This window comes from Hydrogenophaga sp. NFH-34 (assembly GCF_021401345.1).
Lineage (GTDB): Bacteria > Pseudomonadota > Gammaproteobacteria > Burkholderiales > Burkholderiaceae_C > Hydrogenophaga > Hydrogenophaga electricum.
On record NZ_JACBGE010000001.1, the window covers coordinates 1 to 54,312 of the forward strand.

Sequence of the window (54,312 nt, forward strand, 5' to 3'; positions counted from 1 at the left end):
TGCGTTCTGTACTCAGTCACGGGCTCGATCACCCCAGCCGCTACCAAACTGCACGGGCCGGTCTGGCCGCCTCAACGGCGGCCACACTCTACCGCGCCAGTCAGATATGAAGATACAAGCCGTTGGGCGCTTGCAGCCGCTGTCAGGCCCGCGAAACCGGGCAACCAGGCGTTCGAGGGTGCTTACCGGAAGCGCTGGCGCAGTCGGGGCCAGAACAGGATGACGCACAGGCCGCCCAGCACCAGGGCGCCGGCCTGCAGTTTCCAGGCCGGCATGGCTTCGCCCAGCATCAGCGCCGAGGCGCCCATGCCGAACACCGGCACCAGCAGGGCCGTGGGCGCCACGGCGGCGGCCGGGTGGCGGGCCAGCAGCCAGTTCCAGGCAGCGTAGCCGAACAGCGTGTTGCCCAGCGCCTGCCACAGCACGCTGGCCCAGATCACCGGCCCCGCCGCCGACAGCGCCCCACCGATGGCGGCCGGCCCTTCCAGACCCAGCGACAGCAGCAGCAGGGGCGGCACGGCAAACACGCTGCTCCAGACGGTGAAGTGCAGCATGTTGACCTGCCCGGCGCGTTTGACCACCAGGTTGGCGCAGGCCCAGCAGAAGCCGGCACCGAGCACCAGTGCCACGCCCAGCGCCGTGACGGTGGCGTCCAGGTGGGTGGCGATCAGGCCCAGCCCACCCACGGCGAGCGCCAGGCCGGCGAGCTGGAACGGCTGCACCTTTTCCTTCATCAGCACCAGCGACAGGCCGATGGTGAAGAACACCTGCATCTGCACCACCAGCGAGGCCATGCCGGGCGAGATGCTGCTGCGCATGGCCAGGAACAGCAGGCCGAACTGGCCCACGCCCAGCAGCACGCCGAAGCTGGCCAGCGGCCGCCAGCCGATGGCGGGGCGGGGCACGAACAGCAGCCACGGCAGGGCGGAAAACGTGAAACGCAGGGTGGCGAACAGGAACGGCGGTAGCCCGTTGAGGCCCCAGCGGATGACCACGAAGTTGGTGCCCCAGACGGCGACAACGGCCAGGGCGAGGAGCAGGTGCGAGAAGGGCAAGGGCGGGCGGCGGTGTGGTAGGGCAGCCGAACAGCTTAGCGCAGGCACAGCGCCCCTGATCGGGGGCTGGTCAAACGGGGCGGGCCGGTTCGGGGCGCGTCAGGTGGCCGGCGTCCGGCCGGATCCCGAGCGGCCGATGCCTTGCCAGACGTCGCGGCGCAATTCGGGCGCATGCCGGAACCGGCCGACCCAGCGCTGGGTCAGCGTGGTGGAGCCGGGTTTGTGCACGCCGCGCGTCGTCATGCACAGGTGCTGCGCCTCGATCACCACCGCAACGCCGCGTGGCTGCAGGGTGTCCACCAGGGTGTCGGCAATCTGGCGGGTCAGACGCTCCTGGATCTGCAAGCGCCGGGCGAAGGCATCCACCACGCGCGCGATCTTGCTGATGCCCACCACACGGTCGCGGGGCAGGTAGGCCACGTGGGCGACGCCGATGATGGGCACCAGGTGGTGCTCGCAATGCGATTCGAAGCGGATGTCGCGCACCAGCACCAGGTCGTCAAAGCCGCCAGCGTCTTCAAAGGTCGTTGCCAGCAGTGCTGCCGGGTCTTCTTCGTGGCCGGCGAAAAAGGTCCGGTAGGCCCGGGCGACGCGGCCGGGCGTGTCTTGCAGGCCTTCCCGGTCGGGGTCGTCGCCCGCCCAGCGGATCAGGGTGCGGACGGCGGCTTCCACGTCGGCCTGCACCGGCCGGATGGGTGGGGGCGTGCGGGCATTCATGCGGCGGTCGCGGGGTGGGGGTCCCATGCGGGGAACGGGTCGGGCAGCTCGGCCCAGCCCTTGAGGCCCTTGCGACCTTCGGTGTAGTTCAGGTGCATGGCCCTCCAGGCCTGTTCGATGGCGGCGCGGTCCAGGTTCCGGCCGATGAACACCACCTCGTTGAGGCGGTCGCCCCAGGGCTCCTGCCAGCGCGCCTCGATGGCTCCGCGCTGCGGTGAGCCCTTGGGCGGCCAGTGGTCGCGCGGGGCGCTGGCCCACCAGCGGCCCACCGGTTCGTGGGTGGCGGTGTTGCCGGCGCGCGAATAGCTCACCACCCACTGCGCACGGCTGGCCAGCCAGACGTAGCCTTTGGCGCGGATCAGGCCGGGCAAGGGCTGGTCCATGAAGGTGGAGAAACGCCACGGGTGCAAGGGCTCGCGGCTGCGCAGCACGAAGCTCTCGATGCCGTAGGCCTCAGTCTCGGGCGTGTGCGCGCCTTCCAGTTCACGCGCCCAGCCGGGCATGCTGCTGGCACGCTCCAGGTCGAACCGGCCGGTGCCCAGTATCTGCTTGAGCGGCACCTGGCCGTGGTCGGCGTAGACGACCTCCGCGACCGGGTTCAGCGCCTTGACCACGGCGGTCACCTCGTCGCGCCGGGCCGCGTCCACCTTGTCGATCTTGTTGATGACCACCACATCCGCAAATTCGATCTGCTCGGTCAGCAAAGCGGCCAGGCTGCGGTTGTCTTCCGGGCCGGCGGTTTCGCCGCGCTGCTCCAGCAGGTCCGTGCTGCGGAAATCGGTCAGCAGGTTGAGCGCGTCCACCACGGTGACCATGGTGTCGATGCGGGCCACCTGGTTGAGCGACTCGCCCGCTTCGTCTTCAAAGTCGAAAGTGGCGGCGACCGGCATGGGTTCACCGATGCCGGTCGATTCGATCAGCAGGTAGTCAAACCGGCCTTCAGCGGCCAGCTTGCGCACCTCCAGCAGCAGGTCTTCGCGCAGCGTGCAGCAGATGCAGCCGTTGCTCATCTCGACCATCTTCTCTTCGGTGCGCGAGAGCGCGGCGCCTGCATTCTCGGCCCCACGCTCCACCAGCGAGGCGTCGATGTTCACCTCGCTCATGTCGTTGACGATGACCGCCACGCGCAGGCCTTCGCGGTTGGCCAGCACGTGGTTGAGCAGCGTGGTCTTGCCGGCGCCCAGAAAGCCCGAGAGCACGGTGACCGGCAGGCGCGTGTCGGTAGGGTGGTGGTCTGCCATGGGGGGATGGACTCAGGAACCCCGGACGGCACGCACCAGTGCCTGGGTGTTGTGGCGCATCAGGTCCAGGTAGGTCGCCGCCGGGCCTTTGGCGTCAGAGAGCGAGTCGGAGAACAGCGCGCCGGCCGGCTTGACGCCGGCTTCGCGCCCGAGCTGCTCGATCAGGCGCGGGTCGGCGATGTTCTCGACGAACAGGGCCTGGATGTTCTGCGCCTTGATCTGCCGCGCCAGTTGGGCCACGCCCTTGGCCGAGGCCTCGCTTTCCGTGCTCACGCCCTGCGGTGCGAGGAACTCGACCCCGTAGTCGCGGGCGTAGTAGCCGAAGGCGTCGTGCGAGGTGATGACCTTGCGCTGCGCCGGTGGCACGCCGGCCCAGGCCGCACGGATGTCCTGGTCCAGGGCCTGGAGCTTTTCGCGGTAGGCGCTGGCGTTGCGGCGATAGCCATCGCAGCCGGCCGCGTCGACCCGGCACAGGCCGCGTTCGATGTTGTTCACGTAGGTCTGGACCGCCTTCACGCTTTGCCAGGCGTGGGGATCGTTGGGGCCGTGGTCGTGGTCATGACCGGCATGGGCCGGCGCCTGGGCGGCCTTCGGGTGGTCGTGACCATGGGCGTGTTCTTTCTCGTGTTCATGATCGTGCTCATCGCCGTCTTCGTGCGCGATCGCGTCCACGCCCTCGCTGGCCACCACCCGCGGCCCCTTGAACTTGGTGTTGCGCAGCAGCCGGTCCATCCAGCCTTCGAAGCCCAGACCGTTGGCAAACACGATGTGCGCCTGCGCCACCTGGCGCGCCTGGGCCGGGCGTGGCTGGAACACGTGCGCGTCGGCACCGGGGCCGACCAGCACCTGCACCGCGACGCGGTCGCCGCCCACCTGCTTGACGAGGTCGCCCAGGATGCTGAAGGACGCCACGGCCTGGACGGCGGGTTGGGGTGTCGGTGCCTGTGCCTGGGCGGGTGCGGACAGGGCCAGCCAGCCGACGGTGGCGGTAGCGGCGGCGATCCAGGTGCGGCGGGACGCGAGGGCAGAACGGGCGGTGGGCATGGGGGTTCCTTTCGAGCGGTAGAACAAGGCGGGAGGGCGGTCAGGCCCGGTAATGGGTGGCAGAAGGCCGCTGGTGGCGCAGCGCGCCTTGCGGGGCGGCCATCAGCGAAAACAGGTAGGCCAGCCCGAGCGCCAGCACGATGGTCGGGCTGGTGGGAGTGTCGAACTGGTAGGACACGAGCAGCCCACCGGTGCTGGCCAGCAGGGCCAGGGCCACGGCCAGGACCAGCAGGGGCAGCAGCCGGCGCGTCCACAGGCGGGCGGTGGCGGCGGGCAGCACCATCAGGCCGACAGCCATGAGCGTGCCCAGCGCATGGAAGCCGGCCACGAGGTTGAGCACCATCAGCACCAGGAAGCCGTAGTGCGCCAGGGGCGAGAGGCGGCTGACGCTGCGCAGGAACTGCGGGTCGTAGCACTCCAGCAGCAGCGGGCGCCACAGCAGCCGCAGGGCCAGCAGGGTGACCACGGCGATGCCGCCCAGCAGGGTCAGGGTGGCGCTGTCGAGCGCGAGCACGGTGCCGAACAGCACGTGCAGCAGGTCCACGCTGTTGCCGCGCACCGAGACGATGAGCACGCCCAGCGCCAGCGACAGCAGGTAGAAGGCGGCCAGCGACGCGTCTTCGCGCAGCACGGAGTTGCGTGCCGCCAGGCCCGAGGCGGCGGCGACGGTCAGGCCGGCGGCGATGCCGCCCACCGTCATCGCACCCAGTGAAAGGCCGGCCACCAGGTAGCCCAGCGCCGCGCCGGGCAGCACCGCGTGCGCCATGGCGTCGCCCGTCAGGCTCATGCGGCGCAGCAGCAAAAACACGCCCACCGGCGCCGCGCTGAAGGACAGCGCGATGCAGCCGGCCAGGGCGCGGGCCATGAAGTCGAATTCGGCGAACGGGCCGATCAGGGGCAGGTCGGCGAGGTTCATGCCTGGACTGGCGCCAGGGGGGTGGCGGTGGAAAGGGGGGCGGGTGCGCACAGGGGCGCGTCTTCGTCGAACGGTTCGTGCAGCGCCAGCGCCTCGGCCCAGTGCGCGTCGCTCAGGGCCTCGGCCGTCGGGCCGTAGGCTACGCAGCGGCGTGCCAGCACCAGCGTCGTGGGGAAATGCGCCCGCACGAGGTCGAGGTCGTGCAGCACCGCGACCACCGTGCGGCCTTCGGCGTGCCAGCGGTGCAGGATGGCCAGCAGGTCGGCGGTGGTGCGGCGGTCGATGGCGGCGAAGGGCTCGTCCAGCAGCACGGTGGTGGCGTCCTGCAGCATCAGGCGTGCGAACTGCGCACGCTGCCACTGACCGCCTGAGAGCGCGTCGATGGGGCGTGCTTCGAAGCCCTGCAGGCCCACGGCGGCCAGCGCCTGCCGGGCGCGGTCGTGGTGCTCGGGGCGCAGACGCCCCCAGGCGCCGAAGGCGTGCCACAGGCCCATGGTCACCATCTCCAGCACCGTCACGGGAAAGCTGCGGTCGGCCTGGTCGTGCTGCGGCAGGTAGGCCACGCGAGGCCCGGGTTGTCCGGGCGCGGACAGCCCGCTGACGGTGCCCGTCATGGGGCGCAGCAGCCCGGCCAGGACCTTGAGCCAGGTGGATTTGCCGGCGCCGTTGGGGCCGACCACGGCCAGCAGGGTGCCGGCTGGGACTTGCAGGTTCAGGTGGTGCAGGGCCGGGTGGCGGTCGTAGCCGACGGTGAGGTCGCTGCAGGTGATGCCGCGCTGGGCAGGCAGGGAATCCGGGTTTATCATGTTGCAACTTGATTGCGTTAGCGAAATCATATCGCAACTTTGTTGCGTTAATGGCATCACCATGTCCTCACCTCCGTCCGGCAACCGCCTTCCCGACGACATCCTGGCCCGCATCAGCGCCGCGGGCCTGCGCCGAACCCTGGCCACCCGGGTGGTGCTGGGCCTGTTCGTGGCCGACCCCGGCGTCGTGCTCACGCACGCCCAGGTGCTGGCGCTGGTGCAGGCGCGCGGGCTGGATGTGAACCGCGTGACGCTCTATCGCCTGCTCGACCGGCTGGCCGCCTGCGGCGCATTGCAGCGCGAGACGGACGAGGCCACGCGCACCTGGCGCTTCCGGCTGGCGTCGGCGGCCGATGCCGATGGCCAGGCGCCGCGCTTCGAGTGCGACAGCTGCCACCAGCGCTTCCGTCTGGACGGCGCGAGCGCTTCCACGCGCGAACTCGCCGACAGCCTGTTTTCGCGGCTGGCCGCCCTGGGCCACCAGGGTGTGCGGCTCGAACTGGCGGTGCATGGCACCTGCGCGGGTTGCGCCGATCCGGCGGTCGACGCGCCGGCACCATGATCCGCACCCGGGATCTGACCCACGCCCATGCCGGCGCGGCGCCGCTGCACTTTCCCGATCTGGACCTGCCGGCTGGGCAGACCCTGTTGGTGCGGGGCGATTCGGGCTGCGGCAAATCCACCTGGCTGGCGCTGGCTTGCGGGCTGCTCACTCCCTTGGCGGGCGAGATGTGCGTGGGCGGCGTGTCGGTCGGGGCTTTGTCGCGACCGGCGCGGGACCGCTGGCGCGGCGAACAGGTGGGGTTTCTGCCGCAGCGCCTGCGCCTGAGCGACGCACTCAGCGTGGCCCAGAACCTTGAATTGCCCTTCATCGCCCGCGGTCTTCCGGTGGACCGGGTGGCCGTGGTGGCGGTGCTGGAGCGCCTGGGCCTGGCCGGTCTGGCGCGGCGCAAACCATCGCAGCTTTCGGGCGGTCAGGCCCAGCGCGTGGCGCTGGCGCGCGCCGTGCTGCAACGCCCAGCGCTGCTGCTGGCCGACGAGCCGACCGCGAGCCTGGACGACACCGCCTGTGCCCAGGTGCTGGCGTTGTTGCGGGAGACTGCCGACGCCGTGGGCGCCACCCTGGTCGTCGCCACGCACGATGCCCGCGTGGCCGCTGCCTGGCCGCAGGCGCGCGCACTGCGCCTGGCGCCCCACCCGCTGCCGGCCGGGGAGGCGGTGGCATGACCGATCTGCTGCGCCTGTCGTGGCGCTACCTCTGGTCGCGGCCGCTGGCGACCGTGCTCAATCTGTGGCTGCTCACGCTGGGGCTGGCCACGGTCGGCTTCGTGCTGCAGGCCCGTTCCGCCGTGGACCGGGCGTTCGCGCGCGATCTGGCCGGCATCGACCTCGTGGTCGGTGCCAAGGGCAGCCCGATGCAGTTGATCCTGGCCGGGGTGTTCCACATGGACGTGCCGCCGGGCAACATCCCGCTGGCCGAGGTGCAGACACTGGCCCAACACCCGATGGTGGCCCAGGTGGTGCCGCTGAGCCTGGGCGACAACCTGCAGGGGTACCGCATCGTGGGCACCACCCCCGATTACCCGGCGCTGTACGGCATGCAACTGGCCGCCGGCATCTGGTGGGCGCGCCCGATGGAAGCCGTGCTGGGCGCCCGCGTGGCCGCCGCGACCGGGCTGGGCGAGGGGCAGGGTTTTGTCGGCGCGCACGGGCTGGGCCGGGGCGGTGCCGTGCACGAGGAGGCCGCCTACCACGTGACCGGGGTCATGGCGCCCTGCGGCTGCGTGCTGGACCGGCTGGTGCTCACGCCGACCGAATCGGTCTGGCAGGTGCACGACGACATGCACGGCGCCGCCGACATGGACGCCGAGGACCTGGCCGCCCTGCAGGCCGACCGCGAAGTCACCATCGCCCTGGTGCGCTACCGCTCGCCGCTGGCCGCTGCCACGCTGCCGCGACTGATCAACGATTCGACCGGCCTGCAGGCGGCCGCCCCGGCGGTGGAGGTGACGCGCCTGCTGTCCATGCTGGGCGTGGGCACGCGTGTGCTGCAGGCCGCGGGCGCCGTGCTGCTGCTGGTGGCGGGGCTGTCCGTGTTCATGGCGCTGTGGCACGCGGTGCGCGAGCGCGCGGCCGATCTGGCCATCCTGCGCCTGCTCGGAGCCGGGCCGGGCCGGGTCACGGCCCTGTTGCTGCTCGAAGCGCTGTGGCTGGCCATGCTGGCCTGCGGCCTGAGTCTGCTGCTGGCGCGCGGGCTGTGGTGGGCGCTGGCCCGGCAACTGGCGGACGATCCGTCGGGCGTGGTGGCCATGGCGCCATCGCCGCTGTTGCTGGCAGGCGTGCCGCTGCTGGCACTGGCCGTGGTGTTTCTCGCCGTCCTGCTGCCGGCCATCGAGGCCTACCGGCAGGACGTGCACCCCTCTTTGAACCCCAGGAGTTGAACCGATGAAACGTGTGTTGACCATCACCGCGCTGGCCGCTGGCTTTGCGCTGCCCGTGTGGGCCCAGCATTCCGAACAGGAACTGAAAGAAGACATCCAGCGTCACCGCGCCATGGCCGCGGCACACGAAGCGGCCGCCAAGTGCCTGGAGGCCGGCAAGGGCGAAAAGGTCTGCATGGCGGAACTCCAGGCGGCCTGCAAGGGTCTGGCCATTGGCAAGTACTGCGGCATGCGCCATGTGCATTGACGCGGTGGCCGTCCTTCTCTGAACCGCCTGCTTTGCGCATGAAACGCCGACTGCTGTGTCTCGCTGCCCTGTCGGGGGCGCTGCTCCCGGGGGCGGGGGCACAAACCCTGTCGTCTCCGCTGGGGAACCCTGCCGGCCCGAGTGCGGGCAAGGGCGCGGGTGCGCCGGCGCCGGTTCCGCACGGTCAGGGGGCGGGCGTGCACAGCCCGCTGAGCCCGTTCGCTCCGCTGAAACCCCGGGTCGACGTGGTGGCCTGGTCGGTGCTGACCGATATCCGCACCGAGGTGCAGAACCGCCGCATCGTGCCGGTGTACCCGGCGGCGGTGTCGGCGCTGCACCAGAAGCGGATCAAGGTCCAGGGCTTCATGCTGCCGCTGGAGCCGGGCGAGCAGCAGCGGCACTTTCTGCTGGCTTCGGTGCCGCCCACCTGCGCGTTCTGCACGCCGGGCGGGCCGGAAAGCATGATCGAGATCCGCACCCGCGAGCCGGTGAAATACCGGCTCGACGCGGTGGTGGTGCAGGGGCAGTTCCACGTGCTGCGCGACGATCCCTACGGGCTCTACTACCGCATGACCGAGGCGGTGGGCACGCGCTGAACGCGCCACCTGCGCGGTTTCAGAGAAAACGCGCGGGCAGGTAGGGTGTGGGGTCCACCACCGGGGTGTCGCCGTCGATCTGTTCGGCCAGCAGCCGGGCGCTGACGGGCCCCAGGGTGAAGCCCTGGTGTCCATGGCCGAAGTGGAACCACAGGCCCGGGTGCCGCGGGGCCGGCCCGATCACCGGCTTGAGGTCGCCGGTGCAGGGGCGTGCGCCCAGCCAGGGTTCGGCTTCCACCGGCTCGGGCAGGTCGAACAGCTCGCGCGCCAGCGGTTCCGTGCGGGCCAGTTGCACCGGCGTGGCGGGGGCATCCAGGCGCGCGAACTCGGCTCCGGTGGTCAGGCGCACGCCGCGTTGCATGGGGGCCAGCACGTAGCCGCGTTCGGCGTCGAGCAGGGTCAGGACGGGGCCCGTGCCGCCGCGGTAGTGGCGGTGGTAGCCACGTTTGACGAACAGCGGGAAGCGGTAGCCCAGGGCCCGGATGGCCGCATCCGACCAGGGCCCCAGCGCGATGACCGCCTGTGCGGCTTCGATCGGACCGTCCGGGCCCTGCACCTGCCAGCCCGTACCGGCCGGGCGCAGCGTGCGGGCGTCGCCCTGGACGATGACGCCGCCGTGGCGCACCAGCAGGTCGGCATAGCGCTGCACGAGTTCGCCCGGGTCCGTGATCGACCACGGCTCCGTCCACTGCAGCGCCCCGGCCAGCCGGGGCTTGAGCGCGGGTTCGGCCGCGGCCAGCGCCTGGCCATCGAGCACACGGAACGGCAGGCCCCAGAGACGCTGCAGGCGTTCGGCGTCTTTCACCTCCTGTTCCAGCGCACGCGGGGTGCGGAATACCAGGCGGAAGCCTTCGCGGCGCACCAGGTCCTGCGCGCCGGCGGCTTCGATCAGCGGCGCGTGCTCTGCCACCGAGCGGCGCGTGAGCTGGCCGTACTCGCGGCAGATCTGCGCATAGCGTTCGCCGCGCGAATGGAACCAGTAGCGCGCCAGTGCCGGCGCCATCGCGGGCATGTCGCCCAGGTGGTAGTGGGCTTCGGTGGCGCGTTGCAGCGCCGTGCGCAGCAACAGGCCCGGGTCTGCCGGGAAGGGGTAGGGCTCCACCGCTTCGCACTGGATGATGCCGGCGTTGCCGTACGAGGTTTCGCGGCCGGGTTCGCGCCGGTCGACCAGCGTGACCGGGTGGCCTCTGAGCGCCAGTTGCAAAGCCGTGCAGGTGCCGACCATGCCGGCGCCCAGGATGAGGATGGGAGATTTCATGGGCTTCGGGACGTGGGCTCGGAGCGGGCGTGCGGGGAAACGGGATTATCCGGAAAGCACGGGTTCGCAGGCTTACCGACGGCCTGCGGGGTGATCGGGGCGACGCTACCATCGGCGCGGTGAACCTCGCCACCCACCCCGTTTTCGTCTCCCTGACCCCCGTCTTCCTGCTCATCGGCGCCGGCTACCTGGCCGGACGCCTGTCGTGGATTCGCGAATCCGCGGTGCGGGACCTTTCCAACCTGGTGTTTTTGCTGCTCATTCCGGCGCTGCTGTTCCGGACCATGAGTGCGGTGCACGTCGAGGCGCTGGACCTGCGGCCGCTGATGGCCTACTTCCCGGCAGCGCTGGCGGTGCTGGCCATCACCATCGCCTGGCGGGGCTTCAACCGGGCCAGCGTGGTCATGGCCATGGGCAGCGTGTTCTCCAACCTGGTGATGATCGGCATCACCCTGGTCGAACTGGCCTACGGCAAGCAGGCCCTGGTGACGCTGCTGACCGTGGTGTCGGTGCACGCACTGACGCTGCTGACAGTGGGGTCGGTGGTGCTGGAGCTGGTGGTGGCGCGCGAAGCCCGGGCCGGCGGCGAGGCGTCGCCACACATCCTGCAGACCGCCTGGTCGGCCTTCAAGGGCGCGTTGATCCACCCGATCCCGCTGCCCATTCTCAGCGGGCTGGCGTTTGCCCAGACCGGCTGGAGCCTGCCGATGGTGGTGGACAAGCCGCTGCAACTGCTGGGCAGTGCCTTCGGACCGATTTCGCTGGTGCTGGTCGGGGTGACGCTGGCGCGCACGCCGCTGCAGGGGCACTGGCGCGACGCGCTGTGGATCTGCGCCGTCAAGAACCTGGTGATGCCGCTGGCCGTGGGCCTGCTGGCCTGGACGCTGGGCATCACGGGCCTTCCGCTGACCGTGCTGGTGGTGGCTGCGGCCATGCCCATGGGGGCCAACGTGTTCCTGTTCGCGCAGCGCTACAACGTGGCCCAGGGCCTGACCACGGCGGCCATGGGGCTGTCGACCGGGCTCGCGCTGTTCTCCGTGAGCCTGGTGATGCTGCTCATGGGCTGGCTCAATCCGTTGTGAGAGCGCCGCCGGTCACTGGCTGATCTTGCGCGCTTCTTCGATCTGGTATTCGAAATACCGCTGGAAGCTGAAGGCCAGGCTGCTCATGAAGGCGATCGTGCCCGCCAGCAGCGCAAAGGCCAGCACGGCGATGGTGAGCCAGTTCGTGGCGCCGGCGTTCGCCTCGGGGTCGAAGCCGGCGTTGTACTGGCGGTTCCACTTTTCGCGGTCGGCCAGCGCGTAGACGATGGCGCTGAGACAGGCGGCCGCGATGGAAAAGCCCAGCAGCGGCACCAGCACCCAGGCCAGGTGATCGTCCTGGCCGTAGGTCTGGACCCGCTCCACGCCCAGCCAGCCCAGCGCCGTGGGCAGCGGGAAGAGCCAGCCGATCCAGTCGCCCCAGCCCCGCAGGTAGAAGCGGTGCAGGCCCAGCGTACCGCCCACGAACGCGATCAGGGCCGCCAGCGTCTTGTTGCGGGGGCGCCCCGTGGGCGCGCCTGTTGCGGAGGGCGTGGCACCGCTCATGCCGCCGGCTCCTCGGGCGGCGTGGTGTTGCCCGCGCCCAGGGTCTTTTCCATCAGCACGATGTCCAGCCAGCGACCGAATTTCCAGCCGCACGAGCGCATCACGCCCACGTGCGCGAAGCCGGCCGCCGTGTGCACGCCGACCGAGCCGGCGTTGGCCGAGTCGCCGATCACGGCCATCACCTTGCGGATGCCGCTGCGCTCCAGCGTGCCCAGCAGTTCGGCCAGCAGGGCGCGGCCCAGGCCGCGGCCGGCCGCTTCGGGCGCGAGGTAGATGGAGTCTTCCACCGAAAACCGGTAGGCCGGGCGGGGCTTGAACCAGTTGCCGTAGGCGTAGCCCAGCACCTGGCCGGTTTCTTCGACGACGAGCCAGGGCAGACCCTTGCTCAGCACGTCGGCACGGCGCAGCGCCATCTCGGCGGCGGTGGGCGGTGTGGTCTCGAAGGTGCCTGTGCCATGAAGCACGTGGTGGGCGTAGATGCGGGTGATGGCGTCGAGGTCGTCTTCGCGGCTGGGACGAATGAGGGGCATGGTGCGGGGGAAACGGTCGGGGTGGTGATTCTGGCTCGGCCGGCTATAATCGCAGGCTTTGCAGCGTTTCGCTGGCCGGGTGGTCAGTCGTGTGTCTCAATCGCTGCAGAACATGTCGGCACCCGGAGAAATTCATTTCCGGACCGGCCAAGTTACCACCCGAAGGATAAATCATGGTCGTCATTCGACTCTCCCGCGGCGGCGCCAAGGCTCGCCCGTTCTACAACATCGTGGTTGCCGACAAGCGCAATCGCCGCGATGGCCGCTTCATCGAGCGCATCGGTTTCTACAACCCCCTGGCCAAGGGCGGTGAAGAACCCCTGCGTATCGCCCAGGACCGCCTGACCTACTGGACCGGTGTGGGCGCCCAGGCTTCCGACACCGTGAACCGCCTGATCAAGCAGAACGCCGCCAAGGCTTCGGCCTGATCGGTTGCTGGCAACGTGAGCCACCCCAACGGCTCATCGAACGGCCCGTTCGAGGCATCGCCCCTGCCGGGGGATGCGGTCGAACTGGGCCGTTTTCTTGATGCCTGGGGCATCAAGGGCTGGGTCCGCATCCAGCCGCACAGCGCCGACACCCGGGCGCTGTTCGCCACCACCGAATGGTTTCTGTTGCCCCCCGAAGCGCGCTTCGGCAAGGGGTTTTCCGCGTTTTCGGCGCCAGTGCGCGTGCAGGTGGCTGACATCAAGACCCATGCGGATGGCATCGTGGCCCGTCTGCAAGGCATGGACGACCGCAATGCCGCCGAGGTTCTGAAGGGCGCCCGCATCCACGTCTCGCGCCAGGCCTTCCCGCCGGCGGAGGAGGGCGAGTACTACTGGGTCGACCTCATCGGCCTGGAGGTGGTCAACCGCCAGGGCGAGCACCTCGGCGTGGTGCGCGACCTGCTGCCCACCGGCCCGACTTCGGTGCTGGTGATGGACTGCACCGAGACCGTCGACGGCGTCGACAAGCCCGCCGAGCGCATGGTCCCCTTCGTGTCGGCCTACATCGACGACGTGAACCTCGCCGAGCGGCGCATCACGGCCGACTGGGGCCTCGACTACTGAGACCGTGCGCCGCCCGTGGGCGGTGCCGGCCGTTTGGGCCCATCGCTCACGCGCGCCGCCCGGCGACAATCCCGCCATGCGCTTCGACGTCATCACCCTGTTTCCCGAGCTGTTCGAGCCGTTTTTCACCAGTGGCATCAACCGGCGGGCGTTCGAATCCCGGCAGGTGGATGTGCGCCTGTGGAATCCGCGCGACTTCGCCGAAGGCAACTACCGCCGTGTGGACGACCGGCCGTTTGGCGGCGGGCCCGGCATGGTCATGATGGCCGAGCCCCTGTGGCGCTGCCTCCGGGCCATCCGTGCCGATCGCGGTGAGGTCGAGCAAGGGGCGCCCGGAGGGCGTGCGCCCGTGGTGCTTTTTTCGCCCATCGGCCGGCGGCTCGACCACGCGGCCGTGGCCGACTGGGCGGCGGACGCACGGGGTGCGGTGCTGGTCTGCGGTCGCTACGAGGGCATCGATCAGCGTTTCATCGACGCCTGCGTGGATCGCCAGATCAGCCTGGGGGATTTTGTGCTGTCAGGCGGCGAGATCGCGGCCATGGCCCTGCTCGATGCGGTGGCCCGTCTGCAGCCCGGCGTGCTGGGTGACGAGGGCAGCCATCAGCAGGACAGCTTCAATCCGGCACTGGACGGCCTGCTGGATTGTCCGCACCACACCCGGCCCGAAGTCTGGACCGGGCCGCAGGGGCCGATGGCGGTGCCGGAGGTGCTGCTGGGCGGGCATCACGAACGCATTGCCCGCTACCGCCGGGAGCAGAGCCTGCAGTTGACCGCACGCGAACGCCCCGACGTGCTGGCCACGGTGCGCGAAGCGGGCCGGCTCAGCCGCGCGGATGAGGCTTTTCTGCAACAGCGCAAAGTGCCCGCCGACGCTCGGCGCTGAATACTCCCCGGGTCTTCCCTGGGGTGCTCCCGCTGGTGACCTGTCAAGCAATCTGGTGCTTTCTTTGGGGGATTTCCCCGGACCTGTGACGCCCGCCACAGAACTAAAAAATCAAGCTACAAAAGGAAAGCACATGTTGGGCGTCGTGGCGGGCGTGACATGGACAGCCATGTTTCTGCTTTGGTACGGGTATTTGCGTGCCAAAGGGGTGGCTGCCGTGGTCTCCGGGGTGCTGGCCGGGGTGCTGGCGGTCTTGGTGAGCGGGGTGGTCGCGGATACCTTCTTGGTAACGGGGCACACGGTCTCCAGCCTCATGCCCACCGCGCTGGTTTTCGGGTTGGCGGCGTTGCTGCCTCTGGGGCGCCTCTGGCGTTCCTTGCGCGCGCAGGCCGAGGTGCCGCCGTCATTGATTTCCGAAGTGCTCGCCGAAGAAGAGTCCGACGCGATGCCTGCGTCTCGCGTTCATGCGGACATGCGGGAACAGGCAGGGCAGCTCGCGAAGCTGCGCGAGCATTGCCAACGGGTTTTCACCCAAGACCACATCACGCCGGAACGCGCTCGCGGTTTGCTGACCAGGCTGGAGGCGGTGAGCGCCGTGCGCAACGACAAAGACCTGTTCATGCTCATGCTGACGCTGCAAGAGGCGGTGGCGCACGAAACCATCAGCTTCCGGGAGCAGGAATCGGTCCGGTACTGGCTGGGCGTGGTGTGCGGCGAACAGGTGGTTCCGCCCGACTTCTGGCGCTACGACGAGGGGCAGACGGTGCAGGACGACGGGGTCGCCGATCCCCAGGAGGCGTGTCTGCTGGCCAATACCTCGCTGACCCGGGAAGGACGCTATGTGTTCGATTACCGCGATCCCCAGGGGCACCCGAGCACGCGACAGGTGGATGTTCTGTACGTCGACGGCGACTACATCGATGCCTTCGATCACCGTCACCAGTCCATCCAGACGTTCTGCAAAGGCCGTATCGATGGCAAGGTCACGGACGTCGAAACCGGGGAGGTGCTGGCGCCCTGGGAGATGACGCGCACCCGGTTGGGGATCGAGCGGGTGGGTAGGGAAGAGATCGGTCGGCGCGCCGATGTATAATCCAAGGCTTTTCGATCCTCTGGCCGGCCGTCGCGACCGGTGGTGCCTCCCGAGGCGCCAGGGAATCGCGGCCTTCAGTGCAGCGCGGCCATGATCGGTAAACAGGAAACCATGAACCTCATCCAGACCCTCGAGCAAGAAGAAATTGCTCGCCTGAACAAGACCATTCCCGCGTTTGCCCCTGGCGATACCGTGATCGTCAATGTGAACGTGATCGAAGGCACCCGCAAGCGCGTGCAGGCCTACGAAGGCGTGGTGATCGCCCGCCGCAACCGTGGCCTGAACTCCAGCTTCATCGTGCGCAAGATCTCCAGCGGCGAAGGCGTGGAGCGTACCTTCCCGCTGTACAGCCCGCTGATCGCCAGCATCGACGTCAAGCGCCGTGGTGATGTGCGCCGTGCCAAGCTGTACTACCTGCGTCAGCGCAGCGGCAAGTCGGCCCGCATCAAGGAAAAGCTGGGCGCCTGATCGCGCTTCTGCCGATCCCGGAAGCCCCTGTGCCCACCCGGACCAAAAGCCGCTCTCCGAGCGGCTTTTGTCGTTTCGGGCCTATGCTCGCCGCCCATGTCGCGTCTTCTGCCTGCCTTCGATCCCCGCCAGGTGCCCGTGTTGCCGGGCGTCGCCAGCACCGGCCTGATGCCCGCGCGGGCGGACCGGCTCACCGCCGACGGCCTGCGCCAGGTGTTTGCACACCCGCCGGTCTGGACGCCGGAAGTCCTGCGCGAACAGCGTTTCATGGACCGTTCGCCGGCGGAGGCGGCGGTGCTGGTGCCGCTGGTGCAGCGCGATCGCCTCCACCTGTTGCTGACCTTGCGGACCCAGCACCTGTCGACGCATTCGGGCCAGATTGCCTTTCCAGGCGGCAAGGTGGATGCGGAAGATGCCGATGCCACGGCGGCCGCCTTGCGCGAGGCGCGGGAAGAGATCGGCCTGCCTGCCGATCATGTGGAGGTGTTGGGGACCTTGCCCCTGTACGTGACCGGGTCGGCCTTTCACATCACGCCCGTGGTGGCGCTGGTGCGTCCGGGCTTCGCGCTGCAGCCCAATCCCGCCGAGGTGGACGATGTGTTCGAGGTCCCGCTGGACTTCCTCATGGATCCCGTCAATCACCACCGGCACGCATTCGACTGGGAAGGCGGGCGGCGCGAGTGGTATTCCATGCCGTACCAGGAGCCATCCGTCGGGGGCGAGCGCGAGCGTTTCATCTGGGGCGCCACCGCAGGCATGCTGCGCAACCTTTACCGCCTGCTCAGCGCCTGAGGTGCGAGCGGGAGATGGCCGGCACCGCCGGTATCATCGGCCCATGAGTTTTCTTGCCGTTCTTGTGGCCCTGTTGCTGGAGCAGGCGCGCCCCCTGGCTTACGACAATCCGGCCCATTCCCTGCTGCGCGGCTGGGCGCGGCTGGTGCGCCGCAACCTCGACGCCGGGGAGACGGCCCATGGCTGGCTGGCCTGGGGGCTGGCGGTGGGCGTGCCCGCGCTGGTTGCAGCCGGTGTCTTCTGGCTGGTGGACACCTTCAGCACCGTGCTGGCCTTCGTGTGGCTGGTCGTGGTGCTGTACGTCACCCTGGGTTTCCGGCAGTTCAGCCACCATTTCACCGCCATCCGGCAGGCCCTTGAACAGGGCGACGAAACCGCTGCGCGCCAGGGCCTGGCGCAATGGCTGCGCGTCGACGCGGCCAGCCTGCCGCGGGCCGAGTTGCTGCGCCAGGTGATCGAGCACTCGGTGCTGTCGGCGCACCGCCATGTGTTTGGCGTGCTGGTGTGTTTCGTGGTCTTCGGCATGCTGGGGCTGGGCCCGGCCGGGGCCGTGTTCTACCGGATGGCGGAGTACGTGGCGCGCACCTGGCGCCTGCGCCACGACGTGTCGTCCAGCCCGGCGCTGGAGACAGCGGCCGTCCGCGGCTGGGGCTGGGTGGACTTTGTGCCCTCGCGCGTGACCGCCGTCGGCTTTGCCGTGGTGGGCAACTTCGAGGAGGCGGTGGCGAGCTGGCGCAGCGACGCGCCCCAGTACGCCCCGGGCGGCGACGGGGTTGTGCTGGCTGCCACGGCGGGCGCCATCAACGTGCGCCTTCGGCCCTTGCCCGAAGGTGTGGTGCCCGACGAGTCGGTCGGCCGCGCCGAGCCGCAGCTGGCGCATCTGGCGTCGGTCGTCGGTCTGGTCTGGCGCAGCGTGGTGCTGTGGATGCTGGTGCTGGCACTGCTGACCTTCTCCGGTCTGCCGGCCTGATCTTCAGTAGCTGCGTTTGGCAGCGAGTTCGTCGAACAGCTCGCCATAGATGCGGTAGCGGCTGGCGCTGATGCCCGTGGCGGGCAGCGCTGCCGCCGGGTCCGTCTGCACGTGGGGAATCACCGCACAGCCGGGTTCGTGCCGGTGCGTGCAGTTGTGAAACCGGCATGCGCCCAGATGCTGGTGCAGGTCGGGCATCAGGCGCGCCAGGTCCATGGCATCGATGTGATGCAACCCGAATTCCTGGAACCCCGGGGAATCGATGAGCGCGGTGTGCCGCTCGCCATCGGTCCAGTACCAGGTGGTGCTGGTGGTGGTGTGCTTGCCGGAATTGAGCGCGCGTGAAATCTCGCCGGTCTCGGCCCGGGCGTGGGGCACCAGGCGGTTGACCAAGGTGCTCTTGCCGGCCCCCGAAGGCCCCAGGACCAGCGTGGTGTGCCCGTGCAGGCGTTCGTTCAGCGCGGGCAGGCCGCTCTCGTCGCCCGGGGCCCGCAGTTGCAGCGGCAGCACCTCGCAGCCCATGGCGCGGTAGGGGGCGAGCCGGTTCCAGGCACGGGCAAAGGCCGTTTCCAGGTCGCGCTTGTTCAACCCGATCACCACGTCGATGCCCGCTGCCTCAGCGGCCACCAGGGCCCGGGCCAACTGGCTTTCGGAGAACTCCGGGTCGGCCGCCACCAGCACCAGCACGCGATCGAGGTTCGCGGCAAACGACTTCGTGCGCACCTCGTCCTGCCGGTAGAACAGGTTGCGCCGGGGCTCCACCTGTTCGATGCTGCCTTCGTCACCGGAGGGCTGCCAGCGCACACGATCGCCGACCACGACCTCGTTCTTCTTGCCGCGGGGATGGCAGATGCGGCGTTGCCCATCGGCGCTTTCCACCAGACAGTGCCGGCCATAGGCGGCAACCACCAGACCGGATTCCAGCGAGGTGGTCGCCACAGGCGAGGGCGCGCGGCGGGTGGCGCGGCTCATGCCGAGGCACCTTGCAGCCGGCCGATGCGTTCGTGGGCCGGTGGGTGCGAGTAGTAGAAGCGGGCGTACACGGGGTCGGGTGTGAGCGTGCTGGCGTTGTCCTTGTAGAGCTTGAGCAGGGCGCTGGCGAGATCCTGGCCGTTGGTCTGGGTGGCGGCGTAGGCGTCTGCTTCGAACTCGTGCCGGCGCGACAGCTGTGCCATCAGCGGCGACAGGAAATAGGCCGGCAGCGGCACGAACAGAAGGAACAGCAGCAGGGCCAGGGCATCGTTGGGGGCGTCCAGTGCCGGCTGCACGCCCAGCCCGGTGTAGAACCAGGCTTGCTGCGACAGCCAGCCGAGCAGGGCGAAACCGATCAGGCTGACCGCTGCCATCAGCACCATGCGCTGGGCGATGTGTCGGCGGCGGTAGTGGCCGAGTTCGTGGGCCAGCACGGCGTCGATTTCGGGCGGGCTCAGTTGCTGCAGCAGGGTGTCGAAGAATACCACCCGCTTGGCGGCGCCAAAGCCGGTGAAGTAGGCGTTGGCATGGGCGCTGCGGCGGCTGCCGTCCATCACGAACAGGCCCTGGGCGGCAAAGCCGCAGCGCTGCATGAGGGCCGACACACGGGTCTTGATCGCTTCGTCGTCCAGGGGCTGGAAACGGTTGAACAGCGGGGCGATGAGGGTGGGGTAGATCACCATCAGCACCAGATTGAAGCCCATCCAGACCGCCCAGGCCCAGAGCCACCATCGCGGGCCCGCCGCGCCCATGAGCCACAGCACCAGCGCGGCCATCGGCAGGCCGATGAGGGCGCCGACCAGCAGGCCCTTGACCAGATCGGCCCACCACAGGGCGGGGGTGATGCGGTTGAAGCCGAAGCGCGCTTCAAGCCGGAAGGTGTTCCAGGCACTGAACGGCAGGTTGAGCACCGTGCCGATCAGGCCGAAGGCGCCCAGCAGGGCCAACTGCTGCAGCAGGCCAAGCCCCAGCCAGGTCAGCAGCGTCTGGTTGAGCAGGTGCAGGCCGCCCAGCAGGGTCCAGCCGAGCAGCAATACCGTCTCCCAGGACGACTCGAGCAGCCCGAACCGCAGGCGGGCCAGTGTGTAGGCGGCGGCTTTCTGGTGGGCATCCAGGCCGATGGTGGCGGCAAATGCGGCCGGTACCGCGTCCCGGTGCCGGGCCACGTACCGGGTCTGGCGGCTGGCCAGGACGGTGCGCACCACCAGGGTCAAAACCAGCAGGGCGCAGAACACGTAGGTGAAAAAGAGCGAGCCATTGTCCATGGCGGGAGTCTAGCGGGCGCGGCGGCGGTTGCCGTCGCAGTTGGCGCCCGGCCTTCGGCGACAATCGCCGCCATGAATGCGCCCATCCCGATGTCCGAATCCGCTGTTGCCCCTGTCGCGCTCGCCAAAAGCGACCTCAACCTGGTCTGGCTGGACTGCGAAATGAGCGGCCTCGATCCGGAAAAGGAGCGCTTGCTGGAGATGGCGGTGGTCATCACCAGCCCGGATCTGTCGCAGCGTGTGGAAGGGCCGGTGCTGGTGATCCATCAGAGCGACGCGCTGCTCGGCGCCATGGATGCCTGGAACAAGGGCACGCATGGCCGCAGCGGCCTGATCGACAAAGTCCGGGCGAGCACACTGACCGAAGCTCAGGCCGAAGCCGAGATGCTGGCGTTCATCGCCCAGTATGTGCCGCGCAATGCGTCGCCGCTGTGCGGCAACAGCATCGGGCAGGACCGGCGCTTTCTGGTCAAGTACCTGCCCAAACTGGAAGCGTATTTCCATTACCGCAACCTGGACGTGAGCACGCTCAAGGAACTGGCGCGCCGCTGGAAGCCCGAGGTTTACGCGAGCTTCAAGAAGCACCAGAAGCACACGGCGCTGGCCGACGTGCACGAGTCGATCGACGAGCTGCTGCACTACCGGGCGCATTTCCTGCGCTGAAGCCGTCATCGCCCGGTGGCGCGGCGCCGCCGGTTGGCCGCGTGTCAAAATTGCGGCCTTCACGAGATTGACACATGACCAAGAAGAACCGTTCGAGCTTCGTCTCCCGGCACACCGACGTGTTGCAACTGGGGGCCGCCATCGCCTTCCTGCTGCTGGTCGGCCTGTATGCGTCACTGACGGGGGCCAACGTGGCGGGGCTGTCGGGCTCGTCAATCTGGCTGATGATTGTTGCGGCCGTGGTGGGTGGCTACATGGCCATGAACATCGGTGCCAACGACGTGGCCAACAACATGGGGCCGGCGGTGGGTTCGGGCGCCATGACCATGGGGTGGGCCATCCTGGTGGCCGCCGTGTTCGAAGCCCTCGGCGCCATCATTGCCGGTGGCGACGTGGTGGGCACGATCAAGGGCGGCATCATTGCCAGCGACGCCATCGGCGGGGCCACCCAGTTCGCGTGGGTGATGTTTGCGGCCCTGCTGGCCGGGGCCATGTGGCTGCATCTGGCCACCGCCATCGGGGCGCCGGTCTCGACCACGCACTCCATCATCGGGGCGGTCATGGGGGCCGGCATCGCGGCCGGCGGCTGGGGCCTGGTCAACTGGGGCACCATCGGCTCCATCGTCGTGAGCTGGGTGGTCTCGCCGATCTCGGGCGGGCTGGTGGCTGCGGCCTTTCTCTATCTGATCAAACGCAGCATCACCTACCGCACCGACATGACCGAGGCAGCGGCGCGTGTCGTGCCCTGGCTGATCGCTGCGATGGCTTGGGCGTTTGGCACCTACATGCTGCTCAAAGGCCTGGGTCAGCTGATGAAGGTCAGCTTCTGGCCCGCGGTGCTGGCCGGTGCGGTGTTCGCCGGGGGGGTGTGGGCGTTGGTGCGAGGCCCGATCGCGCGCAAGGCCCGCCTGCAGGACAACACCAAAGCCGGCGTCAACCGCCTGTTCATCTGGCCGTTGCTGTGTTCGGCGGCCTTGTTGAGCTTTGCCCATGGTGCCAACGACGTGGCGAACGCGGTCGGGCCCCTGGCGGCCATCTATGAGGCGGTCAAGCAGGGGGCGGTGGCCACCACCGCGGCCACGCCGCTGTGGGTCATGGTGCTGGGCGCGGCCGGGTTGTCGGTGGGGCTGGCGCTGTACGGGGCGCGGCTGATTCGCACCGTGGGCAAGGAAATCACCGAGCTGGACAACATGCGGGCCTACTCGATCGCCATGTCGGCCACGCTGACGGTGATCGTCGCCTCCCAGCTGGGCATGCCGGTGTCCACCACGCACATCTCCATCGGGGCGGTGTTCGGCGTCGGTTTCCTGCGTGAGCTGCTCAAAGTCAATTACGCCAAGATGGAGGCGGCCGTGTTCGCAGGCCATCAGGGCGAAGACCGGGGAGAGGTCGAAGCTTATCTGCGGCGTTTCGAAGCGGCCGAAATCAGCGAGAAGAAGCGGATGCTGGCCGACATGAAGAAGCGCGCCAAGGCGCGCGAGATGGCGGTTGGCGCGGTGTTCGACAAGAAAGAGCAGAAGGCGCTGAAGAAGGTCTACAAGAAAGAGATCGTCAAGCGTTCGGCGGTGCTGCGCATCGTGGCCGCCTGGATCGTGACCGTGCCGGCCACGGCGGTGCTGGCGGCGATCCTCTACCACGTGGTGGCTGAAGTCCTCGGTTGACGCGGCACCGTTGGCCAGGGTGTTGCGGGAAAACCCTAGCCGTGCCATAATTCGAAATTGTGCTTTTTGGCGCAATCCATGTGCATCTGCCTCACACAAGAGGCCTCCCGTATCGTTTGAACCGCCTCCGGTTCATCGCAGGCATCGCTTGATGTCCCGCACGACGGATGAGGCCACTCGCTGACCACTGGCTTCTCGGCCAGACCGCCAAGCGTGACCGTTTGTGGTTGATGTGTTTGACCACCAACGGAATCCGGTGTCGGCTTCGTGTCTGATCGGTTGATCAGGCCTCGCACCGTGCTCCTCTTTGGCGCTTTCCTGCGCCTGAATATCATGAGCGACGCTTTCGACGTCCGCGGCGATGAGGCCGTGGAAATTTCTTCTTTGCCCGCACCGGTCGACGCTTCGGCGTTTGCCGCGCTCGGCTTGGCTCCGGAACTGGTGCAGGCCGTGGCCGATCTCGGTTTCGAGCAACCCACCAAGGTCCAGAGTCTGGTCGTGCCCATGGCCCTCCAGCCTGGTGTGGCCACCGCCGGCGAGGCCCGTTATGCCGACCTGATGGTTTCCAGCCAGACCGGCAGTGGCAAGACGGCGGCCTTTCTGCTGCCGCTGCTGCACACGCTGATCCAGCAAAAAAACGAACAGGCCGATGCCGAGCGTCAGGCCTTTGAGCGGGCCGCTGCCGAAGCGCTGGCTTCCGGCCAGCCGGCGCCCAAGCGGCCCAAGCGCAAGAACCCCACGCTGGCCCGCCACTTCAAGCCGGCCACGCCCGGCGCGCTGGTCCTCTGCCCGACGCGCGAACTGGCCCAGCAGGTGGCGCACGACGCCATCGATCTGGTGCGCCATTGCCGCGGCATGCGCATCGCCTGTGTGGTGGGCGGCATGCCCTACCAGATGCAGATTGCCCGCCTGCAGAATGCCGATCTGGTGGTGGCCACGCCCGGCCGCCTGCTGGACCTGCAGCGTTCGCAACAGATCCAGCTCGACCAGGTGCAGTTCCTGGTGGTCGACGAGGCCGACCGCATGCTTGACCTGGGCTTTGCCGACGATCTGGCTGAAGTCAATAACTTGACCAGTCAGCGCCGCCAGACCATGATGTTCTCGGCCACCTTTGCGCCGCGCATCCAGCAGCTCGCGCTGCGCGTGATGCACGAAGGCGGCAAGCACGTGCAGCGCGTGCAGGTCGATACCCCGCAGGAAAAGCATGCCAACATCAAGCAGGTTCTGTTCTGGGCCGACGATGCCGGCCACAAGCGCCGCATGCTCGACCATTGGTTGCGCGATGCCTCGATCAATCAGGCCATCGTGTTTGCCAGCACCCAGATCGAGTGTGATGCGCTCGCGACCGACCTGCAGCAGACCGGCTTTCACGCCGTGGCGTTGCACGGAGCCCTCAGCCAGGGGTTGCGCAATCGGCGCCTGACGGCGCTGCGCAATGGTCAGGTGCAGATCCTGGTGGCCACCGACGTGGCCGCGCGCGGCATTGACGTGCCCACGATCACCCACGTGTTCAACTTCGGGCTGCCGATGAAAGCGGAAGACTTCACGCACCGTATCGGCCGCACCGGTCGTGCCGGCCGCGAAGGGGTTGCCGTGACCTTTGCCGAGTTCCGCGATCGCCGCCGCATCGGCGACATCGAAGCGTTCACCCACCAGCGCATGAGCGCGGAAGTGATTCCGGGTCTGGAGCCGCGCCAGCGTCCGCCCCAGCCCGACCGTGGCGAGCGCGGCCGCTTCGACCACCGTCGCGACGGACGCCGGCAGGACTCCCGCAACGGCGGTGGCGGTCGCTCGCAAGGTTTTGGCGGCTTTGGCCGCTCCGAGGGGCCGCGGGAACGCCGGGAGTGGAATGACCGTCCCGCCAGCGGACAACCGTCGCGGCAGGCGCGCCCCCAGATGTCGCGTGATGGTGGCGACGCTCGCGGTGCATTCGCCACCGCTCGCCCGGCCCCGCGACGCGAAGGTGCCGCACGGCCTGCTCCGCGCCGCAGCCCCCGCTGAGGGCGCCTTCAGGGGGCTGCGCAGCCGCTGCTCCCTGTGGCTGATCGTTGCCGGTGGTGGCGGTCAGCGTCAGAGCATGCCGCGCAGCACGCCCAACGCGAAAGGCAGACTGACGACTCCCAGCAGGGTGGACAGGGTCACCAGTGCCGCGACGTAAGGGCCGTTGTAGCCCATGCGAGCCGCCAGCACATAGCAGCTGGAGGCCGTGGGCAGGGCTGCAAACATCAGCAGCACCGTGGCCTGCAGCGCATCCAGCCGGAACAGGTGCACCAGGCCCAGGGCCAGCAGCGGCGTGCCGACATGTTTGACCACCAGCACGGCCACACCCAGGCTTTTGCCGGCATGGAGCGAGCCCAGTTGCATGCCTGCCCCCGCGGCCATCAACCCCAGGGCCAGTGACGCCTGGCCGATCCGGTTGATCGTCGGTTCGAGCCAGCCAGGCAGGGCAAAACCCAGCAGATTGGCCGCCAGGCCGGACGCGGTGCCGATGATCAGCGGGTTGCGCAGCAGCTCGCGCCCAAAGCCACGCTGCGCATGGCGGGCCATGGGCCACACGGCGCCGACATTGAACAGCGGCACGCACACGCCAATCAGCACCGCGATCATCTGCAGGCCTTGTGGACCTGCCACCTTGCCGACCAGCGCCAGGGCGATGAACGAGTTGAAGCGGAACCCGACCTGCGCACTGGCTGCGTGCAGACGCACGTCCATGTGGCGGCCGATGAGCGGCCAGCGGGGCAGCGAATAACTCAGCGCGATGGAGCCGACGCCCAGGGCCAGGCCGGCGCCGATGAGGCTGGAGGCGCTGCCCAGATCGAGCGGACTGCGGGCGATCGAATGGAACAGCAGAACCGGGAACAGGAAGTAGTAGACCAGGCTCTCCACCGGTTCCCAGACTTTGCGATTGAGGGCTGTGAAACGGCAGACCAGGTAGCCGCACAGAATCAGCGAGAAGTCGGGAAACAGCAGTTGGGCAAAGTTCACCGGGCGAGCATAGCGCGTTGACCGGCCGACGGCCTGCGCAGAGTGGCCGCGCTCTTGGTAGTCACCCCATGTACGGCGGTGGGGGGCGGCGCTACAGTGCCCCGTGGCGCGCGGGTAACATGCCTGCTGCTATCGTTTTGTTTCAACGACCCAAGGAGTACAAGCCATGGTTTCTCGTCGTCAATGGGTGCTGATCGGTCTGGCCAGCATGGCCGCCACCGGTACCGTGTTTGCGCAGGCCTTTCCGTCGAAACCGATCCGGTTGCAGGTGCCTTTTGCACCGGGCGGGACGACGGACATCATCGCGCGCGTGATGTCGGAACCCCTTGGCAAAGCCCTGGGCCAGAGCGTTGTGGTCGAGAACAAGGCCGGCGGCGGCGGCGTGATCGGCGCCACCGAGCTGGCACGCGCGGTGCCAGACGGGCACGTCATTGGCATGGCGACGGTGTCGACGACGGCGGCCAATCCGGCGATCAACCCGAAGATCCCGTACAACACGCTGACCGATTTCACGCCCATCATCAACATCGCCGCGACGCCCAACGTGATCGCGGTGCACCCTGGCTTCCCGGCCAAGGATTTCGCCGGCTTCCTGGCCGAAATCAAGAAGAACCCTGGCAAATACAGCTACGCCAGTTCCGGCACCGGCGGCATCGGTCACCTGCAGACCGAGCTGTTCAAGAGCCTGACGGGCGCCTTCATCACCCACATTCCCTACCGCGGTGCAGGGCCGGCGCTCAACGACACCGTGGGCGGCCAGGTGCCGATCATCTTCGACAACCTGCCTTCGGCACTGCCGCACATCAAGTCCGGCCGCCTGGTGGCGCTGGTGGTCGCGGCACCGCAGCGCCTGGACGTGCTGCCCGATGTGCCGACTTTCAAGGAGGTGGGGCTGGAGCCGGTGAACCGCATGGCGTATTACGGCCTGATCGGTCCCAAGGGCATGCCCAAGGAGGTGGTGGACAAGATCTACAGCGCGACCAAGCAGGCGCTCAACGACCCGGCGGTGAAGAAGCGCATCGAGGACACGGGCTCGCTGATCGTGGGCAATTCGCCGACCGAGTTTGCCGATCAGATCAAGGCCGAATACGAGGTCTACAAGACGGTCGTGACCAAACAGAAGCTGTCGTTGAACTGATGGATGCGGGCGCGCTGGCGCGCAGCGAAGGCAGCGCGGGTACCTTCATCGACAGCCTCTGGCTGGAAGAAGGCCTGTCCCGCAACACCCTCGATGCCTACCGGCGCGACCTGATGCTCTTCGGGCGCTGGCTGGCTTCACCCGCTGGCGGCGCCAAAGCGCTGCCAGAGGTCGGCGAAGCCGATATCCACGGCTACTTTGCCGAGCGCCACGCCGACACCAAGGCCACCACGGCCAACCGCCGCCTCACCGTTTTCAAGCGCTACTACCGTTGGGCACTGCGTGAACACGTCATCAGCGCCGACCCCACCTTGCGCCTGCTGGCCGCGCGGCAGCCTTTGCGGGTGCCCAAAACCCTCTCCGAGGCCCAGGTCGAGGCCCTGCTGGCCGCGCCGGACACGGGGATACCACTGGGTTTGCGTGATCGCGCCATGCTGGAGCTGCTGTACGCGAGCGGTCTGCGCGTGAGCGAACTGGTCACGCTGCGGACCTTTCATGTCGGGCTGAACGACCACGTGCTGCGCATCACGGGCAAGGGCGACAAGGAGCGCCTCGTGCCCTTCGGGGCCGAGGCGGCCCGCTGGCTGAGGGCCTATCTGGACGAGGGCCGGCCACAGATCCTGGCCGGGCAACAGAGCGAAGACCTGTTTGTCACCGCGCGCGGCTCGCGTGCAGGGGAGGCGATGACGCGGGTGATGTTCTGGGGGCTGGTGAAAAAGTACGCGCGGCAGGCCGGCATCACGGTGCCCCTGTCGCCGCACACGCTGCGCCACGCTTTTGCCACCCACCTGCTCAACCACGGCGCCGACCTTCGGGCCGTGCAGATGCTGCTGGGCCACGCCGACATCTCCACCACCACCATCTACACCCACGTGGCGCGTGAGCGCCTCAAGGCGATCGTGGAGCAGCACCATCCGCGCGGGTGACAAGATGAGGCAAGGGCCGCTGCGCAGCAGTGATGACGCCCCGCATGGTGGGTCATGCCCAGCAGGCCCCGCACAAACAAAAAAGCGGCCCAACAGGGCCGCCATTTGAAGGGGTACGCTGCGGTTCAGTGCCCCGAAGCGCCGGAGGCACCGATGCCCGTTTCGGAGCGCACCTGCTGGGCCAGGAAGCCCGCCTTGTCCTGTTGCGCGCGCTGGCTCGAATCGAGGATCGAGAACAGCCAGATGCCGACGAAGCCGATGGTCATCGAGAACAGAGCCGGGCTGGCATAGGGGAACCAGGCCGAGCCCTTGGGGTTGCCCAGCGTGACTTCCCACACCGCTGGCGAAACGATGGTCAGTGCCACGGACGAGAGCAGGCCCAGGAAGCCGCCGATCACCGCACCGCGCGTGGTGCAACCCTTCCACAGCACGCTCATCAGCAGCACCGGGAAATTGGCCGAAGCGGCGATGGCGAAGGCCAGGCTCACCATGAACGCGATGTTCTGCTTCTCGAAGGCGATGCCCAGCACCACCGCGACGATCCCCAGGCACACCGTGGTGATGCGCGAGACGCGCAGCTCGGACTTGCTGTCGGCCTGGCCTTTTTTGATGACCGTGGCATAAAGATCGTGCGACACCGCCGAGGCGCCCGAGAGCGTCAGGCCAGCCACCACGGCCAGGATGGTCGCGAAGGCCACCGCCGAGATGAAGCCGAGGAACACGTTCCCGCCCACCGCATTGGCCAGGTGCACCGCCGCCATGTTGTTGCCGCCGAGCAGGCCGCCCTTGGCATCCAGGAAGCCGGGGTTGGTCAGCACGAAGGTGATGGCGCCGAAACCGATGATGAAGGTCAGCACGTAGAAGTAGCCGATCCAGGTCGTGGCCCACAGCACCGACTTGCGCGCTTCCTTGGCGTTGGGCACGGTGAAGAAGCGCATCAGGATGTGGGGCAGGCCGGCGGTGCCGAACATCAGGGCCATGCCGAAGCTGATGGCACTGATCGGGTCCTTCACGAAGCCGCCCGGGCCCATGATGGAAAAGCCCTGTACGGCGGCCTCTTCAGGTGATTTGCCGGCGGCGGCCGCGATTTCGGTCTTGATCTGCACCGACTGCGCAAACATGGCCTCGGGGCTGAAGCCGAAGTGCATCAGCACCATGAAGGCCATGAACGAAGCACCGGCGAGCAGCAGGATGGCCTTGATGATCTGCACCCAGGTGGTGGCGGTCATGCCGCCGAAAAGCACATAGACCATCATCAGCGCGCCGACGATCACCACCGCGATCCAGTATTCCAGACCGAACAGCAGCTTGATCAGTTGGCCAGCGCCGACCATCTGTGCGATGAGGTAGAAGGCCACCACGACCAGCGTGCCGCTGGCGGCGAAAACCCGCACCGGCGTCTGAGCGAAGCGGAAGGCCGCCACGTCGGCAAAGGTGAACTTGCCCAGGTTGCGCAGCCGCTCGGCCAGCAGGAAGGTGACCACGGGCCAGCCCACGAGGAAGCCGATGGAGTAGATCAGGCCGTCGAAGCCGGAGGCCATCACCGCCGCCGAAATGCCCAGGAAGGAGGCGGCCGACATGTAGTCGCCGGCGATGGCCAGGCCGTTCTGAAAGCCTGTGATGCCGCCACCGGCGGTGTAGAAATCGGCCGCGCTGCGGGTTTTGGCGGCAGCCCATTTGGTGATGTAGAGCGTGCCCAGCACGAAGATCGCGAACATGCTGATCGCGGTCCAGTTGGTGGGCTGCTTCTCGGCCTGGCCGAGATCGGCACCAGCGGCCAGTGCGGCACCCGCGAAAGCGGCCAGGGCCAGCAGGAGCGTGGCGTTTTTGAGGGTCGCTTTCATCCTTGCACCGCCTTCTTGATCTCTTCGGTCATCTCGTCGAATTCGCTGTTGGCGCGGCGCACATAGACGGCGGTGATGGCGATGGTGAACAGGATCACACCCAGCCCGATGGGCATGCCCAGGGTGGTGACACCGGCGCCCAGGCGCTGGGCGAGCAGTTCCTTGTCGAAGGCGACCAGCACGATGAAGCCGTAGTAGACGGCCAGCATCACGGCGGTCAGGGTCCAGCCGAAGCGCGAGCGGCGGGTCTTGAGTTCCTGGTAGCGAGGGTGGGTTGCGATACGTTGGACCAGATCGGGTTCCACGTTGTCTCCATGCATCTTTGCTTTTTCAGGTTGGCCTTCATTTTGGTGTCAGGCCGCTGTAAGCCCCGAAAAATGCTGATGGGATGCTATGGTTTTTGGATTACCAAGGTCTTACGAAAAAATGATTCCTTCTTAAGGCTGTGCCGGCCGCCGGCCGTCCGGGGTGTTCAGTCCGCCTGGCTCAGCCGGTCGATCTCGTCACGGCTGAAGCCCGCTGCCAGGCGGGCCGCTTCGTTGAAGGGCGGGCGCAGGCGGGGTGCCTGGTGGGTACGGGCCAGGGTGCGGTAGTGCGACACCGGGTCCAGGCCCTCGCGGCCGCAGAGCCAGCCGTACCAGCGGTTGCCGATGGCCACATGGCCGACTTCGTCGCGCAGGATGATGTCCAGGATGTCGATGGCCCGTTGTGCCGCGGGCGTGCCGACCTTGCGCAGTTTGGCCTGGATCAGTGGCGTGGCATCCAGGCCGCGGGCCTCCAGCGTGCGGGGCACCAGGGCCATGCGGGCGGTGATGTCATCCTGGGTCTTGACGCACATTTCCCACAGTCCATCGTGCGCGGGAAAGTCGCCATAGCGGTGTCCCAGAGACTGCAGGTGGGTGTGCAGCAGGCTGAAGTGGGTGGCCTCCTCGTCGGCGACGCGCAGCCAGTCCACGTAGAAATCGGGCGGCATGCCGGCGAAGCGCCACACGGCATCCAGCGCCAGGTTGATGGCGTTGAATTCGATGTGCGCAATCGCATGCAGGAGGGCTGCCAGGCCTTCGGTGGTGAAGGGTGAGCGCTGCGCCACCGATGCCGGCGGTACCAGCACGGGGCGCACCGGGCGACCCGGCAAGGGGGCCGAGGCGGGGGGCGTCAGGGATGCCTGTGCCCCCAGGACATGGGCCAGGGCGCTGCCTAGCCGGTCATGCTCGGGCAGGTTCTGCAACTGTTGCCAGAGGGCGTGCGCCGCGTCGGCTTTGGTGGTGGGGTCGATCAGGAGCAAGGCCGCCAGGGCCTGCTGGCGCAGGGTGCCCGTGGCGGGGCTTTGTGGGCGGGAGGGCATCCCTACAATTCTAGGATTCACGACAACCCCACAGGAGACGAGCAACATGGCGATTTACGAACTCGATGGTGTGGCCCCGCGCGTGGCCGCCACGGCCTGGGTGGCCGACGAGGCGCAGGTGATGGGCGATGTCGACCTGGGTGAACACACCAGCGTATGGTTCGGTGTCACCGTGCGGGGGGATACCGACACGATCCAGATCGGTGAGGGCAGCAACATCCAGGATGGCAGCGTGCTGCATGCCGATGAGGGCATGCCGCTGGTGGTGGGGCGCCACGTGACGGTCGGGCACAAAGTGATGCTCCACGGCTGCACGATCGGTGATGAATCGCTGATCGGTATCGGTGCGATCGTGCTCAACGGGGCCAAGATCGGCAAGAACTGTCTGGTGGGGGCCGGTGCGCTGGTGACCGAAGGCAAGGAATTCCCCGATGGCTCCATGATCCTGGGCAGCCCGGCCAAGGCGGTGCGCCAGCTCACGCCGGAGCAGATCGAGGGGTTGCGTCGCAGCGCCCGGCACTACATCGACAATGCCGCGCGTTTTCGCCAGGGGTTGAAAAAGATCGGCTGATCCCGATCTCCTCTGTTTGCTCTTTCAGAAAGACCGTTGCGTGTCCGAACTCCACAAATTCGTTTTTGAAGGCCTGCCCGTGCGGGGCATGCTGGTGCGCCTGACCGACGCCTGGCAGGACATCCTGCGGCGCCGCGAGCAGTCTGGCGCCTACCCGGTGGCCGTGACCGAGTTGCTGGGGGAAATGACCGCGGCAGCGGCCCTGATGCAAGCCAACATCAAGTTCAATGGGGCACTGATCCTGCAGGTGCACGGCGACGGGCCGGTGAAGCTGGCGGTGGCCGAGGTGCAACCCGATCTGTCGCTGCGGGCCACCGCCAAGGTGTCGGGCGAGGTGGCCGATGGGGCACCGCTGTCGCACATGGTGAACGTCAACAACCAGGGGCGTTGTGCCATCACGCTCGACCCCAAGGACCGCCTGCCGGGCCAGCAACCCTATCAGGGGGTGGTACCGCTTTTTGGCGACCGCCGGGAAAAACTGGAAAAGCTCAGCGAGATCATTGAGCACTACATGTTGCAGAGTGAGCAGCTCGACACCCGGCTGGTGCTCGCCGCCAACGACAAAGTGGCCGCAGGCCTGCTGATCCAGCGCCTGCCCTTGCAGGGCGACGCCAACCTTGCCGGCAGTGGCGCCGTGGCGCGCGACGAAGACCAGATCGGCCAGAACGAGGATTACAACCGGATCGCGATCCTGGCCGCCAGCCTCAAGCGTGAAGAGCTGCTGGAGCTCGACGCTGAAACCATCCTGCGGCGCCTGTTCTGGGAAGAGGATGTGCGCCGCTTCGATCCGCTCACCGGGCTGGAGGGCCCACGCTTTGCCTGCAGTTGCTCGCGCGAACGCGTGAGCAACATGCTGCGCTCGTTGGGGCAGGAGGAGGTGGCCAGCATCCTGGCCGAGCAGGGCCAGGTGGAGGCGGGCTGCGATTTCTGCGGGGCGATGTACCACTTTGATCCCGTGGATGCGGCGCAGGTGTTTCTGGAAGCGGCGTCCCAGCCGCCGGGATCGCCGGGCGTGCAGTGACCTGGTCAGCCTGCGTGAGCAGGGCGGACCAGCCGGGAGAACAGGCGGTGTTCGCAGTCGGGGTCGCTGCAGCGCTCGCACGTCCAGCGTTGCGCCGGAGGCGGTGAGGGCGTGGCGGGTGCCAGTTCAGGCCGGCCCAAGGCCCGCGCGACGGCGCGCAGGGCCTGTTCCAGGCGATGCGCGCCACGCCCGTAAAGGGCCTGGAAAGGCACCCGCGCCGAGATGAGGGCGCCACGCAGAGCACTGTCGATGGCGTCGCTCACCGCGGGGCTGTCGCGGAACAGGCCGTCAGGCACCCAGGGCAGGTCCTGGCCCATGAGCAGGGTCAGGCTGGTGTGGCGGGCCTGCCAGTCCAGCGCCTCGGGCCAGAGGTTGGGATCCTGGAAATAGTGATCGCTGTAGGCGGCCACCACGAGCGGTGAGGTGTCGGCCACCACCACGGCAGGCTGGTCTGCGGCCCAGAGTGCTGCTGCCGCTGTGTCGATCTGGCGGGCCTGCTCGCGCGCAATGACCCCCTGTTCGTCGGCACGGGGCGCACGGTCTTCGCGTTCGCACCACTGGCGCAGGTATTCGGGCACGTGAGCGACCGGCATGCCGGCGGCGCGCAGGGCTTGCGCGAGTTCGCGGGCCAGGGTGCTCTTGCCGGTGGACTCGCCGCCGATCAGCGTGACGACGCACACCACGGTCAGCGCAGGCCGTTGGCGAACTGGACGAAGATCTCGTTGGGCTTGACCATGCCGAAGTCCTGGCGGGCCAGTTCTTCCACGGTGTAGAGGCCTTCGCGCAGGTCGTCGACTTCGCTGGCCACCTGCTCGTTGCGGTGCTGGGCGGCCTTGTTGGCCGCCTCGACACGGCTCAGGTCCAGGCGCAGGGCATTGACCTGGGGCACGCTGCCCCGGCCAAACCACAACTGCGCATGAATGACCACCAGCAAGGCCATCAACAGGGCAGGGATGAAGCGGTTGGCCATGATGGGGCGAGTGTAGCGGGGGCCGCTGTCGCGGCCCCGGATCTCACTTCAGGTTGTAGAACGCGGCACGGCCGGGGTAGACGGCCACGTCGCCCAGATCTTCTTCGATGCGCAGCAGCTGGTTGTACTTGGCCATGCGGTCCGAGCGCGACAGCGAGCCGGTCTTGATCTGGCCGGCGTTGGTGCCCACCGCGATGTCGGAGATGGTGCTGTCTTCGGTTTCGCCCGAGCGGTGCGAGATCACGGCGGTGTAGCCGGCGCGCTTGGCCATCTCGATGGCGGCGAAGGTCTCGGTCAGGGTGCCGATCTGGTTGATCTTGATCAGGATCGAGTTGGCGATGCCTTTGTCGATGCCTTCCTTGAGGATCTTGGTGTTGGTGACGTACAGGTCGTCGCCCACCAGCTGGACTTGCTTGCCCAGGCGTTCGGTCAGGTGTTTCCAGCCGTCCCAGTCGCCTTCGGCCATGCCGTCTTCGATCGACACGATGGGGTACTTGTCGCACCAGGTGGCCAGCATGTCGGTCCACTGCTCGGCGCTCAGGCTGATACCACCTTCGCCTTCGAGCACGTACTTGCCGTCTTTGTAGAACTCGCTGGCGGCACAGTCCAGGCCCAGGGCGATTTGTTCACCGGCGGTGTAGCCGGCCTTGTCGATGGCTTGCAGGATCAGCTGCAGCGCGGCTTCGTGGTTCTCGACCGACGGGGCAAAACCGCCTTCGTCGCCCACGGCGGTGCTGATGTGCTGGTCGTGCAGGATGGCCTTGAGGGCGTGGAACACCTCGGCGCCCCAGCGCAGGGCTTCGCGGAACGACGGCGCGCCCACGGGGATGATCATCAGCTCTTGCAGGTCGAGCGAGTTGTTGGCGTGCGCGCCGCCGTTGATGATGTTCATCATCGGCACCGGCATTTGCACCGCGCTCATGCCGCCGAAGTAGCGGTACAGCGGCAGGCCGGCTTCTTCGGCGGCGGCACGGGCCACGGCCATCGACACGGCCAGCATCGCGTTGGCGCCCAGGCGGCCCTTGTTGTCGGTTCCGTCGAGGTCGATCAGGGTCTTGTCCAGGAAAGCCTGCTCGGAGGCGTCCAGGCCCAGCACGGCTTCGCTGATCTCGGTGTTGATGTTCTCGACCGCCTTGAGCACACCCTTGCCCAGGTAACGGCTCTTGTCGCCATCGCGCAGCTCGATGGCTTCCCGGCTGCCGGTGGAGGCGCCCGAGGGCACGGCGGCGCGGCCCATCACGCCCGACTCCAGCAGCACGTCGCATTCAACGGTGGGGTTGCCACGGCTGTCCAGCACTTCGCGGCCGACGATATCAACGATTGCACTCATCTTCTCTACCTTTGGAACAAGTCAAACAAAATCGGGGAGCAGCGCTCACACACCTTCCACGGCAAACATGCGGATGGACCCGGCGCCTTCGCGCACCTGGCGTGCATGGGTGTAGGTTGCCGAGTGGTAATAGGCCTTGGCGGTATCGAGGTCCTTGAAGCGCAGGACCACCACGCGCTGCGGGACCCAGTCGCCTTCAAGGGGTTCGATCCGGCCACCACGCACCAGCACCTCGGCGTCGAATTCCTGCATCGCGCGGGTGCTCCACTCGCGGTAGGCCTTCATCTGTGTTTCGTCGGTGATGGTCACCTCGGCCACGATATACGCACTCATTGGAAATCGGTCTCCAGCAAAGGGTTGTTCTTGGTCACCGTGTCCAGTGCCACCAGGGTTTCGAGCAGCGCTTTCATGCGGTGCAGCGGTACGGCATTGGGGCCGTCCGACCAGGCCTCGGCCGGCCTGGGGTGGGTTTCCATGAACAGGCCGGCCACACCGGCGGCCACGCCGGCACGGGCCAGTACCGGCACCATCTCGCGCGCGCCGCCGCTGACCGCGCCCAGGCCGCCAGGCTTCTGCACCGAGTGGGTGACATCGAACACCACGGGCGCCCCCGAGTTGCGCATCTCGGCCAGGCTGGTCATGTCGGCCACCAGGTTGTTGTAGCCAAAGCTCACGCCACGCTCGCAGGCCAGAAAGCGGTCTTCGGACAGGCCCGCCTCGCGCGCGGCGGCGCGGGCTTTGTCGATCACATTCTTCATGTCCCAGGGCGCGAGGAACTGACCCTTCTTGATGTTCACCGGCTTGCCCGACTGCGCCACGGCTCGGATGAAGTCGGTCTGGCGGCACAGGAAAGCGGGTGTCTGCAACACATCGACCACGCTGGCCACCTCGGCCACCTGGGATGTTTCGTGCACATCGGTCAAGATGGGCAGCTGCAACTGGCTACGCACCTCGTCGAGGATCTTCAGGCCTGCGTCCAGACCCACGCCGCGCTGGCTGGTGCCCGAGGAACGGTTGGCCTTGTCGAATGAACCCTTGTAGATCAGCGGAATGCCCAGTGCCGAGCAGATCTCCTTGAGCTGACCGGCGACGTCCAGCGACATCTGCAGGCCTTCAATGGAGCAGGTGCCGGCGATCAGGAAGAAGCGCTGGTTCAAGCCAACGTCGAATCCACAAAGCTTCATGCGGTGCGCCTCAAGCCTTGCGGGCCTTCTGGTGCTCGACCGCCGCTTTCACGAAAGCGTTGAACAGCGGGTGGCCGGCCCACGGGGTGGACTTGAACTCGGGGTGGAATTGCACGCCGATGAACCAGGGGTGCACGGCTTGCGGCAGCTCGACGATTTCGGTCAGCTGCTCGCGCTGCGTCAGCGCCGAGATCACGAGGCCCGCCTTGCGCAACGGGTCGAGGTAGTTGACGTTGGCTTCGTAGCGGTGGCGGTGGCGCTCGGTCACCACGTCGCCGTAGATGCTGTGGGCCAGGGTGCCGGGGGCCACGTCGGAGCTTTGGGCGCCCAGGCGCATGGTGCCGCCCAGGTCGGAGTTGGCGTCGCGCTTCTGGATGCTGCCGTCGGCGTCTTTCCATTCTTCGATCAGCGCGATCACCGGGTGCTTGCAGGCCGGATCGAATTCGGTGCTGTTGGCACCAGCGAGGCCCGCCACATGGCGCGCGTACTCGATGGTGGCGACTTGCATGCCCAGGCAGATGCCGAGGTAGGGCACCTGATGTTCGCGGGCAAAGCGGGCGGTGGCGATTTTGCCTTCCACACCCCGCTGGCCGAAGCCACCGGGCACCAGGATGGCGTCGTACTGCGCGAGCTTGGCGCTCACGTCCACGCCTTCCATGGTCTCGGAGTCGACGTGGTCTATCTTCACCCGCACATGGTTGCGCATGCCGGCATGACGCAAGGCTTCGTTGACCGACTTGTAGCTGTCCGACAGGTCGACGTATTTGCCCACCATGGCGATCTTCACTTCGCCTTGCGGGTGCTCGGTCTCGTAGACCAGATCGTCCCAGCGCTTGAGGCTGGTGGGCGGCGTGTTCAGGCGCAGCTTGTCGCAGATCAGGCCGTCCAGGCCCTGCTCGTGCAGCATGCGCGGCACCTTGTAGATGGTGTCCACGTCCCACATGCTGATCACGCCCCACTCGGGCACGTTGGTGAACAGCGAAATCTTGGCGCGTTCTTCTTCGGGAATGCGGCGGTCGGCGCGGCAGAGCAGGGCGTCGGCGGAAATACCAATTTCGCGCAGCTTCTGCACCGTGTGCTGGGTCGGCTTGGTTTTCAGCTCGCCGGCGGCGGCGATCCACGGCAGGTAGGTCAGGTGCACGAAGGCCGAGTTGTTCGGGCCCATGCGCAGGCTCATCTGGCGCACGGCTTCGAGGAAGGGCAGGGACTCGATGTCGCCCACCGTGCCACCGATCTCGACGATGGCCACGTCGACCGCGTCGGGCGTGCCGATGCCGGCGCCGCGCTTGATGAATTCCTGGATCTCGTTGGTGACGTGCGGGATGACCTGCACCGTCTTGCCGAGGTAGTCGCCCCGGCGCTCCTTCTCCAGCACCGACTGGTAGATCTTGCCGGTGGTGAAGTTGTTGGTCTTCTTCATGCGCGTTTCGATGAAACGCTCATAGTGACCGAGGTCCAGGTCGGTTTCGGCGCCGTCGTCGGTGACGAAGACCTCGCCGTGCTGGAAGGGCGACATGGTGCCCGGATCCACGTTGATGTACGGGTCGAGCTTGATGAGGGTGACTTTGAGGCCGCGCGATTCGAGGATGGCGGCCAGCGAGGCGGAAGCGATGCCCTTGCCCAGGGAGGACACCACACCGCCGGTGACGAACACAAATTTGGTCATGACTCGGGCGGGCGACAAACCCGCAGGAGGTGAAAGACCGATTATAGGAGTTCGGGCATCCGGTCACGACCGCCTGGCCCGCTCCCCCATGGGCAGATCAGTCGCCGTGCACGTGGAACAGGAAGCTGCGGTTGAGCCCGCTTTTGGCACCCAGCACCTTGGCGGTGGTGGTGATGCGGAAGGTCTGCGTCTGCTGCGTCATGTTGTCGTGGCACTGCGGGAATCCGCTGCAGCGCTGGGTCATCAGCCCGGTCGCGCCATTGAGCTGCAGGTTCGAGCGCAGCAGGTTCACGGCGGTGGCGTCGGCGTTGGCCGTGACCCCCTCGATCGCCATGCTGTATTCCAGGGTCTTGCCCTCCGGCGGCGTGGCCGACGTGTCGATGGCCCAGGCCGACATCGTGCGGATGCCTTCCTGGAAATCGGGGTTGCGCGTGCCGAAGTCGGCCGAGCTGGTGAAGATCACGGAGCCGTCCGAGCGGGCGCGTTCCAGCGTGTAATACCCTTCCGTGTCCTGGAACCATTGGTCTGCCAGCGCCCCCCCGGTGGGGATGGGGTCGTCGCTGTCCGAGCCACCACAGGAGGACAGGCCGAAGCACAGGACGCCAGCGAGCACAGCGGCGACCAGGGGGCGGAAGCGGATTCGGGACAGGGGCATCATGAGGTCCTTGCAAAACGGTGTGGCGCGATTATCGTCAAGCCTTGCGGGCCGCCGGCCGGCCGATGCGCCTGGCAGTACAAACTGATACATTGTTTCTTATGGCTGATCTCACTGGAAAACACATCGTGCTGGGTCTGTCCGGCGGCATCGCCTGTTACAAGGCGGCCGAGCTGTGCCGGGCGCTGGTCAAGGAAGGGGCCACGGTGCAGGTGGTGATGACCGAGGCAGCCGAGCACTTCATCACCCCGGTGACGATGCAGGCTTTGTCGGGCCGTCCGGTGTTCACCTCGCAGTGGGACGCGCGGACGTCCGGCGGGGCCGACAACAACATGCCCCATATCAACCTCAGCCGGGAGGCCGATGCCATCGTGGTGGCGCCGGCCAGTGCCGACTTCATGGCCAAGCTGCTGCACGGCGCCGCCGACGATCTGCTCTCGCTGATGTGCCTGGCCCGGCCCATCGACCAGGTGCCGCTGATCCTGGCGCCGGCCATGAACCGCGAAATGTGGGCCCACCCGGCCACCCAGCGCAATGTGGCGCAACTGCGTGCCGATGGCACCACGGTGCTCGATGTGGGGTCGGGCGACCAAGCCTGCGGCGAGACTGGCGATGGCCGCATGCTCGAAGCGGACGAACTGCTTTATGACCTGGTCCGCTTTTTCACGCCCAAGACGCTGGCGGGCCAGCAGGTGGTTGTCAGTGCCGGGCCGACGTTTGAAGCGATCGATCCGGTGCGTGGGCTCACCAACCTGTCCAGCGGCAAGATGGGCTTTGCCATCGCGCGCGCCGCGCACGAGGCGGGTGCCCATGTGACGCTGGTGGCCGGGCCCGTGGGGCTGCCAACGCCCCGGGGGGTAGGGCGGATCAATGTCAAGTCGGCGCTGAACATGCAGCGCACGCTTCAGGTGCTGGCGCAGACGGCGTCCGTCTTCGTGTCGGCGGCTGCCGTGGCCGACTGGCGGCCTGTATCGGCGGCCGAACAGAAAATCAAGAAAGACGGTTCGGGGTCGGTGCCGGCCCTGAACTTTGTCGAGAACCCCGACATCCTGGCAGGCATTGCCGCGCAACCACGCGCGGTGGCCAGACAGCTGTTCTGCGTGGGCTTTGCGGCCGAAAGCCAGGATCTGCAGGCCCAGGCGCAAGCCAAGCGTGTGCGCAAAGGGGTACCGCTGCTGGTGGGCAACATCGGTCCGGACACCTTCGGGCAGGACGAGAACGCCCTGTTGCTGGTGGACGAGCAGGGCACCACCGAATTGCCCCGCGCCCACAAGCTGCATCTGGCCCGCCAACTGGTGGCAGAGATCGCGCAGCGTCTGCCGGTAGGCAGCGTCGCCTCGCCTGCCTGACCATTTCCCCGGTTGCGGGGACACTGGCGTGCGCGGTATCATCAGAAAATAAGTAAAAACTTATTTTCTGGAGACCTCATGAACCCGTCCGATCACCCGTTGCCGGGCTCCGAGCCACCGACTGTGCCGTGGTCCCGTCGCCGCTGGCTGCGCGCAGCCGCCGGCATGGGCGGCGCGGGCCTGGCGCTGGCTGCCGTGCCCGAAGTGCGTCTGTTTGCCCAGCAGGTGCAGGCGTTCATCGAGGGGCCGCCAGTGCCCGATGTGCCGCCCGAGCAGCTGTCGCCGCATGTCTGGATGGTGTACGCCAAAGACGGTTTTCCCACCGAGGCGAACTTCGGGATGATGGCGACGGTCTTTTTTGTCGTGACCGAGCAGGGGGTGGTGATCATGGATTCGGGGGCGTCGCTCCAGATCGGCCAGATGGCGATACGCATGATCCGGACGGTGACTCCCAAGCCTGTGATCGCGATCTTCAACAGCCACTATCACGGCGACCATTGGCTGGGCAATCACGCGTTCGTGGAGACCTTCGGGCACGACCTGCCGATCCATGCGCTGGCGCATACCCGGGAGCAGATTGCGGGGCACGAGGGCAATCTCTGGCGCAGCCTGATGGAGCGCTGGACCAATCAGGCCACTTTGGGGACCGCGGTGGTTGCGCCCAACCGCACGGTCGAACACGGGCAGGTGTTCGACTATGGCGACGTGCAGATCCGCCTGCACCACTATGGCCGCGCCCACACACCTTCGGACCTGTGTCTGGAGGTGGTGCAGGACAAGCTGACCTATGTGGGCGACATCGCCATGGGCAACCGCATTGCCAACATCGACGACGGCTCTTATCCGGGCACCTTCAAATACTACGAGGCCCTGAAAAAGGCGGCGGGCGACCAGGTCTGGGTGCCCGGCCACGGCAGGGGCGGCCGCGATCTGCTGGATGCTTACGGCACGTTTCTCAAAGGCATCTGGGAGCCTTGCGTGCAGGCGGTCAAGGATGGGGTGCCTCTGGAAGGGGCCAAAGCCCTGGTGCTCAAGGATCCGCGCGTGGCCAGCCGGGCTGCCACCATGGCCGGCTTCGAGAGCAACATCGGCAAGTACACCAGTCTGGCCTATCTGGAGGCCGAAAAGGAAGCTTTCTGAGAGGCTTGCTTGGGCCGCCTGGATGCCTTGCTGACCGGTCAGCGGACGATGGCGATGCCCTTGATCTGCGCGTAGACCTTCTGCCCGGTGGTCAGGCGCAGCCGCCGGGCCGAAAACTCGCTGATGCGCGAGAGCAGGCGGGCGGCCTGGGGACGGGGTGGCGTCTGCTCGCTCTCGGCCAGTTGCAGCGCGACGAGGACCTGACCCGAACCATCGGGAATGATGTCCGTCACCGTGGCGGGCAGGATGTTGAGCACGCTGGTGTGTTCGGGCCGCTGCAGCGCCAGGCTCACGTCGCGTGCCTGGATGCGCAGCCGCACGGTGGCGTCCTTTCCCAGGGTCTGGGCCAGCATCGGCAGCAGGATCCGGCCGCCGTCAAATCCCAGCACGCTGATCTGATCGGCGGGGGAATGCCCCTGGACCCGCGCCTCGATCAGGGTGCTGGCATGGTCGCCGTGCGACAGCGGCAGATCGGTGCGCGCCAGCAGGTCCGCCACCGGGCCCTGGGCAAGGGTGCGTCCCTGTTCCAGCAGCACCAGATGATCGGCCAGCCTGACGACCTCGTCGGGCGAGTGCGTCACATAGACCACGGGGATGTCCAACTGCCGGTGCAGGCTTTCCAGCCAGGGCAGGATCTCGGCCTTGCGCTGAGCGTCCAGCGCGGCCAGGGGTTCGTCCATGAGCAGCACTTGGGGGCTGGTGGCCAGCGCTCGGGCAATGGCGACGCGCTGGCGTTCGCCGCCCGAGAGTTCGGCCGGCATGCGCTGCAGCAGGTGTGCTATGCCCAGCAGGTCCAAGCCCTGGTCCCAGCCGTGCCGGCGCTGGGCCGGCGGGGTCCGCTGCCAGCCAAAGCGCAGATTCCCGGCAACGCTCAGGTGCGCCAGCAGGCTGGCTTCCTGGAACACGTAGCCCACGGCGCGCCGGTGCACCGGCACAAACAGCTGGCGGGCGCTGTCCTGCCAGGTCTGATCGTCGACCGAGACGAGACCTTGGGCGTCGCGCTCCAGGCCGGCCAGCACCCGCAGGCAGGTGGTCTTGCCCGAGCCGGACGGACCGAACAGTGCGCTCACGCCGTGTCCGGGCAGGCGAAGGTCGACATCGAGGGCAAAGCCTTCGCGGGCCAGATGCGCGCGCAGGATCAGGGGGTGTCGGGTCATGGTCTCAGGCACGTGTGCGGCGCGCGACGCGGGCGTTGTAGACCTGCAGGGTGATCAGCACGGCGAAGGCGAAGACCAGCATGACGGCGGCCAGGCGGTGGGCGTCGGCGTATTCGAGGGCTTCCACGTGATCGAAGATCTGCACCGAGACGACCCGGGTGACGCCGGGAATGTTGCCCCCGACCATGAGCACGACGCCGAATTCGCCCACCGTGTGGGCAAAGCTCATGATGCAGCCAGTGACCAGGCCCGGCCGGCACAGCGGCAGCACCACGTGGAAGAAGCGGTCCCACGGCGAAGCGCGCAGGGTCGCCGCCACTTCCAGCGGGCGGTCGCCCAGGGCCTGCATGGCGTTCAGGATGGGCTGGACCATGAAGGGCAAGGAATAGAACACCGAAGCCACCACCAGGCCGCTGAAGGTGAAGGGCAGCGGGGGCAGCCCGACCGCCTGCATCCATTGCCCGACGGGGCCCAGGGGGCCCAGCAGCACCAGCAGGTAAAAACCCAGCACCGAAGGCGGCAGCACCAGCGGCAGCGAGACCAGCGCCCCGACGGGCCGGGCGATCCACGAGCGCGAGCGGGCCAGCCACCAGGCCAGTGGCGTGCCCAGCATCAGCAGGATGGCGGTGGTGAGGGCGGCGACCTTGACGGTCAGCCAGATGGCCTGGAGGTTGTCGGGCGTCAGAAACACGGTGGGGCGGCGGATCGGATCAGAGATCGTAGCCGTACGAACGGATCAGGTCCTTGATATTGGGGCTCTGCAGGAGTTTGAGCAGGGCCTTGGCGGCTTCGTTCTGCTCCCCGCGCTTGAGGAGCACGGCATCCTGGCGGATGGTGTCGTAGTGGGCCTGCGGAATCACCCACATCGAACCCTCCTTGAGTTTGCCGCCCTGCAGCACCTGCGCCATGGCCACGAAACCCACGTCGGCGTTGCCGGTCTTCACGAAATTGAAGGCCTGGCCGATGCTTTCGCCCTGCACCAGCTTGGGTTTGAGTGCATCGGCCAGGCTCATGCGCTCCATCACCTGCACGGCCGCAGCGCCATAGGGGGCGGTCTTCGGGTTGGCGAACGACACTTTGCGCAGCGCCGGGGACCTGAGCACGTCGCCCTGGGCGTCCACCCGGGCGGGATCGACCGACCAGAGCACGAGTTTGCCGGTGGCGTAGGTAAAGCGGGTGTTGGGCACCGTCAGGCCTTCGCGCTCCAGCAGGGCGGGGCGCTCGTCGTCGGCGGCCAGGAACACGTCGAACGGCGCGCCGTTCTTGATCTGCGTGTAGAACGCGCCGGTGGCGCCGAGCGACACCTTCAGGGTGTGGCCGGTGGTCTTTTCCAGCACGGCCGCGATGGCCTTGATGGGTTCGGTGAAGTTGGCCGCCACGGCCACCTGGGCTTCGGCGGCCCAGGCACCGGTCTGGGCGACCAGGGCGAACATCAGGGTAGAGAGGCGGGCGAAGGATCGGCGCATGGGGAACTCCTGAACAGGGTGGCGGATGCCGTGGCAAGGTCGAAACAGCGCTGGCTGTTCGCTATTCAATAATAGAATAGCGAGTGTAACAAAGCCCCGCTGCCGGAGAGTTCCATGACGTTTTCGTTCGACGACCGTTTTCATGCAAACCCTGTGCCACACGCCGCTGCGCCGGCGATGGAGCGCCGGCAATGGCTGACCGCCGGGCTGGCGTGGGCTGCGCTGTCCACCGTGCCCCTGCGGGTCGGGGCACAGAGCGACAGCGCCACGCTGCTGCTCATGGCGGGGGCGGGGTATCGGCGGCCGCTGGAGGCTTTGTGCCAGGCATTCACGCAGGAGACCGGCATCGCGGTGGAGCGCAGTTACGGCAATCTCCAGCAGGTGTTTGCCCAGGCCCGGGCCAGTGGCCGTGTCGATGTGCTGGTCGGTGATGCCGACTTCATCCGCAAGGCCGAAGGTCTGAACCTGTCGCAGCGGCTGCCCCTGGGCCAGGGCGTGATGGCGCTCGCCTGGCGCCGCGATCTGCCCGGCCAGCCGGAACCGTCTGGTTCGGCGGGTGCCCGGGCGTGGCTTGAGGTGGCCGGCCTGTCGGTGGCCATGCCGCACCCGCAGCAGGCGATTTACGGCCTGGCAGCCCAGCAATGGCTGCAGGCGCAGGGGCTCTGGGAGGGGCTGCAGCCGCGGCTGAAGATCGTCGGCACGGTGCCACAGGTGTCGGCTTATCTGACGTCGGGCCAGGTGGATCTGGGCTTTGTGAACCTCACCGAAGCGCTGGGTGCCCAGGCGCAGCTCGGCGGTTTCCTGCCCTTGCCGGCGGGAGAGGGCAGCTACCGCCCGATCGAGATCGTGGCCGCCATGCCGGCGCCCGGTGCGCACCCACAGACCCAGGCTGCGCGCGAGCGCTGGACCCGCTTCCTGAGCGCGCCGAAAGCCCAGGAGTTGCTGCGCCGCGCCGGTTTGTGATGCCCGACGACAGCGCCTGGGCGGCGCTGCGCCTGAGCGCCTGGCTGGCCGTGACGGTGACGCCGGCCTATGTGCTGGCGGGGGCCTGGCTGGCCTGGGCGCTCGAATTCGGCCTGCGGCGGCCGGCCTGGCTGGACATTCTGGTCACGCTGCCGATTGCGTTCCCGCCGGTGGTGATCGGTTTCGGGCTGTTGTGGCTGCTCGGGCGGCAGGGGCTGCTGGGACCCTGGCTGGCCCGTCTGGGTATCGATTTCGTGTTCAGCTTTGCCGGCTTGTGGCTGGCGGCTTTCATCGCCGGCCTGCCGTTGGCGGTCAAGAACCTGCAGACGGCCCTGCAGGCACAAGGGCGCGACCTGCACGAAACCGCGCTCGACCTGGGTTGCGGCCCCCTGGCGGCCTACTGGCGGGTGCACCTGCCCATTGCCCGCGCCGCGCTCGCGGGCGGGGTGCTGCTGGCGCTGGCACGGGGCATGGGCGAGGTTGGTATCAGCCTCATGCTGGGGGGCAACATCCTCGGGCGCACGGAGACGCTGTCGCTGGCCATCTTCAATGCCGTGTCGGGCGGCGATTACCGGCAGGCCGCGATGCTCAGCCTCTGCCTGGGGGCGTTCTGTCTGCTGCTTTTCGGGCTGGTGCGCTGTTTCCAGCCCCGCTCAAGGAACTTGTCATGATCCATTTCAGCCAGGCCGAGATCGATGGCCTCATCCAGGAAGACCAGCCGTTGCACGACGAAACCACGCGTGCCATCGGCATGCCCGATGTGCCGGGCACTCTGAGCTACCTGGCGCGCCAGCCCGGCGTGGTCGCGGGCGTGGCGCCCTGTGCGCAGATGGCCCGCAGCCTGGGGCTGGTGGTTCACAGCCTGGTGCCCGACGGCGAACGGGTGGCGGCGGGGCAGGCGGTGCTGCAGGTGCAGGGCCGTTCGCACGCCCTGCACGTGCTCTGGCGGCAGGGCATGAATCTCATCGAACACCTCAGCGGCATTGCCAGCGCCACGGCGGCCATGCTGCGCGACGCGCGTGCCCTGCAGTCGAATGTGCAGCTCGCGGCCACCCGCAAGGCGTTTCCCGGGGCGCGCCGTTTGCAGCAGTACGCGGTGCTGTGCGGCGGTGGCATGGTGCACCGGGCCGGCCTTTCGGAGAGCCTGCTGGTGTTCGCGCAGCACCGCCACTTCATGCCCGACACGGCACTGGCGGACCTGGTGCGCCAGGCCCGGCGGGCCAGCCCCGAGAAGTTTCTGCTGGTTGAAGTGGTCAATGCGGCCGATGCCCTGGCGGCGGTGCGCGCAGGCGCCGATGGTGTGCAGATCGACAAGATGGCGCCCGCGGCGCTGACGCCGCTGGTGGCTGAACTGCGGGCGCTGCGGCCCGGGCAGCACCTGACGGTCAACGCGGCCGGGGGCATCCGGCAGGACAACGTGGCCGCCTATGCCGCCACGGGCGCCGACGTGCTGGTGACGTCCCACCTCTACACCGCCGCAGCGGCGGACTACGCGGCCGTCATGGCGCCTTTGGCGTGAAGGGCCGCAGCCCCGCGCTTCAGGGCCGGCTTTCGGACGCCCCCAGTTTGCGGTAGAGCGTCTGCCGGCTGATGCCCAGTTGCCGGGCGGCCAGGGACACGTTGCCCCGGCTGTTCTCCAGCGCCCGGTGAATGGCGCTGAGCGAAAGCTCCTGCAGGCTCTGGGGTGGGCGGCTGCCGGTGACCGGTACTGGTGCCTGCCACGCGGGCTGGAGCAGGGCTTCCCGCTGGTCTTCGGTGAGGTGCTCCCAGTCCAGGGTCGTGGTCTCGTCCGGCATCAGGGCGCAGGCGGTGCGCAGCAGGCTGGCGTACTGTCGCAGGTTGCCGGGCCAGTGGTGGCGGCCGAACGTGTCGAGCAGCCCCGGCGCGACCGCCATCGGCCGGTCGGGTTCGATCTCGGCCAGCAGGCGCTGGGTCAGCACCGCCAGGTCGCTGCGTTCGCGCAAGGGTGGCAGCTCTACACAGAGCCCGTTGAGGCGGTAATAGAGATCGGCCCGGAAGCGGCCTTCGTCCACCGCCTGACGCAGGTTCTGGTGGGTGGCGCAGATCAGGGCGAAATCGACCGGCACCGCCGCCGAAGCGCCCACCGGTACCACCTGGCGCTCCTGCAGCACGCGCAGCAGCCGGGTCTGCAGCGCCAGCGGCATGTCACCGATTTCGTCGAGAAACAGCGTGCCCCGATGGGCGTCGCGCAGCAGCCCCGTGCGGCCGTGCCGGTGGGCGCCGGTGAACGCCCCCGGGGCATGGCCGAACAGTTCGGACTCGATCAGCGACTCGGGCAAGGCCGCGCAGTTGATGGCCACGAACGGACCGCTCCGCCGCGGCCCGCTCTCATGCGCTGCGCGCGCAAACAGTTCCTTGCCAACGCCGGACTCGCCCTGCACCAGCACCGGAATGCCTTTGCCCAGCACCCGTCGCACCCGGTCGGCGGCCGTGCGCCAGCGCCGGTCGCCGGTATCGAGCTTGGACAAAGCGTCCGTGGTCGCAGCGTCGGCCAACACCGGCCGTGTCGGCGTGGCCTGCGGTGCCCGACCCACGGGCACTGGGGGGGCGTCACAGCGCAGGCGGGCGTAGAGGGTGCTGCCGTCGGGGCGTTGCAACACCAGCATCTGGTCAGGGGCCCGCCGCTGCGCGTCGAGCCAGCGCTGCAGGCCCGGTTGCAGCAGATCGTCGAGCCGCGTGCTGGCGAGCGCACTGCGCCCGATGCCGAGCAGTTGCAGGGCACTGTGGTTGGCGCCCAGCACCCAGCCATCTTCCGAAAACGCGACGATGCCTTCGGCCACCGTGCCCACGCCTTCGGGCCGGTGGTGCAGGTGCAGCCGCAGCAGGTGGCGGCTGTGGGCATCGAGCAGGCGGTTTTCGATCATGCGCGCCGCCGTGCTGACCAGGCCCAGGGTGTGCGGGTGGCCCGGACGGTGCTCGCCCGAAATGTCGAGGATGCCGAGCAACTGCCCGGTGCCCGACAGAATGGGCGCCGCTGCGCAGGTGAGAAAGCCGTTGCGTTCGAGATAGTGTTCGCCGCCGTGGATCGCCACCGCACTGAGTTCGGCGATGGCGGTGCCGATGGCGTTGGTGCCGCGCTCCTGCTCGTGCCAGCTGGCACCGCTGGTGAGGGCGATGCGTTCGGCCTTGCCCAGGAAGTGGGTGTCGCCGTGCGTGTGCATCAGCGTGCCCTGCGGGTCGGCCAGCACCACCACGCTCTGGCTGTGGCGCACCTGCTCGAACAGGTATTCCATCACCGGCAGCGAGTGGGCGAGCAGTTCGTGGTGTCGCGCGCGCAGCAGGCTCAGGCCCTGGGTGTCGAGGGTGGCCGCGGGGTCGAAGCGGCCCAGGGGCTGCAGGCCGGCGGCCAGGCTGCGCTGCCAGGAGCGGGCCAGGCGTTCGTCCAGGTGCTCGCTCGAACAGCGACCGTGTTCGATCAGGTGCCGGCGGGCCTTGCGCAGCGCCAGGGCCTGCGACGGAATGTCCATGGTTTTGTCTCCTGACCGGCAGGGAGCCGGCGGCGGGCCTTCGGGAAGGGGCTCTCGGTGGATGGGGCCAGTATAGGCAGAGCCGGGAGCGCCTAAGGCCTGGTACGCGCCAGACCTGTCCGACTGTCTCGTTCTGTGACAGGTGTGGCGTCCTGGAACGTCCGTGCTTGGGGCGGTGTCCGTCGCTTGCGGGGAAAAAACCTGCGAAATCAAGAGGTTGGCGTTTCCGCCCGGGGTGGCACAGGTTTTGAAAAGGCTTCGGCGCCTGCAAGGCATTCCGTTCTCTCAACCACCCAGAGGAAGACAAGCATGATTTACGCCGCTCCCGGCGCCGCCGGCGCCAAGATCCAGTACAAGTCCCGCTACGACAATTTCATCGGCGGCCAGTGGAAGGCCCCGGTGGGCGGCCAGTATTTCGACGTGGTCACGCCCGTCAACGGCAAGGTCTATACCCAGGCTGCGCGCTCCACCGCCGACGACATCGAGCTGGCGCTCGACGCGGCCCATGCCGCCGCCCCGCAGTGGGCCAAGACCTCGCCGGCCGAGCGCGCCCATGTGCTGCTCAAGATCGCCGACCGCCTGGAAGCCAACCTTGAACTGCTGGCCTACGCCGAAACCGTCGACAACGGCAAGCCAATTCGCGAAACCCTGAACGCCGACATCCCGCTGGCCATCGACCATTTCCGCTATTTCGCGGGCTGTGTGCGGGCGCAGGAAGGCAACATCAGCGAGATCGACGAAAACACCATGGCCTACCACATCCACGAGCCGCTGGGCGTCGTGGGCCAGATCATTCCCTGGAACTTTCCGATCCTGATGGCGGCCTGGAAACTCGCCCCCGCGCTGGGCGCCGGCAACTGCGTGGTGCTCAAGCCGGCCGAGTCCACGCCGATTTCGCTGCTCATCCTCACCGAGCTGATCGCCGACCTGCTGCCGGCGGGCGTGTTGAACATCGTCAACGGCTTTGGTCGCGAAGCCGGCATGCCGCTGGCCAGCAGCAAGCGCATCGCCAAGATTGCCTTCACCGGGTCCACCGCCACCGGCCGCGTGATCGCCCAGGCCGCCGCGACCAACCTGATTCCAGCCACGCTGGAACTGGGGGGCAAATCGCCCAACATCTTCTTCGAAGACGTGATCGCCCAGGACGACAGCTACCTCGACAAGGCCATCGAAGGGCTGGTGCTGTTCGCCTTCAACCAGGGCGAGGTCTGCACCTGCCCGAGCCGCGCCCTGATCCAGGAGTCGATCTACGACCGCTTCATCGAACGCTGCCTGCAGCGTGTGGCCGCCATCAAGCAGGGCAGCCCGCTCGACACCGAGACCATGATCGGCGCGCAGGCTTCGCAGATGCAGATGGACAAGATCCAGTCCTACCTGCAACTGGGCAAGGAAGAGGGCGCTCAGGTCCTGATCGGTGGCGAACGCGCCCAGCTCGGCGGTGACATCGAAGGCGGTTACTACATCCAGCCGACCCTGTTCAAGGGCCACAACAAGATGCGCATCTTCCAGGAGGAAATCTTCGGCCCGGTGCTGGCCGTGACCACCTTCAAGGACGAAGCCGAAGCCCTGGTCATCGCCAACGATTCGCCTTACGGCCTGGGCGCCGGCGTGTGGACCCGCAACGGCAACCTGGCTTACCGCATGGGGCGCGCCATCCAGGCCGGCCGTGTGTGGACCAACTGCTACCACGCCTACCCGGCGCACGCCGCTTTCGGTGGCTACAAGGAATCCGGCATCGGGCGCGAAACCCACAAGATGATGCTGGACCACTACCAGCAGACCAAAAACCTGCTGGTCAGCTACAGCGAGAACAAGCTGGGCTTCTTCTGACGTGTGGAAGGCGGGCATGGCGCCGTGAAACAATGGCGCCATGTCTTCTCTGCCCATCGACAGCCTTGGCCAGGCGCTCGGCCATGCGATCAGCGACAAGCGGCTGGAAGTGCTGCGTCGCATCGGCGAAACGGGCTCCATATCTCAGGCCGCGCGCGATGCCGGCATCAGCTACAAGGCGGCCTGGCAGGCCCTGGATACCCTGACCAACCTGAGCGGTCAGCCGCTGGTGGAGCGCACCGTGGGCGGGCAGGGCGGCGGCGGGGCGCGGCTGACACCCGAAGGCGAGCAACTGCTGGTGCTTGCCGATGCCATGGCGGAGGCGCGTCAGTCGGTGCTGCAGCGCTTCGGCGCCTTGCCCCTTGGCGGGCAGGTGGCAGCGGACACCCCCCTGCCGACACTGGGCGGGCTCGGTTTGCGCACCAGCATGCGCAACCAGCTCGCCTGCACTGTCGTGGTCTGCGAGCAGGCTTCCGCCGAAGATCCGATGGTGGCGGTCCGGCTGCGCACGCGGGGCGGCGCCGAGCTGGTGTCGGTGATCACCTGGGACAGCGCCGATCTGCTGGCGCTGTCGGCGGGCACGCCAGTCCTGGTGCTGTGCAAAGCCACTGCGGTGACCATCAGCGCCGGGCAGGCGCCGGCGCTCGGTGTGCCGCGCCAGCCTGGAACCTGCCTGGAGGGCCGGGTCGAGCGGATCGCGGCAGGGGCCCGGCACGACGAGGTGGTGCTGGCGCTGGAAGGGGGTGACCACTGGGTCGGTTTTGCGGCGCATCCCTGCGCCTTGCAGCCTGGCGACAGCGCGGTGGCTTTCATGGCGGCAGCGGCTCTGGTGATTGCGCACCCGAGCTGATGGCCAGTCAGCGGCTGTTTCTGAGTCCTTTCGGGTTATTTTTTCTGATCAAAACGGCCGAGAAACCCCGGGCATGCGTGCGATTGTTCTCGCGGGAACGGCTGTTAAAGGCGATACGTTCATTTACAAGTAGTGCTTTAGAACTTTATACTTTGGTACCTTTTTCAAGGTTCCTTCTATTTCCTGGAGTACAAAATGCGTACGTTGACCCAACAAGAGATGGCTGATGTGGCCGGTGGTTTCTTCTTCTGCCGGCCCAAGTGCTCGCCCAAGCCGAAGTGCCAACCGAAGCCCAAGTGCTCGCCCAAGCCGAAGTGCCAGCCGAAGCCCAAGTGCAATCCCACGCCGGTCCCGGTGGAGCCGGTGGAGCCGCCCGAAGAGTATTGATCTGCTCGTCGGCAGCGACATGCTGAAAAGCCCGAAAGCCTTTGGCTTTCGGGCTTTTTTCCTGGGGCGATCAGCGCGCGCCCAGGCGGCCGCTGGCCAGGCTCAGGCCCAGACGGGCGTTGAGCAGCTCGACTTGTGCGGTCACCCGCTGCCGCCGTGCTTCGGCCAGCGCGGCCTGGGCGTTGAGCAGGTCCAGCACCGAGCCCACCCCCGCCTGATAGCGGCCATGGGCCACCTGGTAGGTGGCCTGGGCTGACTGGAGCAGGCGTTCGCTGGCGCTGAGACTCTGGCGCCCGGTCTGCAGCGCCTGGAAAGCCTGCCAGAGCTGGCTTTCCACGTCGCGACGTGCGGTTTCGAGCTCGGCCTCGGCCTGGGTCTTCCGGGCCACGGCCTGGGTTTGCAGGGCTTTGCTTTCACGGCCATCGAACAGTGGGATGTTCAGACGGATCTGGGCACTGCCGGCAGGGAGGGTGCCGGTGCCGGCCGACCCCCAGTTGCGCGAGGTCCCGGCGGCGACGCCCGTGGTCACACTGCCACGGGTCTGGGCCCGGGCAGCCTCGATTCGGGCATCCGCGCCGTCGATCTGCGCGCGCAGCGCCTGAAGGCGGGGATGGGTCTGGCGCACTTCCTGCCCCAGCACGGCCAAGTCCGGCGCGGCCTGGTTGGTCTGGACGAGGGCTTCCCAGTCGGCCAGTTGCAGCGGTTGTGCCGGTTCGGCGCCCAGGGCCAGGGCCAGGGCGGCCCGCGCGTTTTCCCAGGTACCCTCAGCGCGCACACGCTCCAGGGTGGCTTGGGCCAGGGCTGTCTGGGCCTGCAGGCGCTCAATCTGGCTGCCCACTTCGGCGCGGTGCCGGGCATCGGCCGCGGCGGCCGTGCGCGAGGCGGTTGCTTCGGCCTCGCGGGTGGCGTCGAGGCTGGCCGCTGCGATCACCGCTTCGCCATACAGCCGCAAGGTCTCGCGCAAGGTCTCCAGCAGGGTGTTGCCCTGCTGGGCCAGTGCGGCCGACAAGCCCGCGCGGGCCTCGCGCAGCGCCGCGCTGCGCTGCCCGAAGTCGAACAGCACCCAGGACAGGCCCACGGTGGCATCGAGCGTGCGGCCGAGGCTGCCGCTGGCGTTGAAGTTGCGGTCGGCGCTGTAACCGGCGCTCACGCTCCAGCGCGGCCGGAATTCGACCTCGGCCAGATCGACGCCAGCGGTCTGCTCGCTCACGCTGGCCAGTGCCTGGCGCAGGGCCGGGCTGGCACACAGCGTGCGTGCGACGGCGTCGCCCACGGTCAGGTGCCCCCAGGGGGCCTGGCCGGGGGCTTGGCAGACCGGGCTGCCGGGCAGCCAGTTCAGCACTTCGGCGTCAGGGGGTGGGGCCCCAGGAGCCCGGTCCAGGGGCAGCTGGCCCAGCCAGGTCGACAACCGGAGCACCGGGTCCGGTGTGTCGGCCGCACCCGCAGGACCGGTCAGCCCGGCGAGAGCGCTGGCCACGGCCAGGGCTGCGCGCAGGGGGCGGTGGTTCATGCGGGCTCCTGGTCGCGTCGGCGTTGCGCCACCATCGCGAAGTAGTCGGCGGGCGTGCCATCGAAGTGCACCTGGCCCTCGCGCAGTTCGACCACACGCGGTGCAGCGCGCAGGGTTTCGGGGCGGTGGGCGATGATCAGGCGCGTGACCGGCAGGGCCGAGATGGCGTCGTTGACGCGCTGTTCGGATTCGAGGTCGAGATGGCTGGTGGCCTCGTCCAGCACCAGCACGCGGGGCCGCTTGTAGAGGGCGCGCGCCAGCAGCAGGCGCTGGCGCTGGCCACCGGAGAGCACGGTGCCCATGTCGCCGGTCAGGGTCTGGTAGCCCATTGGCATGGCTTCGATGTCTTCGTGCAGGGCCGCCATGTCGGCGCAGGTGACCATCCAGTCCAGATCGGGCTCGGGGTCGAAGAAGGTGATGTTGTCGCGGATCGAGCCCGCGAACAGGCTGTCGTCCTGCATCACGGTGGCCACGCCTTCGCGCCAGCGCTCGATCCCCAGTTGCGACAGGGGCACGCCATCGGCGCGGATCTGGCCTTCGGTGGGGGTGTAGCTGCCGAGCAGCAGGTTGATCAGGGTGGTCTTGCCGCAGCCGGATCGCCCGGTGATGGCCACGACCTCGCCGGCACCGATGTCCAGCGTCAGGCCATCCAGCACCCAGGGTGCCATGTCGGCATAGCGGAATCGCACCTGGTCGATCTGCAGGGTGGGGCTGGCGGTCTCGTTGTCTCCGGCGATCTGGCGCTGGGCAATGGCCTGGGCGTCGAGGCGGTCGGCGCGTGGCAGCGCCGGGGTGAGCACGATGTCGGCCAGGCGTTCGGCATGCAGGCGCAGCATCTTGAGGTCGATGGCCTTGTCGATCAGGGCCATGACCCGGCTGTCGAACTGGTTGCGGTAGGCCAGGAAGGCCATCAGCATGCCGACCGTGAGTTCGGTGGACACGATCTGGCGCGCGCCCAGCCAGACGATCAGGATCATGAAGCCGCCACTGAGCAGGCCCCGCGCCAGACCGTAGAGGATCTGCATCTTCTCGACCTTGAGGTGGGCATTGGTGGCGCTGACCAGCAGGGTCTGCCAGGCGCCCTGGCGCTGCTGCTGGCGCCCGAACAGTTGGATGGCCCGCATGCCACGGATCGTTTCGAGGAAGTGCGTGGACTGCTGCGCATCGCGCACCAGCGATTCTTCGGAGGCCGCGTAGAACGGGCGGAACCACAGCAGCCGCAGCACCAGATACAGCAGCACGCCCAGCACCGACACGCCTGCCAGCTCCGGGCTGTAAAGGAACATCAGCACCAGGGTCAGCACCACCAGCAGGCCGTCGAACAGCGCTTCGACCACGGCCGTGCTGAGGGTGTTCTGGATGTCTTCCACCGATTCGGATCGCGACACCACGTCGCCCAGGTGCCGGTTCTGGAAGTACGACAGCGGCAGCCGCGTCAGGTGGGCAAACACATTGGCTTTCCACTGCACCGACACCGACGTGTTGATCACCATCAGCAGCCACGAACGCACCAGGCCCGTGGCGTTTTGCAGCAGCAGCAGCAGGCCGAAGCCCAGTGCCAGCGTGGTCAGCAACTGGGTGTCGCGCGAGACCACGACCTCATCCAGCACCCACTGCATGAACAGGGGCGAAACCAGGCCGAACACCTCCAGCGCCAGCGACAGCATCAGGATGCGGGCGAGCGAGGGCCAGAAGCCCGACACCTGGCCGATGAGCTGCGACAGACGCACGCGCGTCTTTTCATCGCGTGGCTGGAAGCCGGGGTTGGGCCAGAGTTCGAGCGCCACGCCGGTGAAGTGCTGCGAGACCTCGTCGAGGCTCAGGTGGCGTTCGCCGAAGGCCGGATCCAGCACCACCGCCTGGCGGCCGCTGACCGACTGCAGCACCACGAAGTGGTTGAGGTCCCAGTGCAGGATCGCCGGCAGCCGCAGTTGCGGCAGTTCGTCCAGTTCCAGCCGCAGCGCGCGCGTGCCGAGCTGTTCGCGGGCGGCAATGTCGGTCAGCGTGGCCAGGGTCACCCCGGTCAGCGACAAGGTGTGGCGCGAGCGCAGCGCCGCCAGGTCGGTGGCCAGCCCATGGTGACCCAGCACCATGGCCAGGCAGGCCAGGCCGCACTCCGCGGCCTCGGTCTGCAGCACCACCGGGGTGGTGCGGCGCAAGCCGAAAGACAGTTGTTCGGTCCAGTTCACAGGGGGCTCCGGTGGGGCGCGGGCATCACGAGGCCATGCGCCCGGTCAGGCTGAACAGCGGCTCCAGCATCCATTCGTAGAGGCGCCGGCGT

General features: G+C 67.8%; 56 protein-coding genes (1 of these 56 only partly in view). 27 read left to right on the forward strand and 29 right to left on the reverse strand.

Features of this window, described 5'->3' with window-relative positions; translation table 11 throughout:
• Window positions 1–182: 182 nt before the first annotated feature.
• The 6 genes from L0977_RS00005 to L0977_RS00030 all read right to left on the reverse strand — a co-directional run bounded on the left by L0977_RS00005 (window position 183) and on the right by L0977_RS00030 (window position 5,779).
• A complete protein-coding gene (locus L0977_RS00005; protein ID WP_234262673.1) occupies window positions 183–1,055 on the reverse strand; it encodes an EamA family transporter in 873 nt (290 codons plus the stop codon).
• Window positions 1,056–1,154: 99 nt separating this feature from the next.
• Window positions 1,155–1,772 carry a GTP cyclohydrolase I FolE gene (gene folE, locus L0977_RS00010; RefSeq protein WP_234262674.1) on the reverse strand — a complete coding sequence of 206 codons (618 nt, stop codon included), beginning with the start codon at window positions 1,770–1,772 and terminating at the stop codon, window positions 1,155–1,157.
• Entirely contained in the window at window positions 1,769–3,013 is a 1,245-nt protein-coding gene (locus tag L0977_RS00015; protein ID WP_234262675.1) for a GTP-binding protein, read from the reverse strand. The genes folE and L0977_RS00015 overlap by 4 nt, the downstream gene beginning before the upstream one ends.
• A gap of 12 nt (window positions 3,014–3,025) precedes the next feature.
• Window positions 3,026–4,057 (reverse strand): metal ABC transporter solute-binding protein, Zn/Mn family, encoded by a 1,032-nt coding sequence (locus tag L0977_RS00020; protein ID WP_234262676.1) that lies wholly within the window; start codon window positions 4,055–4,057, stop codon window positions 3,026–3,028.
• Between the two features lie 40 nt (window positions 4,058–4,097).
• Window positions 4,098–4,973 (reverse strand): metal ABC transporter permease, encoded by an 876-nt coding sequence (locus L0977_RS00025; RefSeq protein WP_234262677.1) that lies wholly within the window; start codon window positions 4,971–4,973, stop codon window positions 4,098–4,100.
• Complete coding sequence (locus L0977_RS00030) at window positions 4,970–5,779, reverse strand: metal ABC transporter ATP-binding protein (RefSeq protein WP_234262678.1); 810 nt, start codon at window positions 5,777–5,779, stop codon at window positions 4,970–4,972. Before L0977_RS00030 ends, L0977_RS00025 begins: the two co-directional genes overlap by 4 nt.
• Window positions 5,780–5,840: 61 nt before the next feature.
• Between L0977_RS00030 and L0977_RS00035 the strand changes: the two genes are divergently transcribed.
• The 5 genes from L0977_RS00035 to L0977_RS00055 are packed head-to-tail and all read left to right on the forward strand — an operon-like array spanning window position 5,841 to window position 9,063.
• On the forward strand, window positions 5,841–6,341 hold the full coding sequence (locus tag L0977_RS00035) for a Fur family transcriptional regulator (RefSeq protein ID WP_234262679.1): 501 nt from the start codon (window positions 5,841–5,843) through the stop codon (window positions 6,339–6,341).
• On the forward strand, window positions 6,338–7,006 hold the full coding sequence (locus L0977_RS00040; protein WP_234262680.1) for an ABC transporter ATP-binding protein: 669 nt from the start codon (window positions 6,338–6,340) through the stop codon (window positions 7,004–7,006). The genes L0977_RS00035 and L0977_RS00040 overlap by 4 nt, the downstream gene beginning before the upstream one ends.
• Window positions 7,003–8,220, forward strand: a complete 1,218-nt coding sequence (locus L0977_RS00045; protein ID WP_234262681.1) for an ABC transporter permease — start codon at window positions 7,003–7,005, stop codon at window positions 8,218–8,220. Before L0977_RS00040 ends, L0977_RS00045 begins: the two co-directional genes overlap by 4 nt.
• A 4-nt stretch (window positions 8,221–8,224) precedes the next feature.
• Window positions 8,225–8,467, forward strand: coding sequence for a hypothetical protein (locus tag L0977_RS00050; protein WP_234262682.1), 243 nt, complete (start codon window positions 8,225–8,227; stop codon window positions 8,465–8,467).
• Window positions 8,468–8,505: 38 nt separating this feature from the next.
• Window positions 8,506–9,063, forward strand: a complete 558-nt coding sequence (locus tag L0977_RS00055) for a DUF3299 domain-containing protein (RefSeq protein ID WP_234262683.1) — start codon at window positions 8,506–8,508, stop codon at window positions 9,061–9,063.
• A 19-nt stretch (window positions 9,064–9,082) separates the two neighbouring features.
• Here L0977_RS00055 and L0977_RS00060 read toward each other — a convergent pair whose 3' ends face one another.
• Window positions 9,083–10,321: an NAD(P)/FAD-dependent oxidoreductase gene (locus tag L0977_RS00060; RefSeq protein ID WP_234262684.1), complete on the reverse strand. Its 1,239-nt coding sequence runs from the start codon at window positions 10,319–10,321 to the stop codon at window positions 9,083–9,085.
• A 119-nt stretch (window positions 10,322–10,440) separates the two neighbouring features.
• Here L0977_RS00060 and L0977_RS00065 point away from each other — a divergent pair, with 119 nt between their 5' ends.
• Entirely contained in the window at window positions 10,441–11,403 is a 963-nt protein-coding gene (locus L0977_RS00065; protein ID WP_234262685.1) for an AEC family transporter, read from the forward strand.
• A gap of 12 nt (window positions 11,404–11,415) precedes the next feature.
• On the opposite strand, the gene L0977_RS00070 is transcribed toward L0977_RS00065, so the two are convergent.
• Together L0977_RS00070 and L0977_RS00075 are read right to left on the reverse strand one after the other, a co-directional pair.
• Window positions 11,416–11,907, reverse strand: coding sequence for an NINE protein (locus L0977_RS00070; RefSeq protein WP_234262686.1), 492 nt, complete (start codon window positions 11,905–11,907; stop codon window positions 11,416–11,418).
• Window positions 11,904–12,437 (reverse strand): GNAT family N-acetyltransferase, encoded by a 534-nt coding sequence (locus L0977_RS00075; protein WP_234262687.1) that lies wholly within the window; start codon window positions 12,435–12,437, stop codon window positions 11,904–11,906. Before L0977_RS00075 ends, L0977_RS00070 begins: the two co-directional genes overlap by 4 nt.
• Window positions 12,438–12,610: 173 nt before the next feature.
• Between L0977_RS00075 and rpsP the strand changes: the two genes are divergently transcribed.
• From rpsP to L0977_RS00110, 7 genes are all read left to right on the forward strand, one after another.
• Complete coding sequence (gene rpsP, locus L0977_RS00080) at window positions 12,611–12,865, forward strand: 30S ribosomal protein S16 (RefSeq protein WP_234262688.1); 255 nt, start codon at window positions 12,611–12,613, stop codon at window positions 12,863–12,865.
• A 15-nt stretch (window positions 12,866–12,880) separates the two neighbouring features.
• On the forward strand, window positions 12,881–13,489 hold the full coding sequence (rimM, locus tag L0977_RS00085) for a ribosome maturation factor RimM (protein ID WP_234262689.1): 609 nt from the start codon (window positions 12,881–12,883) through the stop codon (window positions 13,487–13,489).
• 76 nt (window positions 13,490–13,565) lie between these two features.
• A complete protein-coding gene (gene trmD, locus L0977_RS00090) occupies window positions 13,566–14,372 on the forward strand; it encodes a tRNA (guanosine(37)-N1)-methyltransferase TrmD (RefSeq protein ID WP_234262690.1) in 807 nt (268 codons plus the stop codon).
• Between the two features lie 133 nt (window positions 14,373–14,505).
• Window positions 14,506–15,465: a hypothetical protein gene (locus L0977_RS00095; protein ID WP_234262691.1), complete on the forward strand. Its 960-nt coding sequence runs from the start codon at window positions 14,506–14,508 to the stop codon at window positions 15,463–15,465.
• A gap of 111 nt (window positions 15,466–15,576) precedes the next feature.
• Window positions 15,577–15,933 (forward strand): 50S ribosomal protein L19, encoded by a 357-nt coding sequence (gene rplS, locus L0977_RS00100; RefSeq protein WP_234262944.1) that lies wholly within the window; start codon window positions 15,577–15,579, stop codon window positions 15,931–15,933.
• Window positions 15,934–16,029: 96 nt separating this feature from the next.
• Window positions 16,030–16,725 carry a CoA pyrophosphatase gene (locus L0977_RS00105; RefSeq protein ID WP_234262692.1) on the forward strand — a complete coding sequence of 232 codons (696 nt, stop codon included), beginning with the start codon at window positions 16,030–16,032 and terminating at the stop codon, window positions 16,723–16,725.
• A 43-nt stretch (window positions 16,726–16,768) separates the two neighbouring features.
• The gene (locus L0977_RS00110) at window positions 16,769–17,695 is read left to right on the forward strand and encodes a CobD/CbiB family protein (protein ID WP_234262693.1); all 927 of its coding nucleotides are present in this window, start codon (window positions 16,769–16,771) and stop codon (window positions 17,693–17,695) included.
• Window positions 17,696–17,698: 3 nt separating this feature from the next.
• Here the strand turns inward: L0977_RS00110 and rsgA are convergent, their stop codons facing one another.
• On the reverse strand, window positions 17,699–18,667 hold the full coding sequence (gene rsgA, locus L0977_RS00115) for a ribosome small subunit-dependent GTPase A (protein ID WP_234262694.1): 969 nt from the start codon (window positions 18,665–18,667) through the stop codon (window positions 17,699–17,701).
• Complete coding sequence (locus L0977_RS00120; RefSeq protein ID WP_234262695.1) at window positions 18,664–19,932, reverse strand: M48 family metallopeptidase; 1,269 nt, start codon at window positions 19,930–19,932, stop codon at window positions 18,664–18,666. The genes rsgA and L0977_RS00120 overlap by 4 nt, the downstream gene beginning before the upstream one ends.
• Window positions 19,933–20,022: 90 nt before the next feature.
• Here L0977_RS00120 and orn point away from each other — a divergent pair, with 90 nt between their 5' ends.
• The 3 genes from orn to L0977_RS00135 all read left to right on the forward strand — a co-directional run bounded on the left by orn (window position 20,023) and on the right by L0977_RS00135 (window position 24,257).
• Entirely contained in the window at window positions 20,023–20,595 is a 573-nt protein-coding gene (orn, locus tag L0977_RS00125; RefSeq protein WP_234262945.1) for an oligoribonuclease, read from the forward strand.
• Between the two features lie 74 nt (window positions 20,596–20,669).
• Entirely contained in the window at window positions 20,670–22,256 is a 1,587-nt protein-coding gene (locus L0977_RS00130) for an inorganic phosphate transporter (RefSeq protein ID WP_234262696.1), read from the forward strand.
• A 333-nt stretch (window positions 22,257–22,589) separates the two neighbouring features.
• Window positions 22,590–24,257, forward strand: coding sequence for a DEAD/DEAH box helicase (locus L0977_RS00135; RefSeq protein WP_234262697.1), 1,668 nt, complete (start codon window positions 22,590–22,592; stop codon window positions 24,255–24,257).
• 69 nt (window positions 24,258–24,326) lie between these two features.
• Here L0977_RS00135 and L0977_RS00140 read toward each other — a convergent pair whose 3' ends face one another.
• Window positions 24,327–25,241: an AEC family transporter gene (locus L0977_RS00140; RefSeq protein WP_234262698.1), complete on the reverse strand. Its 915-nt coding sequence runs from the start codon at window positions 25,239–25,241 to the stop codon at window positions 24,327–24,329.
• Window positions 25,242–25,407: 166 nt separating this feature from the next.
• On the opposite strand from L0977_RS00140, the gene L0977_RS00145 reads away from it, so the two are divergent.
• Both L0977_RS00145 and xerD read left to right on the forward strand, forming a co-directional pair.
• Window positions 25,408–26,379 carry a tripartite tricarboxylate transporter substrate binding protein BugE gene (locus tag L0977_RS00145; RefSeq protein ID WP_234262699.1) on the forward strand — a complete coding sequence of 324 codons (972 nt, stop codon included), beginning with the start codon at window positions 25,408–25,410 and terminating at the stop codon, window positions 26,377–26,379.
• Window positions 26,379–27,305, forward strand: coding sequence for a site-specific tyrosine recombinase XerD (gene xerD / locus L0977_RS00150; protein WP_234262700.1), 927 nt, complete (start codon window positions 26,379–26,381; stop codon window positions 27,303–27,305). The genes L0977_RS00145 and xerD overlap by 1 nt, the downstream gene beginning before the upstream one ends.
• A gap of 125 nt (window positions 27,306–27,430) precedes the next feature.
• On the opposite strand, the gene L0977_RS00155 is transcribed toward xerD, so the two are convergent.
• From L0977_RS00155 to L0977_RS00165, 3 genes are all read right to left on the reverse strand, one after another.
• Window positions 27,431–29,149 (reverse strand): cation acetate symporter, encoded by a 1,719-nt coding sequence (locus L0977_RS00155; RefSeq protein WP_234262701.1) that lies wholly within the window; start codon window positions 29,147–29,149, stop codon window positions 27,431–27,433.
• Window positions 29,146–29,454 carry a DUF485 domain-containing protein gene (locus tag L0977_RS00160; RefSeq protein ID WP_234262702.1) on the reverse strand — a complete coding sequence of 103 codons (309 nt, stop codon included), beginning with the start codon at window positions 29,452–29,454 and terminating at the stop codon, window positions 29,146–29,148. Before L0977_RS00160 ends, L0977_RS00155 begins: the two co-directional genes overlap by 4 nt.
• 167 nt (window positions 29,455–29,621) lie before the next feature.
• Complete coding sequence (locus L0977_RS00165; RefSeq protein WP_234262703.1) at window positions 29,622–30,494, reverse strand: ferritin-like domain-containing protein; 873 nt, start codon at window positions 30,492–30,494, stop codon at window positions 29,622–29,624.
• 46 nt (window positions 30,495–30,540) lie between these two features.
• Between L0977_RS00165 and L0977_RS00170 the strand changes: the two genes are divergently transcribed.
• Complete coding sequence (locus L0977_RS00170; RefSeq protein ID WP_234262704.1) at window positions 30,541–31,065, forward strand: gamma carbonic anhydrase family protein; 525 nt, start codon at window positions 30,541–30,543, stop codon at window positions 31,063–31,065.
• Window positions 31,066–31,105: 40 nt separating this feature from the next.
• Window positions 31,106–32,086, forward strand: coding sequence for an Hsp33 family molecular chaperone HslO (gene hslO, locus L0977_RS00175; protein ID WP_234262705.1), 981 nt, complete (start codon window positions 31,106–31,108; stop codon window positions 32,084–32,086).
• Window positions 32,087–32,091: 5 nt separating this feature from the next.
• On the opposite strand, the gene L0977_RS00180 is transcribed toward hslO, so the two are convergent.
• The 7 genes from L0977_RS00180 to L0977_RS00210 all read right to left on the reverse strand — a co-directional run bounded on the left by L0977_RS00180 (window position 32,092) and on the right by L0977_RS00210 (window position 37,891).
• Window positions 32,092–32,766: an AAA family ATPase gene (locus tag L0977_RS00180; protein WP_234262706.1), complete on the reverse strand. Its 675-nt coding sequence runs from the start codon at window positions 32,764–32,766 to the stop codon at window positions 32,092–32,094.
• Window positions 32,767–32,771: 5 nt separating this feature from the next.
• Window positions 32,772–33,056, reverse strand: a complete 285-nt coding sequence (locus L0977_RS00185; protein ID WP_234262707.1) for an FtsB family cell division protein — start codon at window positions 33,054–33,056, stop codon at window positions 32,772–32,774.
• A 43-nt stretch (window positions 33,057–33,099) separates the two neighbouring features.
• A complete protein-coding gene (gene eno / locus L0977_RS00190; protein ID WP_234262708.1) occupies window positions 33,100–34,386 on the reverse strand; it encodes a phosphopyruvate hydratase in 1,287 nt (428 codons plus the stop codon).
• Between the two features lie 45 nt (window positions 34,387–34,431).
• Window positions 34,432–34,719, reverse strand: coding sequence for a DUF1330 domain-containing protein (locus tag L0977_RS00195; RefSeq protein WP_234262709.1), 288 nt, complete (start codon window positions 34,717–34,719; stop codon window positions 34,432–34,434).
• A complete protein-coding gene (kdsA, locus tag L0977_RS00200; protein ID WP_234262710.1) occupies window positions 34,716–35,570 on the reverse strand; it encodes a 3-deoxy-8-phosphooctulonate synthase in 855 nt (284 codons plus the stop codon). Before kdsA ends, L0977_RS00195 begins: the two co-directional genes overlap by 4 nt.
• Before the next feature lie 10 nt (window positions 35,571–35,580).
• The gene (locus L0977_RS00205) at window positions 35,581–37,236 is read right to left on the reverse strand and encodes a CTP synthase (RefSeq protein WP_234262711.1); all 1,656 of its coding nucleotides are present in this window, start codon (window positions 37,234–37,236) and stop codon (window positions 35,581–35,583) included.
• Window positions 37,237–37,333: 97 nt separating this feature from the next.
• On the reverse strand, window positions 37,334–37,891 hold the full coding sequence (locus tag L0977_RS00210) for a hypothetical protein (RefSeq protein WP_234262712.1): 558 nt from the start codon (window positions 37,889–37,891) through the stop codon (window positions 37,334–37,336).
• A gap of 101 nt (window positions 37,892–37,992) precedes the next feature.
• Here L0977_RS00210 and coaBC point away from each other — a divergent pair, with 101 nt between their 5' ends.
• Both coaBC and L0977_RS00220 read left to right on the forward strand, forming a co-directional pair.
• Complete coding sequence (gene coaBC / locus L0977_RS00215) at window positions 37,993–39,240, forward strand: bifunctional phosphopantothenoylcysteine decarboxylase/phosphopantothenate--cysteine ligase CoaBC (protein ID WP_234262713.1); 1,248 nt, start codon at window positions 37,993–37,995, stop codon at window positions 39,238–39,240.
• A gap of 78 nt (window positions 39,241–39,318) precedes the next feature.
• Complete coding sequence (locus L0977_RS00220) at window positions 39,319–40,380, forward strand: MBL fold metallo-hydrolase (RefSeq protein WP_234262714.1); 1,062 nt, start codon at window positions 39,319–39,321, stop codon at window positions 40,378–40,380.
• A 38-nt stretch (window positions 40,381–40,418) separates the two neighbouring features.
• On the opposite strand, the gene modC is transcribed toward L0977_RS00220, so the two are convergent.
• From modC to modA, 3 genes are read right to left on the reverse strand one after another with little or no spacing between them, the layout of a single operon-like run.
• On the reverse strand, window positions 40,419–41,537 hold the full coding sequence (gene modC / locus L0977_RS00225) for a molybdenum ABC transporter ATP-binding protein (RefSeq protein WP_234262715.1): 1,119 nt from the start codon (window positions 41,535–41,537) through the stop codon (window positions 40,419–40,421).
• A gap of 4 nt (window positions 41,538–41,541) precedes the next feature.
• Entirely contained in the window at window positions 41,542–42,228 is a 687-nt protein-coding gene (gene modB, locus L0977_RS00230) for a molybdate ABC transporter permease subunit (protein WP_234262716.1), read from the reverse strand.
• A gap of 19 nt (window positions 42,229–42,247) precedes the next feature.
• Complete coding sequence (gene modA / locus L0977_RS00235) at window positions 42,248–43,003, reverse strand: molybdate ABC transporter substrate-binding protein (RefSeq protein ID WP_234262717.1); 756 nt, start codon at window positions 43,001–43,003, stop codon at window positions 42,248–42,250.
• A gap of 114 nt (window positions 43,004–43,117) precedes the next feature.
• Between modA and L0977_RS00240 the strand changes: the two genes are divergently transcribed.
• Genes L0977_RS00240 through modD form a run of 3 tightly spaced genes read left to right on the forward strand, consistent with a single transcriptional unit; the run spans window position 43,118 to window position 45,485 of the window.
• A complete protein-coding gene (locus L0977_RS00240; RefSeq protein ID WP_234262718.1) occupies window positions 43,118–43,966 on the forward strand; it encodes a molybdate ABC transporter substrate-binding protein in 849 nt (282 codons plus the stop codon).
• Window positions 43,966–44,637 (forward strand): molybdate ABC transporter permease subunit, encoded by a 672-nt coding sequence (locus tag L0977_RS00245; protein WP_234262719.1) that lies wholly within the window; start codon window positions 43,966–43,968, stop codon window positions 44,635–44,637. Before L0977_RS00240 ends, L0977_RS00245 begins: the two co-directional genes overlap by 1 nt.
• Complete coding sequence (gene modD, locus L0977_RS00250) at window positions 44,634–45,485, forward strand: ModD protein (RefSeq protein WP_234262720.1); 852 nt, start codon at window positions 44,634–44,636, stop codon at window positions 45,483–45,485. Before L0977_RS00245 ends, modD begins: the two co-directional genes overlap by 4 nt.
• Before the next feature lie 19 nt (window positions 45,486–45,504).
• Here the strand turns inward: modD and L0977_RS00255 are convergent, their stop codons facing one another.
• The gene (locus L0977_RS00255) at window positions 45,505–47,454 is read right to left on the reverse strand and encodes a sigma-54-dependent Fis family transcriptional regulator (RefSeq protein WP_234262721.1); all 1,950 of its coding nucleotides are present in this window, start codon (window positions 47,452–47,454) and stop codon (window positions 45,505–45,507) included.
• Between the two features lie 309 nt (window positions 47,455–47,763).
• On the opposite strand from L0977_RS00255, the gene exaC reads away from it, so the two are divergent.
• Window positions 47,764–49,284 (forward strand): acetaldehyde dehydrogenase ExaC, encoded by a 1,521-nt coding sequence (exaC, locus tag L0977_RS00260; RefSeq protein WP_234262722.1) that lies wholly within the window; start codon window positions 47,764–47,766, stop codon window positions 49,282–49,284.
• Between the two features lie 40 nt (window positions 49,285–49,324).
• On the forward strand, window positions 49,325–50,134 hold the full coding sequence (locus tag L0977_RS00265; protein WP_234262723.1) for a TOBE domain-containing protein: 810 nt from the start codon (window positions 49,325–49,327) through the stop codon (window positions 50,132–50,134).
• A 457-nt stretch (window positions 50,135–50,591) separates the two neighbouring features.
• Here L0977_RS00265 and L0977_RS00270 read toward each other — a convergent pair whose 3' ends face one another.
• The 3 genes in view from L0977_RS00270 to L0977_RS00280 are tightly spaced (at most 25 nt apart) and all read right to left on the reverse strand, a layout consistent with a single transcriptional unit that may run on beyond the window.
• Window positions 50,592–52,031, reverse strand: a complete 1,440-nt coding sequence (locus L0977_RS00270) for a TolC family protein (RefSeq protein ID WP_234262724.1) — start codon at window positions 52,029–52,031, stop codon at window positions 50,592–50,594.
• Window positions 52,028–54,220, reverse strand: coding sequence for a peptidase domain-containing ABC transporter (locus tag L0977_RS00275; RefSeq protein WP_234262725.1), 2,193 nt, complete (start codon window positions 54,218–54,220; stop codon window positions 52,028–52,030). Before L0977_RS00275 ends, L0977_RS00270 begins: the two co-directional genes overlap by 4 nt.
• Window positions 54,221–54,245: 25 nt before the next feature.
• Window positions 54,246–54,312, reverse strand: partial view of an HlyD family secretion protein gene (locus tag L0977_RS00280; RefSeq protein WP_234262726.1) — the 3' portion only. Its footprint extends 1,217 nt past the window's final position; the window shows 67 of its 1,284 coding nt (coding positions 1,218–1,284); its start codon lies beyond the right edge, outside the window; it ends in the stop codon at window positions 54,246–54,248.

What these genes read in the sequence shown, in the direction of transcription:
- L0977_RS00050 (WP_234262682.1), top strand. Translation starts at nt 8,225, where the DNA reads ATGAAACGTGTGTTGACCATCACCGCGCTGGCCGCTGGCTTTGCGCTG.
- L0977_RS00255 (WP_234262721.1), bottom strand. Translation starts at nt 47,454, where the DNA reads ATGGACATTCCGTCGCAGGCCCTGGCGCTGCGCAAGGCCCGCCGGCAC.
- L0977_RS00105 (WP_234262692.1), top strand. Translation starts at nt 16,030, where the DNA reads ATGTCGCGTCTTCTGCCTGCCTTCGATCCCCGCCAGGTGCCCGTGTTG.
- trmD (WP_234262690.1), top strand. Translation starts at nt 13,566, where the DNA reads ATGCGCTTCGACGTCATCACCCTGTTTCCCGAGCTGTTCGAGCCGTTT.
- xerD (WP_234262700.1), top strand. Translation starts at nt 26,379, where the DNA reads ATGGATGCGGGCGCGCTGGCGCGCAGCGAAGGCAGCGCGGGTACCTTC.
- folE (WP_234262674.1), bottom strand. Translation starts at nt 1,772, where the DNA reads ATGAATGCCCGCACGCCCCCACCCATCCGGCCGGTGCAGGCCGACGTG.
- L0977_RS00120 (WP_234262695.1), bottom strand. Translation starts at nt 19,932, where the DNA reads ATGGACAATGGCTCGCTCTTTTTCACCTACGTGTTCTGCGCCCTGCTG.
- modC (WP_234262715.1), bottom strand. Translation starts at nt 41,537, where the DNA reads ATGACCCGACACCCCCTGATCCTGCGCGCGCATCTGGCCCGCGAAGGC.
- L0977_RS00095 (WP_234262691.1), top strand. Translation starts at nt 14,506, where the DNA reads ATGTTGGGCGTCGTGGCGGGCGTGACATGGACAGCCATGTTTCTGCTT.
- kdsA (WP_234262710.1), bottom strand. Translation starts at nt 35,570, where the DNA reads ATGAAGCTTTGTGGATTCGACGTTGGCTTGAACCAGCGCTTCTTCCTG.
- L0977_RS00145 (WP_234262699.1), top strand. Translation starts at nt 25,408, where the DNA reads ATGGTTTCTCGTCGTCAATGGGTGCTGATCGGTCTGGCCAGCATGGCC.
- L0977_RS00245 (WP_234262719.1), top strand. Translation starts at nt 43,966, where the DNA reads ATGCCCGACGACAGCGCCTGGGCGGCGCTGCGCCTGAGCGCCTGGCTG.
- modD (WP_234262720.1), top strand. Translation starts at nt 44,634, where the DNA reads ATGATCCATTTCAGCCAGGCCGAGATCGATGGCCTCATCCAGGAAGAC.
- L0977_RS00130 (WP_234262696.1), top strand. Translation starts at nt 20,670, where the DNA reads ATGACCAAGAAGAACCGTTCGAGCTTCGTCTCCCGGCACACCGACGTG.
- L0977_RS00155 (WP_234262701.1), bottom strand. Translation starts at nt 29,149, where the DNA reads ATGAAAGCGACCCTCAAAAACGCCACGCTCCTGCTGGCCCTGGCCGCT.
- orn (WP_234262945.1), top strand. Translation starts at nt 20,023, where the DNA reads ATGTCCGAATCCGCTGTTGCCCCTGTCGCGCTCGCCAAAAGCGACCTC.
- L0977_RS00030 (WP_234262678.1), bottom strand. Translation starts at nt 5,779, where the DNA reads ATGATAAACCCGGATTCCCTGCCTGCCCAGCGCGGCATCACCTGCAGC.
- L0977_RS00020 (WP_234262676.1), bottom strand. Translation starts at nt 4,057, where the DNA reads ATGCCCACCGCCCGTTCTGCCCTCGCGTCCCGCCGCACCTGGATCGCC.
- L0977_RS00055 (WP_234262683.1), top strand. Translation starts at nt 8,506, where the DNA reads ATGAAACGCCGACTGCTGTGTCTCGCTGCCCTGTCGGGGGCGCTGCTC.
- L0977_RS00070 (WP_234262686.1), bottom strand. Translation starts at nt 11,907, where the DNA reads ATGAGCGGTGCCACGCCCTCCGCAACAGGCGCGCCCACGGGGCGCCCC.
- L0977_RS00170 (WP_234262704.1), top strand. Translation starts at nt 30,541, where the DNA reads ATGGCGATTTACGAACTCGATGGTGTGGCCCCGCGCGTGGCCGCCACG.
- L0977_RS00135 (WP_234262697.1), top strand. Translation starts at nt 22,590, where the DNA reads ATGAGCGACGCTTTCGACGTCCGCGGCGATGAGGCCGTGGAAATTTCT.
- rplS (WP_234262944.1), top strand. Translation starts at nt 15,577, where the DNA reads ATGAACCTCATCCAGACCCTCGAGCAAGAAGAAATTGCTCGCCTGAAC.
- L0977_RS00240 (WP_234262718.1), top strand. Translation starts at nt 43,118, where the DNA reads ATGACGTTTTCGTTCGACGACCGTTTTCATGCAAACCCTGTGCCACAC.
- L0977_RS00075 (WP_234262687.1), bottom strand. Translation starts at nt 12,437, where the DNA reads ATGCCCCTCATTCGTCCCAGCCGCGAAGACGACCTCGACGCCATCACC.
- coaBC (WP_234262713.1), top strand. Translation starts at nt 37,993, where the DNA reads ATGGCTGATCTCACTGGAAAACACATCGTGCTGGGTCTGTCCGGCGGC.
- L0977_RS00045 (WP_234262681.1), top strand. Translation starts at nt 7,003, where the DNA reads ATGACCGATCTGCTGCGCCTGTCGTGGCGCTACCTCTGGTCGCGGCCG.
- L0977_RS00040 (WP_234262680.1), top strand. Translation starts at nt 6,338, where the DNA reads ATGATCCGCACCCGGGATCTGACCCACGCCCATGCCGGCGCGGCGCCG.
- L0977_RS00015 (WP_234262675.1), bottom strand. Translation starts at nt 3,013, where the DNA reads ATGGCAGACCACCACCCTACCGACACGCGCCTGCCGGTCACCGTGCTC.
- L0977_RS00060 (WP_234262684.1), bottom strand. Translation starts at nt 10,321, where the DNA reads ATGAAATCTCCCATCCTCATCCTGGGCGCCGGCATGGTCGGCACCTGC.
- rpsP (WP_234262688.1), top strand. Translation starts at nt 12,611, where the DNA reads ATGGTCGTCATTCGACTCTCCCGCGGCGGCGCCAAGGCTCGCCCGTTC.
- rsgA (WP_234262694.1), bottom strand. Translation starts at nt 18,667, where the DNA reads ATGAGCCGCGCCACCCGCCGCGCGCCCTCGCCTGTGGCGACCACCTCG.
- L0977_RS00185 (WP_234262707.1), bottom strand. Translation starts at nt 33,056, where the DNA reads ATGGCCAACCGCTTCATCCCTGCCCTGTTGATGGCCTTGCTGGTGGTC.
- L0977_RS00035 (WP_234262679.1), top strand. Translation starts at nt 5,841, where the DNA reads ATGTCCTCACCTCCGTCCGGCAACCGCCTTCCCGACGACATCCTGGCC.
- exaC (WP_234262722.1), top strand. Translation starts at nt 47,764, where the DNA reads ATGATTTACGCCGCTCCCGGCGCCGCCGGCGCCAAGATCCAGTACAAG.
- L0977_RS00195 (WP_234262709.1), bottom strand. Translation starts at nt 34,719, where the DNA reads ATGAGTGCGTATATCGTGGCCGAGGTGACCATCACCGACGAAACACAG.
- L0977_RS00025 (WP_234262677.1), bottom strand. Translation starts at nt 4,973, where the DNA reads ATGAACCTCGCCGACCTGCCCCTGATCGGCCCGTTCGCCGAATTCGAC.
- L0977_RS00265 (WP_234262723.1), top strand. Translation starts at nt 49,325, where the DNA reads ATGTCTTCTCTGCCCATCGACAGCCTTGGCCAGGCGCTCGGCCATGCG.
- eno (WP_234262708.1), bottom strand. Translation starts at nt 34,386, where the DNA reads ATGAGTGCAATCGTTGATATCGTCGGCCGCGAAGTGCTGGACAGCCGT.
- L0977_RS00205 (WP_234262711.1), bottom strand. Translation starts at nt 37,236, where the DNA reads ATGACCAAATTTGTGTTCGTCACCGGCGGTGTGGTGTCCTCCCTGGGC.
- modA (WP_234262717.1), bottom strand. Translation starts at nt 43,003, where the DNA reads ATGCGCCGATCCTTCGCCCGCCTCTCTACCCTGATGTTCGCCCTGGTC.
- L0977_RS00165 (WP_234262703.1), bottom strand. Translation starts at nt 30,494, where the DNA reads ATGCCCTCCCGCCCACAAAGCCCCGCCACGGGCACCCTGCGCCAGCAG.
- L0977_RS00110 (WP_234262693.1), top strand. Translation starts at nt 16,769, where the DNA reads ATGAGTTTTCTTGCCGTTCTTGTGGCCCTGTTGCTGGAGCAGGCGCGC.
- L0977_RS00270 (WP_234262724.1), bottom strand. Translation starts at nt 52,031, where the DNA reads ATGAACCACCGCCCCCTGCGCGCAGCCCTGGCCGTGGCCAGCGCTCTC.
- L0977_RS00210 (WP_234262712.1), bottom strand. Translation starts at nt 37,891, where the DNA reads ATGCCCCTGTCCCGAATCCGCTTCCGCCCCCTGGTCGCCGCTGTGCTC.
- L0977_RS00220 (WP_234262714.1), top strand. Translation starts at nt 39,319, where the DNA reads ATGAACCCGTCCGATCACCCGTTGCCGGGCTCCGAGCCACCGACTGTG.